Raw genomic sequence first — 57210 nt, 5'->3', positions numbered from 1 at the left:
ATGGATCAACAGACAATTTTGGAATTACGAAGCGAACTATAACTGCCGGACAAACAACATTCACCTGTAAAGATGTTGGTCAATCATTTAATGTAACACTTACCGTAGAGGATGACTATGCTAATAAAGCATCATGTACTGCTGTTGTTACAGTTGCAGCACCAACAACAACTTATTCGGGAAGCACTTGGAACAATGGGGCTCCGGGCCCAGGTTCCAATGCTGTAATTAGCAGTAATTATGACACTGCTGTAAAAGGCAGCATAGATGCCTGTAGTTGTGAAGTGGATGCAAACAAAACCCTTACTGTTGCAGCCGAAGATTATCTTAACGTAACCAAAGACATCACCGTAAATGGCAACCTAATTGTACAGCACCAAGGTAGTGTTGTCCAATTTGAGGATAATGCCACCGTTGCCAATAATGGTGTTATCAATGTGGAATACACAACTCCATTTATGCTTCCAAGAACCTTTTTGGTTATGGGCAGCCCTATGACTTCAGAAACACGGAATGGTGTTTTCACCAATGCCCACAAAGTATTGAATCATTTAACGGAAAACTTTGTACCCAATCCAGATGTTGCCACACAATTCCCTGATGCAGAAAACTTTGCGGATGACAATTATGACAACTGGCTTACCTATAATGGCGCCATAAATTATGCAGAAGGTTATATTGTTCGCCCACAGCCAGATTTGATTCAAGGCAATACCACCTATGATATGACATTTGAACAAGGAACACTCAACAGCGGAAATGTAGATTTTACAGTAAAATACAATACCAATAAAAATAACAGCCCCAATGTTCTTTCCAACCCATATGCTTCGGCCATACGTGCTGTAGATTTCATAAATGCAAACAGCATGGTAAACGAAGTTTATTTCTGGAACCCAAATACGCCTCCAAATGCCTCCTTACCCGGAGCAGGCTCTATGAATTTCAGTATGGAAGATATTTCAATGTACAATCTTATGGGAGGAACCCCTGCCCCATCAGATCCTACCCAAACCGATCCAAGCGGATATATTTCAACCGGACAGGGTTTTGGCATTAAAGCTACCGCTGCAGGCATTGCTACTTTTACAAACACCATGCGGGTTACAGGAAATAATAATGTTGCTCCACGACCATTTGCTGATGGAAATGAACGCGTTTGGATTCGTGTTAAAAACGAGCAATACCAAATGCAAAACACTACCTTGATTGGCTTCTCTTCATTAACAACCGCAGGTATAGACCAAAGCTATGACAGCCGCAGATTGGCAAATGTGCTTTCATTATATACGCATTTGGAAAATGGAAGTGAAGAATTCGGAATTCAAAGCCGAGAAGTTTTTGAAGACGGTGCAAAAGTTTTGATGGGCTTTTCTACCTTGCTGGATGACAATCTTGAATACACTATCTCAATAAAAGATATGTTCGGGCCAACTTTTGACAACACTACTGTTTTCCTTATAGATAATGAGCTTAACATCCTCACCAACTTATCGCAGGAAAATTATACTTTCAAAGCCGAAAAAGGAACATACAACAGTCGTTTCACATTACAATTTAGAAGCAATGAAGTTCTGGGAGATAATGCAACCGCTCTTGAAAAGGTTGCTGTTTACCCTAACCCAACCACTGCTATATTGAACATAGTTTCTCCAGAGGCAAAAGTTACTACCTTAGAAATTTATGATGTTAGCGGAAGAAGGCTTCAAAATCTGGATCTTTCAACTTCAACCCATTACGAAGTTGACATGACCAACCTTCAAAGCGCTATCTATTTTGTGAAAATAAGCACCGATATGGGCTCTGTAACAAAACAAATAATCAAACAATAAATCCCCACAATCCATTATTCACTTAACCTAAAAAAAGACCGCCCAAAAGCGGTCTTTTTTTCTTTTTGACAACTCCACTCAAAGTGAACCCTTTATTGAATCGAAAAAAAATTGCACAATCAACTTGGAAAAATATAGAACTACGCTCCATTTAATTGGAAATATAATTATCAAATAATAGACTTGGGTAATAAAAAAATACTGATAACCAAAACCAATAAAGTCTTTCCAAAAAAGAATTAATTGATTTCATTTTAGAAAAATTTCAGGTTTTTGAAAATATTAAAAGATAAAATTTAAAAAGTAAATCCAAAAACGCCAGTAACCCCGAATTTTCGGGCGTCGGGATTGTCAAAATAATTCCCGCGGAAGTTAAAATCCAATCTAAAAACCCGGAAGATATTGCCTACCCCTACACTCCATTCCCAATAAATATCTTCGGGAGCTTGATAAACAATATTGGAAGCATTTAAATCTTTGTTCTCTTGTGATATCGTACCATAAATAGCTCTAAAACCAACTACTTCCCGAAGATCCAATTTACGAAGCAAAGGAATGCGCGAAAAAATACGGCCACCAAAATTGTGCTGAAGATGCAACGAGGTATAAGTATCACTTACAAATTCATAATAATCCAACTGCGTAAAACTATTATAAAGACTAAAATAGGTTTGATTTCCAGGAATAGGGTTCAACAAACTAAGCGGAACAGCACCAATGGTAGTTCCCGCTTCAACGGTCGATAACAATCGGCCAATTCCCCCTATATTCCAAGGTTGTGTATATAGTGCTTGTATTTTTTTGTATTCAAAATCTCCTTGTAAAACTCCTTTTAAACCATAGCTATAACCCAGATAGAAAGAAGGAAAGTCTCCATCATTTATCACCGAGCGTTCCACGCCATAACCAGAGGTTTTTCTTCCGGGAGCGTACAAAAACCCTAATTGTATTTCAGCCTGCTTCAGTTCGCTTTTCACTTCTCCCGTAAAAATACCGTCTTCCATTACTTTATAATCAATACTGAATGTTTCGGTAGCAGATTCCAATGTTCTGTAGGAACCAGTAAGACGTAAAATAAAATTCTTCCAGGGTTCTATATCAAACCCTATCGTTGTTAAATTTATTCGAGAAAGCCTATCATTGGCCCCAACGGACAAAAGTGAGGAAGAAGCCAAACTTCGGCCCAAAACGTCATTACTATTGGTAAGACTCGCACCTGTTTGTTCCACATCACGACGGTTTCCACCAAATACAGTTAGTCTGGACTTTCTGTCTAAAAGCCACTTCGCGGAAATACCATATTTAAAACGGTCATCCCCAAAACCGTAAGCCCCAAAACCTTCCAATCGCCAAGGGTCGTTTTGGCTGAAATAAGTTCTTCCCCCCAAACGTATTCGCAAACCTTCAGCTTCATTGAATCCGAAAATAGAAAATACGGGGCCAATGTCAAAATTGTTAACCTCGTAATACCCACTAGCCAAAGTCGCGCCCACATTATACAAAGCCTTAAATCGCGGAACAGTTTTAAGCGTATCTAGCATTTTATAAACTCCCGTTTCATCCTTGCTCAGCTTTTCCATCCGGTTCTTTTCCCAAAAATCATCCGGTCGGTTATATACTTCGTAATTGTAGGGATCTACCTGTTGGGAATAAAACTTTTTATCCTTTGGAATGTCAAAAACATAATTATCATAAAGTGTTGTTCGCTTGCCATAAACGCCCTTTGCTTCCTCCTTTTTCCTAAAACTGAAATCACTCATAAAATAATCCCGAGTAATAAGAAAGATAGAATCATTAAGCACATCAAATTCCTGCTCAATATATACATCGCGCACCCAGTTCAGGTTTGCACTTTTGGAAGCTTGCAGATTTATTTCCTTTATGGCCCAAGTAGTATCGTTTACCCAAAAGTCGCCCTTAAAGGTCAATTCATTCTTTCGACGCGGGTAATACACAATATTGTAGCACCATTTATTATCGCGATAGGCGCTATCCTGAAGCACATAATTATAGACATCTATCCCTGTTCGGGACAGCGGACTGGTAAAGGCTTTATCGAAAAACTTTAGGTAATTGTCATACACATCATATTCGCTGTAAAGATCTTTTACAAAGGCGATGAGCGTTTGGTTGTTGTCAAAACCAGAATTTTTATTTCCCTGTAAAACTTCTTTTTCCTCATTAAGTTCATTGTCACCGTAAACTTTGGAAGCGGCTTCGTTAATGAAAATAGGCAGATAAGTATTACCGGTAATATTTGATGTATCGGTCTGGTCAAAAATAAATTCCATCCCTTTAAAAACCTTACTTTTTATTAGCGAGCTATCAATGGTATTTAAGTCAAATTCAAGCTTTTCGTATTTGTCGTAATTGTATTGTTTGAATTTTTTCACCCCGTTTTCCCTTCGGTTTTCCCAAATTTTTCTGAGAATATCAATAGCGGGATTATTCTTTTTTGAAGTCTTTCCGGAATAAACCACCACTTCGTCCAAAGCATCGGCGCTTTCTTCAATAACTACATCCATATTGTAGGTGGTTCGCGAAGTGAGTTCCACTTCTTTTGTTGTAAAACCAATAAATGAGAAGACAACTGTTTTATAGGTTTTATCACTTTCCAAATAAAATCGCCCGTTTTCATCAGAAATAGTTCCTTCCTGCGAATCCTTAAAAATAACATTGGCAAAGGCAACCGGGTAACCTGTAGCATCTTTAATAACACCACTAACCTTGGTCTGTGAAAAAACCGAAGCACCTATTAGAATTAGAAAAGACAAAAGAAGGTACTTCATAAATTTTGGGACCCTAATATTTTTTTTGAATGTGTAAACTTAGTCTCTATAAAGAACTTTCTTTACAGCCTTAACAACATCTTCACTATTTGGCAACCATTCTTCCAATAAAGCTGGTGAATAGGGCGCGGGAGTATCAGCGGTATTTATTTTTACAATAGGAGCATCCAAATAGTCAAACGCTTCGTTCTGTACCATATATGTTATTTCAGTGGAAACATTGCCAAAAGGCCATGCTTCTTCCAAAATTACCAAACGGTTTGTTTTTTTAACAGACTCCAAAATGGCTTCTTTATCCATCGGACGTACGGTGCGAAGATCAATAATTTCACACTCAATGCCTTCCTCAGCAAGGGTTTCCGCAGCTTTATAGGCTTCCTTTATAATTTTTCCGAAGGAAACAATCGTTACATCTTTTCCTTTTCGTTTAATATCAGCAACTCCAAGTGGAATTAAATATTCCCCTTCAGGCACTTCACCTTTATCACCATACATCTGCTCACTTTCCATAAAAATAACGGGGTCATTATCACGAATGGCACTTTTCAACAAACCTTTTGCATCAGCTGGATTGCTTGGCACCACAACTTTCAATCCTGGACAGTTTGCATACCAACTTTCAAAGGCCTGACTATGCGTTGCCGCAAGTTGCCCCGCAGAAGCTGTTGGGCCACGAAAAACAATAGGGATGTTAAACTGACCACCGCTCATTTGACGCATTTTGGCAGCATTGTTTATAATCTGGTCAATTGCAACAAGAGAGAAGTTGAAGGTCATAAACTCAATAATCGGTCTGTTACCGTTCATTGCAGAACCCACGCCAATTCCGGAAAAACCCATTTCGGAAATTGGGGTATCTATAACGCGTTTAGCTCCAAACTCGTCAAGCATTCCTTTACTGGCTTTGTAAGCTCCGTTGTATTCGGCAACCTCCTCGCCCATTAAATATATAGTATCGTCGCGACGCATTTCTTCGCTCATCGCTTCACAAACCGCTTCTCTGAATTGTAATGTTTTCATTTGTCTAGAATATTTGATTTTCAAAGGTCAAATGGAACACCCTTACAAAGCATCTTACTGCTAATTTTAAAATATAAATGAGGATGTTTCATCTGCTTAAATTGAAATGTAAATAACTGAAATTTTTCAGGGACAGCAAAAATACTATAAATCCCATCTGTTTCAGTATTATTTATCCACTTTTAACCAAAATTTATTATGCGTGCATAACAAAATAAGGAAATATATTCTTAACTTCGCATCCACACAATCCGAAGCTTTTAGCGAGGGGTTGCAGAATAAAATACACAATCCAAAAAAACACTTCAAAAAATGAAAATATTAGTCTGTATAAGTCACGTACCGGACACAACTTCAAAAATTAATTTTACCGATAGTGATACAAAATTCGACACCAATGGAGTTCAATTTGTAATCAACCCAAATGACGAATTTGGCCTTACCCGTGCTATGTGGTTTAAGGAAAAGCAAGGCGCAACCGTTCACGTTGTAAACGTTGGGGGTCCAGAAACTGAGCCAACTTTGCGGAAGGCATTGGCCATTGGCGCTGATGAAGCTATCCGCGTAAACACTGCCGCAACTGATGGTTTTTCTGTTGCAAAACAACTTGCAAGCATTGCAAAAGAAGGCGGTTATGATTTAGTGATAGGCGGAAGGGAATCTATCGATTATAATGGCGGAATGGTTCCGGGAATGCTTGCAAAGCTTATTGGAGCAAATTTCGTAAACACCTGCATCGGCCTTGAAGTGGAAGGCGATAAAGCTACTGTTATTCGCGAAATTGACGGTGGAAAGGAAACTTTAAAAACGTCACTTCCGTTAGTAATTGGCGGCCAAAAAGGTTTGGTAGAGGAAAGTGACCTTCGCATTCCAAACATGCGCGGTATTATGCAAGCCCGCACAAAACCATTAAACGTAAAGGAACCAGTGGCTTCAAATGCTGAAACAAATACAGTTTCATTTGAAAAACCAGCCCCAAAAGGCGCTGTGAAATTGGTTGACACCGTAGATGAATTGGTAAATCTTTTGCACAACGAGGCAAAGGTTATTTAAATTTCAAATTTCAAGTACCAAATTCCAACTTTGGAATTTGGAATTTTAGATTTGGAATTTTCGAATTAACTGATAATTCCAAATCTTGAATATTAATTTCAAAATAATATTAAAATGATATTAGTTTATACAGAATCAGAAGAAGGAAAAATTAAGAAAATAGCCTTGGAAGCAGTTTCATACGCAAAAGGAATTGCAGACCAAATGGGAACTTCGGTTACCGCCGTTAGCATCAACGCCAACGACATTTCAGAATTGGGAAAATACGGTGCTTCAAAAGTTTTGCAGGTTTCCAACGATAAATTGAACAAATTTAATGGCGAAGCCTATGCAGATGTAATTGCACAAGCAGCGAAAACTGAAGATGCAAAGGTTATCGTGGTTACTTCCAGCGCAAACAGTAAATTTCTGGCTCCTGCACTTGCAGTAAATTTGGAAGCTGGTTACGTGCCCAATGTTACCGCGCTTCCTGAAAGCACTTCCCCTTTCAAAGTGAAATCGAATGTGTTTACAAACAAAGCTTTCGCAACCACCGAAATCAAAACCGACAGAAAAATTATCGGATTGGGTAAAAACTCATACGGATTGAAAGAAAATGAAACTTCAGCTACAGCCGAAGCATTCTCTCCAAATCTGGACGCCCATGATTTTGATATGGAAATTATTTCCGTAGATAAAGCGACCGATAAAGTAACCATCGCAGATGCCGAAATAGTTGTTTCCGGCGGCCGTGGCCTTAAAGGCCCTGAAAATTGGGGAATGATCGAGGATCTTGCTAAAACATTGGGCGCTGCAACAGCTTGCTCAAAACCAGTGAGCGATATGGGCTGGAGACCCCACAGCGAACACGTTGGTCAAACTGGAAAACCCGTTGCCTCAAATCTTTATATTGCAATCGGTATTTCAGGAGCAATACAGCATTTGGCGGGTATAAACGCTTCAAAAGTGAAAGTGGTTATAAACAATGACCCCGAGGCACCTTTCTTTAAGGCCGCAGACTACGGTATAGTTGGCGATGCTTTTGAAATTGTGCCAAAACTCACAGAAAAATTAAAGGAATTTAAAGCGCAGAACGCATAATTTTTTATTAATTTGTGCCTCGAAAAAGGCTGTTTAGATATGGAAACATCCAAATTTAAACAGCTTTTTTTATTGTTTTTTATTCGCTATTTTTATAATCCATTGTTTAACTGAACACTGCGTACCGAGCACTGACAACTGAAAAATGAGTTTAGTAAAACTTACCATAAAAGGAATATCATACAGCCAAACACAAAATGGTGCCTATGCCCTTATTTTAAACGAAGTGGATGGCGAACGGAAATTGCCAATAGTTATCGGTGCTTTTGAAGCCCAGTCCATTGCGATTGCTTTGGAAAAAGACATCACTCCGCCCCGACCCCTTACCCACGATCTTTTTAAAAATTTTGCCGATAGATTTGATATTGTAGTAAAACAAGTGATAATACACAAATTGGTTGATGGCGTTTTCTATTCCAGTATCATCTGCGAACGCGACAAAATTGAAGAAATAATAGATGCCAGAACCAGCGATGCCATTGCTTTGGCACTTCGGTTTAAAGCGCCGATTTTTACCTATAAAAATATTTTGGACAAAGCGGGGATATTTTTAAAAACCTCAACCAGCAAAAAATCCATCTCAAAGGAAGAAGAAACTGTTATTGAAAATTTGCTTTTGGGCGAAGACAAAGAATCCGTGAAACCTGCAGGGGAAGATTACAGCAAACTTAGCTTAACCGAACTGAAAAAAATGCTGGACGAAGCCGTAAAAAATGAAAATTACGAAAAGGCTGCAAGAGTGAGAGATGAAATTTCAAAAAGGCAATAACCGGAACTTATAAAAAATTTATGCAGAAATTTTTAGTTGTAACGCTCGCTCTTTTATGCTTCGGAACCGTTTTTGGGCAGAGTATTGAAAGAACGTGGCAATTTTCAGAAGTAAAGGATAACAGCGGACTATCAATCATCAATATAAATCCTGAAAAAGATTACCTAAAACTTGAAAACGGTTCTTTTGAATATCAAATGGCGGGCAGTGATAGCCTAAAATCCAACGGCGATTATATTTTTCAGAATAGTCTATTGGTACTTTTCTTCAACAAACCCAGTGACAGCATTCGCAGATTTCGGGTTACGCAGGTTACCGATAGCACACTTTCACTTTCAGAAAATAATTACGAATATCAACTAAAAACGCCAAGTATAGCATCCGCTTCAGCTTTGGAATCGGTTGCGAAATCTTCAGAAATAATTCCCAGCGCAGGATTTTCAATGCAAAGCCTTTGGCGTGGTATTTTAGGAATGATTTCCTTAATAATTATAGCTTTCCTTTTCAGTTCAAACAAAAAAGCCATCAATTGGAAAACCGTCGGTATTGGCTTGGCCTTTCAGTTAATTATTGCAATAAGTGTTTTAAAAGTAAATTTCGTAAAAATTATTTTTGAATGGATTGGCCAACGTTTTATTGATGTTTTGAATTATACCCGCGCCGGAAGTGAATTTCTCTTTGGCGGCATGATAGATATCAACTCTTTCGGGTTTATTTTCGCCTTTCAGGTTTTGCCAACTATCATATTTTTCTCAGCACTGACTTCGGTTTTGTTTTATTTCGGAATAATCCAAGTAGTTGTAAAAGGAATGGGATGGCTACTGACGAAGCTTTTGAATATTTCAGGTGCTGAAAGTTTAAGCGTTGCCGGAAATATCTTTTTAGGGCAAACTGAAGCTCCATTACTTATAAAAGCCTATTTGGAGAAAATGAACAAAAGTGAAATGCTTTTGGTTATGATTGGCGGAATGGCTACCGTTGCCGGCGCCGTGCTTGCTGCATATATAGGTTTTTTAGGCGGTGACGACCCTGAGCTTCGACTCACCTTCGCAAAACACCTTTTGGCAGCTTCCGTTATGGCGGCTCCGGGCGCAATTGTTATTTCAAAAATATTGTATCCGCAAACCGAATCCATAAATACAGATGTGAAAGTTTCTTCAGACAAAATTGGCTCCAACTTTTTGGATGCCATTGCCAACGGAACTACAGAAGGTCTTAAACTGGCCGTAAACGTTGGGGCAATGCTTTTGGTTTTTGTTGCTTTTATCGCAATGTTCAATGGAATATTGGGTGCGCTGGCAAGTTTCGATGGTTTCACTATTCAAACCTTGAATATTAATTGGCATTTTATGTCGCTAAACGAAGTGATTGCTAAGAATACAGCCTATGATGGTCTTTCGTTGGAATTTATATTAGGAAGTGTTTTCGCCCCGCTAATGTGGCTTATTGGCGTTGCTAAAGAAGATATGTTTATGATGGGCCAATTATTGGGAATAAAACTGGCGGCTAGTGAATTCATTGGCTACATACAATTGGCAGAACTTAAAAATGTTTCAAATGAACTGCATCTGAATTACGAAAAAAGCATTATTATGGCAACCTATATGCTTTGTGGTTTTGCAAATTTCGCCTCTATCGGAATCCAAATTGGCGGCATTGGCTCTTTGGCGCCGGGACAGCGAAAAACACTTTCAAAATTTGGGATGAAGGCATTGATTGGCGGAACCATTGCATCGCTAATTTCGGCAACAATTGCGGGAATGATTATAGGTTAGGATTTCCTCACAACAGTATTTGCCCAATCTTCAGCCTCAGCAATTGTCTTAAAATAACTAAACGCTCCATTAAAAAGCCCCTGTTCATTATAGGCTTCTTTTTTAACGGCATCACTTTCTGAAACAATCGCCAATCCAACCATATATTTTGGATTAATAGCTTTATAAGCTGATGGAGAAATAGGCGAAGCAAATTTCCTACTGGCTATGAAAACATATTTTCTATTCACATAATGCTTCATCGCAAAGGAAAGAATCTCTTTTGAAGCCTCGCCAGTAACCCCATCAGAGGCTAAATGAAAAACCAAATAGTTTTCATAACATTCCATTAGACCATATGGTGTATTGTAAGATTTTTTCATTGTTTAAAGAATGTTATACAAATATAAACAACACTCTTAAATAAATGTTAAATCGTTGATAACTTATTTAAAAGCAACTCTAAAATAATTTGAGCATCACCTTCGCTATTAGTATTTTTAAGCCAACAATTTAGATTATCCTGAAATGAAACAATATCACGACCTTCTGAAACATGTAATGGAAAATGGCACCGAAAAACAGGACCGTACTGGCACTGGAACAAAAAGCGTTTTTGGCTACCAAATGCGTTTTGATCTAAGTGAAGGATTCCCAATGATAACCACCAAAAAACTGCATTTAAAATCGATTATTTACGAACTTTTATGGTTTTTGAACGGCGATACAAACATTAAATATCTTCAAGAAAACGGCGTGCGCATTTGGAATGAATGGGCAGATGAAAATGGCGATCTGGGTCCCGTTTATGGTCACCAGTGGCGAAATTGGAACAGTGAGGAAATAGATCAAATTTCAGAAATAATCCAAACCCTAAAAACGAATCCAGACAGCAGAAGAATGTTAGTTAGTGCTTGGAATCCAAGCGTAATGCCAAATACATCAAAGCCATTTTCAGAAAATGTGGCCAATGGAAAAGCTGCCCTTCCGCCCTGCCATGCGTTCTTTCAGTTTTACGTTGCTGAAGGAAAATTATCATGCCAACTCTATCAAAGAAGCGCAGATATTTTCTTGGGCGTTCCTTTTAATATAGCTTCTTATGCACTGTTAACTATGATGGTTGCGCAGGTTTGTGGCTATCAAGCTGGCGATTTCGTCCACACTTTTGGTGACGCCCATATTTACAGCAATCATTTTGAACAAGTAGAGCTTCAACTTTCACGCGAACCGCGCGCTTTGCCAAAAATGTTGCTAAATCCAAATGTAAAAGATATATTTGGCTTCACTTTTGATGACTTTACACTTATAGACTACAATCCTTACCCACACATCAAAGGCGCTGTTGCTATTTAAATTAAAAAACAATTTCCAAAATGAAAAACCTACTTATTGCCCTCTGCATTCTTTTTTCAACCACCCTTTTTGCCCAAGAAGAATGGGGCAATGTTAATAAAAATACCGTAACCCTAAAAGAAATAGGCCCCATCTGGCCAGGTTGTGAAGGCGGCGATGCTGCTAAAAGAGATGCTTGTTTCAACCAAAAATTAGCTTCTCATATTTCCAAAAACTTTAAGTTTCCCGCAGGATACCAGAAAAAAGAAAAAATAAGGGTCCTTGTGGATTTTATTATCAATGAAAAAGGTATTGTAGAAGTAACGAGCGTTTCCGGTGGAACAAAAGAATTACAGGATGAAGCCAAAAGAAATATTTTATCAATTCCGAAAATGGCAAAACCCGGAATGATGGGCGGAAAACCCCGTGCTATTAAAATGACTGTTCCCTTTACTTTTTAATACCAAATAATAAAATGTTGAAAAAACTCCTAATAATCACTGCAATTATTGCCACATCATCTGCTTTTGCACAGGAAGGAACAATAACCGAAGTTACTGAATCTGAAATGACAAAAGGTGATGTACCTTATGCAGTAATTGAAAACGTTCCAGTATATCCAGGTTGTGAAGGGAATAGCAATGTAGAATTGAAAGAATGCATGTCTTCTAAAATTTCTGCATTTGTCAGCAGTAATTTTAATATGAAAAAAATTGAATCTCTGAATTTAGCCCCAAAGGTTTATAGGGTGGCAGTTCAATTTAAAATTGATAAAGAAGGGAAAGTTGTGGATGTAAGAGCCCGTGCAGCTCATTACGAAATTGAAAAAGAAGCCGTTCGGGTTGTTGGCAATCTTCCACAAATGGAGCCCGGTAAACAGCGGGGAGAGGCAGTTGGCGTATTATATTCGTTGCCCATTGTTTTCCAAGTTGAGGCTCCCCAAAAAATTGATTCTAAAAAAGATAAACGAAAATCAAAAAACTGAAATCTTCGAGTTTAACAACTGTTTAACGTCTGTGAAATAGGGTTGAACAATTTTAATAATTATATTTAAAGTGTCGTCAAAATCCCGATAACTATCGGGAACAACACTTTTTTTATGATTGCTACAAATATACTGGTTTCGTTCTTTCTGGAAACCCGCCAACATACCGAAAATATTTGCAAACCGCTGGAGATTGAAGATTACGTTGTTCAGCCCATTGTAGATGTTTCTCCCCCAAAATGGCACCTTGGCCATACCACTTGGTTTTTTGAGGAATTTATATTGAAGCCCCACAAACCCGGTTATCGACTGTTCCACGAAGATTTTGCTTTCGTTTTCAACAGTTATTATGAAAATGTAGGGAAACGTGTAATTAGAAATGATCGCGGCAATCTTTCCCGACCTGGTGTAGCGAAGGTTTATGATTATCGGCATTACGTTACCAACGAAATGAAGGATTTTCTTTCGGAAGAAATTTCAAAGGAAATTGAAGAAATACTTATAATAGGAATCCATCACGAAAAACAGCACCAAGAACTTCTTACAACCGATATCAAATACATACTCGGCAATAATCCGTTGCTGCCAAAATACAACGATTCTTTTTTAGAAAACCCTGTCCAAAATTTTCAGCAGGAATGGATTGAAATGGAGGAAGGCATTTATGAAATTGGCCACAACAATCCAGAAGAATTCTGCTATGACAATGAATTGGGCCGACACAAAGTATATCTTCACGAGTATAAAATTTCGAATAAACTAATCACAAACGCTGAATATCTTGAATTTATAAATGCTGGTGGCTATAAAGATTTTAACCTTTGGCATGCCGAAGGGTGGGATTGGGTGCTACAAAACAACATTTCTGCACCTATGTACTGGCACAATATAGAGGGCACTTGGCATCAATACACATTAAAAGGGCTTCAAAAAATAAACTTGGAAGCCCCTGTTTCACACATTTCCTATTTTGAAGCATTTGCTTTTGCACAATGGAAAGATTGCCGCCTTCCCACCGAATTTGAATGGGAAGCCGCACAGCAAAAATTTCAATGGGGTAACCGTTGGGAATGGACGGAAAGTGCTTATCTGCCCTATCCTGGCTACACCAAAGCACCCGGCGCCATTGGTGAATACAACGGCAAATTTATGGTAAACCAAAAGGTGCTTCGCGGCGGTTCTGTAGCAACACCTCCCAAACATACTCGCGCCACTTATCGCAATTTTTTTCAAACCAATCTACGGTGGCAATTTACAGGTTTAAGGTTGGCAAAATAAATACGACTACAGCTCCATGACTACAAAGATAAAACCTCAACAAAACAAGACATTTAAGAAAGACGTGACCGAAGGCCTTAGCAGTTTTCCAAAACGCCTTTCCTCAAAATATTTTTACGATAAAAAGGGCGACAAACTTTTTCAGGATATAATGGCTATGCCCAGCTATTATCTTACCGGGTGCGAATTTGAAATAATTTCAAAAAACACTTTTGCAATTGGCGAATTATTTCGGGATAGAGAAAACGGCTTGGACCTAATAGAACTGGGCGCTGGCGATGGAAAAAAAACGAAATTGCTTTTGAAGTATATGGCTGAAAATAATTTCAACTTTATCTATAAACCTATTGATATAAGCGAAAATGCCGTGGAATTGCTCTCTAAAAATCTTGCTTATGAAATGCCAACTTTAAATGTTGATGCAGAAGTGGGCGAATATTTTGAGGTTTTGGAACGGCTGAAAGGCTTCAATAAACGCAAAAAAGTGATAATGGTTTTGGGAAGTAACATCGGGAATCTTCCGCATCCAAAAGCCATTGAATTTCTTACAAAATTGAAAGAAGCTATGTTGCCCGATGATTTGCTTTTTATGGGTTTTGACCAAAAGAAAAATCCGCAGACAATCCTTGATGCTTATAATGATGAAACTGGAATTACAGAAGCTTTCAACAAAAATGTTTTAACACGCATAAATAGAGAACTCGGCGGAAATTTTGAAGTTGACAATTTTAAGCATTGGGAAGTTTACGACCCCGAAACCGGCACGGCAAAAAGCTTTTTGGTAGCTACCAAAGCAATGGAAGTAACCATTGAAGAACTTCAACTTACCGTAAATTTTGATCAATGGGAAACAATTCACACAGAGATTTCACAGAAATATGATGATAATATTGTGATTTGGCTAGCGAAAGAAGCAGGTCTTAAAATTGAAACTTCCTTCACTGATGAAAAAGGCTATTATAAAAATTATGCCTTTAGAAAAATATAATTGAAATTACCCACGCTTCAAAACTTGTAACAATTTATCTAGTTCTTCTTCCGTATTATAATAATGAAAACTAACGCGAATACCGCCACCGCGTGGGGAGCAGATAATATTGGCGCTCTTTAGTTTTTGGAACAAGACCGAATCTCCCTTCAAATTAAAAATGGAACTGTGTTTCTCTCGTAGCAAAGTGTCGTTCTTCAAAAATTCTCTTTCAGCAAATTGTTCTCTTGCTTTTGCTGAAAAGATTTTTATTCTTTCATATAAATTTTCAGTCCCGAGCTTTTTCTGGAATAAAATGGCCTGCTCTAAACTTCCATAATTCAAAGTGTCTTGGTGGCCAGGTTCAAAATGCTTCATAAACATTGTTTCCTCGGGTTTACTTTCAAACCGTTCCGCACTATTGAAGCCTAACGTTTTTGGAAAAATACGTTCCCGGGCAGCTTCTTTCACCATTATGAATCCGTTGCCATAGCCTGCAGTCAGCCATTTGTAGGCACTTGCCCCTACCACATCAATTGCATTATCCTTAAAATTGAATACTTCAGCTCCCAAATATTGGGTGCCATCTGCAATTAGCAATAAATTGGGGTGGTAGCTTTTCAATTGTTTTAAAAATTCCAAATCAATTTTAACACCATTCAACCATTGTACAATGCTGAACAAAAACACATCGGGCTTGTGTTTTTCTACCGCAGCAGCAATATTCTGTTCCAGATGCTCGTCAATTTCAGCATAAAATATCTCAAAATCCCTTGTTTCTGCCGGCCAAAGTATGGACGGATAATCATTTTTTAGAAGAAGTATTTTCTGCCCTTTCGGAAGTCCTTCCAAAACGGTATTCATCCCAAAAGAGAAATTGGGCACCAAAGCTGTCTCTTCTTCCGAAGCGTTAAAAAAATCGGCAACCGTTTTTCGAATTTGTTCAATGTGTTTTTTATGCTGGTCGCGAAACACACTGGCGTGGTTCATCAAATCCATATCGTGTTGTCTTCGCCATTCCACAACTGGCTTCGGTATCACTCCATTGGAAGCGGTATTTAAATATGTACAAGCTGCCAATGCGGGAAAGTGTTTGCGTATTTCTTCCATAAATGAATAGTCTAAAAGGCGAAAAAAAGGTATTTTTACAATACGGAAACCTTGAGTTTCCATTCCACGAAAATACCCAACTATGTTTTCAAAAGCTAAAAAAACTGAAAGAATTGATTCCGAACAGCGCGAACAATACGAGTATGCTCGGCAACGCATAAAACAGAAAAAAAACCTGATGCGCCATTTTATTGTGTTTTTAGTGGGATCAGTCTTATTGATAATCATCAACCCTGTCTTGGGTTATGGCGAAAATTTCTTTATAAAAGATTGGTTTATTTGGGCAATTTTAATTTGGACATTTATCTTTCTTGTACACCTTTTCAATGTGTTTGTGATGAATAAGTTTATGGATAAAGAATGGGAAGACCGCCAACTTGAAAAATTGAAAGCCCGTCAAGCAGAACGCATGGCGGAACTTCAGAAAAAAGTAGATACTGAACTGCAACTGCCAAAAATGTCTTCCGAAGAAATAAAAAAAAACGAACTGAACAACCCTTTACCGCCAGACGTAGAATGATTACAATGATTGCCGCCGCTGGCGAAAACAACGAACTGGGAAAGGACAACGATTTGCTTTGGCATTTGCCGGACGATTTTAAGCGTTTTAAACAACTCACAACTGGCCATCATATTATTATGGGCCGAAAGACTTTTGAAACATTCCCAAAACCTTTGCCCAATAGAACCCATATAGTAATTACGCGAAACAAAAATTATAAAAAGGAAGGCGCGGTTGTGGTTCACGATATGGATGAAGCTTTGAAACTTGCCGAAAAAGATGAACAACCCTTTATAATTGGCGGTGGCGAAATCTACAAAATGGGGCTGCCGTTTGCAGATAAAATTGAACTTACCCGCGTAAATGCAACTTTTGAAGATGCCGATACTTTTTTCCCAAATTTTTCGGAAACAGAATGGCAACTAATAACAACAACAGAACATGAAAAAGATGATAGGCACAAGTATTCTTTTGTCTATGAAACTTGGGTTCGCAAATAAATTTTATATTTAATTCTCATTAAAAAACCAACCTATGAAAGCATATATATTTCCTGGTCAAGGCGCACAATTTACCGGAATGGGTAAAGACCTTTACGAAAATTCCCCAAAAGCAAAAAAACTTTTCCAGCAAGCGAATGAAGTTTTGGGTTTTGATATTACCAAAATAATGTTTGAAGGAACCGCTGATGAACTGAAGGAAACAAAAGTTACGCAACCCGCTATTTTTCTGCATTCCACCATTTTGGCGGAAGTAATGGGTAGCAATTTTCAACCAGATATGGTTGCTGGGCATTCCTTGGGAGAAATCTCGGCCTTGGTTGCAAATAGAACACTTGCCTTTAGCGATGGATTACAATTGGTTTACAAACGAGCTTTGGCAATGCAACATGCTTGCGAATTAACGCCCTCCACAATGGCGGCGGTTTTAGGGCTGGAAGATCATTTAGTGGAGGAAATTTGCGCAAACACACCGGGAATTGTGGTTGCCGCCAACTACAACTGCCCCGGACAATTAGTAATTTCCGGTGATGTGGATGCCGTGGGAAAAGCTTGTGAAAGTTTAAAGGAAGCCGGCGCACGAAGAGCATTGATTTTGCCTGTTGGTGGCGCATTCCACAGTCCTTTGATGGAACCTGCACGGGAAGAGTTGGCCGCTGCCATTGAAGCCACCCAATTTACGGAACCAGCTTGCCCAATCTATCAAAACGTTTCAACTTTTGCAGTAACAAATCCTTCAGATATAAAAGAAAATCTCATCTTTCAATTGACCGCTCCCGTTAAATGGACACAAAGTGTTCAAAATATGATAAAAGACGGTGCAACTAAATTTATTGAAGTTGGCCCCGGAAATGTTTTGCAGGGGCTTGTAAAGAAAATTGATGCTTCGGCTGAGACTGAAAAAGCAGAAGTTTAATTTTTATATTTTGAAAATAAAAAAACGCCGAAGATAATTTTCGGCGTTTTTATTCTGAATTCACAATTCCGAATTCAAAATTATTTAAGCGCTTATTCTACAATCCGAGCAGTCTTTCACTTCCCCATAATAGGTTTCGCGATATTTGTGTAAAGTTTTAAAGGGAACTTTCAAAAAAGTTTTTTTGATGTAAATCACGCTTGTTGTGAACATTCCCATCTTTTCCGTAAATCGTTTTTCTGTTTTTGTTTGTCGTTTCACTGAAACTAACTTCATAACTTTTGTTTATCTGTTTGCGGCAAAGAAACAAAGGCTTAACGCCAATTCCAAGCTATTAACGTTAAACCTTCATTAAAATACTGTTTATGAGATATTTCTGATTTTTTTCTCCCATTTCCAAGCAGACTCCAAAGCATCTTCCATTGTTTTTTCAGCTTTCCATCCTAACACCTTATTTGCTTTTTTTGTATCTGCATAAACCGAAATCACATCGCCTGGACGACGCTCCACAATTTTATAATTCAACTTTTCTCCAGTTGTTTTTTCAAAGGAATTTACAACTTCCAGCACAGAACTACCTCTGCCCGTCCCTAAATTGAAAACCTCAAATTGGGTTTCATTTTTTTCGGAAAGTAAACGTTGCAACGCAATAACATGGGCCTTTGCCAAATCTACAACGTGAATATAATCGCGAATGCAACTGCCATCTTCCGTTGGGTAATCATCCCCAAAAACCGATAATTCCTTTCGCAATCCGGCAGCAGTCTGGGTTATAAACGGCACCAAATTTTGCGGTACACCTGCAGGAAGCTCTCCAATTTCAGCTGTTTCGTGTGCTCCAATTGGGTTGAAATACCGTAGCGCAATAGCTTTTAAAGCCGAAACCGAGCAAGTATCTTTCAGTATTTCTTCACTTATCTGCTTTGTATTTCCGTATGGGGAAGTGGCGGCTTTAACAGGTGCATCCTCTGTTATGGGAAGCGAATCGGGTTCGCCGTAAACGGTGCAGGAAGAACTAAAAATAAAATTCTCAATTCCGTAAGCATTGCATTCCTGAAGGAGATAAATAAGGGTGTTCAGGTTGTTTTCGTAATAAAGCAAAGGGTTTTCAACGCTTTCCCCTACCGCTTTACTGGCTGCAAAGTGAATAATTCCTTCGATGTCTTGATTTCTTTTAAAAAAGTCGGCAACATCAGCTTTTATGCGAAGATCCAACCTTTCAAAAGCCGGAGGGGTTTTGGAAATATTGGTTATTCCTTCCAAAACATCCAAAGAGGAATTCGATAAATTATCAATGATAATAACCTGATAACCTGAATTTTGCAGTTCAACAACAGTGTGGGAACCAATATAACCCAAACCGCCTGTAACGAGTATTTTTTTCATTATTTAGCAACGAAATTTATAATTGTTTCGGTGATGTATTTTATTTGCTCATCATCCAATTCTGTATGCATCGGAAGTGAAATCACTTCTTTTATCAACTGATTTGTAACTGTAAAGTCTTCTTCTTTATAACGCTCATCTTTATAAGCTTTCTGAAGATGTAGCGGGATTGGATAATAAACCCCACATGGAATACCTTTTTCATTTAAATGGTTTACCAAAGCATCGCGGTCTGCATTTTTAATCTTCAATGTGTATTGGTGAAAAACGTGACTCTTTTCCGAAAGATTTTTTTCAGAATCGAATCCTCCAGGAGTTATAATATTTTCAATGCCTTTGAACGCTTCGGAATATTTATTTGCCGCTTCAATTCTGGCTTTATTGTAATTGTCTAAATGTGGAAGTTTTGCGCGAAGCACCGCAGCCTGAATAGAATCCAATCTACTATTTACGCCCACTACATCGTGATGGTAGCGCACGTACATCCCGTGATTTACAATCCCCCGAATTATGTGGGCTAAATCATCATCATTTGTGAAGATTGCTCCCCCATCACCATAACATCCCAAATTTTTCGAAGGAAAAAATGATGTTGAAGCAACGTGACCAATGGTTCCAGTTTTCTTTTTTGAACCATCCTTAGAAGTATAATCGGCCCCAATACCCTGGGCGTTGTCCTCAATTACGTACAGATTGTGTTCTTCCGCAATTGCCATAATCTCGTCCATATTTGCTGCAAGCCCAAAAAGATGCACTGGAACTATGGCTTTGGTTTTTGGCGTAATCGCTTTTTTAATAGCTTCAATGTCAATATTGAAATTAATTGGATCCACATCCACCAAAACGGGCGTTAACTGTAAAAGTGCAATTACTTCAACCGTGGCAGCGAACGTAAAATCAGCCGTAATTACTTCATCGCCCGGTTTTAGACCGAGTCCCATCATTGCTATTTGAAGTGCGTCCGTACCATTGGCGCATGGAATTACGTGTTTTACACCTAAATATTGCTCAAGTTCTTTTTGAAATTCGTGAACTTCGGTCCCATTCACAAAAGCGGTGGTTTCAATCACGTTCATTATGGAACTGTCCACGCGTTCTTTTATATTTTCATACTGACCTTTAAGGTCAACCATCTGTATTTTTTTCATTCCTTTTCCGTATTTCGACTCCGCTCAATATAAACTTCGGCGGGTATCTTTAAAATTGACAACTACTATTTTGAATTCGGTAAAATTACGAAAATGATATTTGTTTGTGTTGAAGTTATTGAGTTATTGGGTTATTAAGTTATTGAGCCTAGTATTTGAAATTTGGTACTTGAAATTTGGTATTTTTGCTTTGTATGCATACAATCTATAATTTGTTGATTCTTTTAGCTTCCTTTCATTTAAGGATTGTAGCGCTTTTCAGTAAAAAAATGAAACTCTTTGTCAATGGCAGAAAGGATGTTTTTAAAATTCTTCAGCAAAAAATATCAGCGACAGATAAAACCATTTGGTTCCATTGCGCTTCGTTGGGAGAATTTGAGCAGGGTGTCCCTATTATGGAAGCAATGAAAAAACTAAAACCAGACCATAAAATAGTGGTCAGTTTTTTTTCGCCTTCAGGTTTTGAAATAAAGAAGAACACCCCTTTGGCAGATGCCGTGGTCTATTTACCGATGGATACACAAGCGAACGCGAAGAAATTTATTGCTGCAATCCATCCTTCGCTTGTCTTATTTGTGAAATATGAATTTTGGCCCAATTATCTTCTAGAACTTAAGAAAAAAAACATTCCAACGCTTTTAGTTTCGGGTGTTTTCAGAAAGAATCAAATCTTTTTCAAAAGCTACGGAAGCTTTATGCGAAAAGCCCTTGGTAATTTTGATCACTTTTTTTTGCAGGATGAAAATTCTGAAGTGCTTTTAAAAAATATTGGTTTTAAAAATTTAACGATTAGCGGCGACACTCGTTTTGATAGGGTTTCGCACCAAATTGAAATGGACAATACGCTAAGATTTGCAGAAGAATTTAAAGGAGATTCAATCTGTATTGTTTGCGGAAGCACGTGGCCCGAAGATGAAGTTTTACTGCTGGAATATATAAATTCCGCTCCCGAAAACGTAAAATTCATTATTGCGCCACACAAAATTGAGCTGGATAAAATTGAAAATTTTAAAGAAAAAATTATTAAGAAAACAATCCTACATTCTCAAATAGACGAGGTAAACATTGCTGAATATTCTGTGCTAATAATTGACTGTATTGGCCTATTAAGCAAAATTTATAGCTATGCCGATATTGCCTATGTTGGGGGTGCTGCTGGAAAAACAGGTCTTCACAATATTTTAGAACCGGCTACCTTTGGGGTGCCGATTGTTATCGGGAAAAACTACAGTGAATTTCCCGAGGCTATTCGTTTACAGGATTTAGCTGGATTATTTTCTGTAAAAAATCCTTCTGAATGTGACGAAATTTTAAGTAAATTAGTGAACAATATCAATTTCAGAAATAAAACAGGAATGATTGCCGGACACTTTGTAAATAAAAATACAGGAGCCACTCAAAAAATAGTTAATTATATCACGGCAAATTAAATCTAATATTTTTCGATAAAAATTGAAGATTATGATAAAATAATTTGAAATTAATATTTTATTCACACTTTTTAGGATATAATTATTAATTCTCCATCATTTAAAAGTTAGATTTGCTTAAACCATTAAAACAATCTATATATGAAAAGGCTATTTATTTTAATTTCTATTGCTACAATAGCGTTGGGATCTTGTCGGGAAAATAAGACTGAAACCAAAGAAGTAATTCGCGAAGTAAAAGTTGAAACCCCACAAACTGAAGAAAGAGAAGGCATTTTAGAGCGCACAGCAAAAGAAGTTGACAAAGAAGTAAATGAGGAAATTGATAAAAAAATTGACGAAATCGGAAACGATAAATAATTTATAAATTCTAACTTAAAACTTAAAAACAATGAAAAAGCTAACGATGATTGCTCTATTTGCAGGATTTTTAACAATCTCTCTCTCATCTTGTAGAGATCAGAAAACTGAAAAAGAAGAGATAATTGAAGAAATGCAAGACAAAGGCGCCGATGTTAAGATTAAAGATGACGGCGACAAAATAAAAATGGAAACCGAAGACGAAAAGGTTAAAATTAAAACCGACGATGACGGTGATGTAAAAATAAAAACAGAAGATAAAAACTAATTTTTTTATCTTTCAAAAACAAAAAGGGATGTTCTTTGTGAGCATCCCTTTTTTATTTTAAACTACTTATTTGTCCTTTCAGTTCATCCATAGATTGCTGAAGCTGCCGCAACAAATTGCTTTCAGAAGGTTCATCCACTCCAAAACTGAGCTTGCTATTTACCATCCAAAGCTCCTGAATATCCTTCACTTTTACATCAATGGGCAAATATTGATCATTTAAGGAAATAAGCCGGATGCTTTGTGGATTATTTGGAATTTTTTGAAGTTTCTTCACCAATACCGAATCTATTAAAACCACAATATAAATTTTACTGTCACTGGCTTCAACTATATTGGGCACTGCCCGGCCAAGTACCCACTCGTTCGGACGTATATTGGGCAACATACTATCACCTTCCACCTGAAATCCACGGTATGTAGCATTCCTAAATTCAGGTAAAGGAATACTAAAGGCGGGCAATGTTTGATACCAACCCATGTCATGAATGTTATTTGGGTATCCAGCCGCTGCCTTCTGGTTTACAAGCAGAATCCCGTCATTGCCCGAGGAATCTACTGTTATAACTTTCGGACTGACATCGCCACGAATAGCATCTATATATTTTTCCAGACTTTTACCATAAAGCCATAAAGGGTTGATATTAAATTGTGACATCAATTCCATTACGGTTTTTCCTGTAATTTTTGTTTTGCCTCTTTCTATATCCGCAGTTGTTGCGCCAATATCAAGAAGTTGTGCAAATGATTGTTGCGTATGCCTTAATTCTTCGCGAAGTGATTTAAACCTTACAGCCTCTGTTGATATATTTTTTTCCATACTTCCAAAAATAACATATATTGGAAATATTCCAAAATATATTCGGAAAATTTCCTGAAAAAAATATCAATAAAATTTAAAAAAATAAGTCCATAAAAGATACACTGTCAAAATTTTAATTACTTTTGCACACTATTAATCACTAATCTATTTCAACAATGAAAAAAATCTTTTTATCACTTGCCGCTCTTGCATTAGTTGCTTCTGTATACTCTTGTAGAGAGACTACAAAAGAAAACGCTGAAGAAACTGCTGAATCTATGCAAACTGACGCTGAAAACGCAATGGACAATGCTGAAGAAGCTGTTGACAATGCTGCTGAAGCTACTGAAGATGCTATGAAAGATGCTGGCGATGCTGTTGAGCAAGCTGCTGACGACACTAAAGAAGCTGTAAAAGACGCTACTGACGGTCAATAAGCAAATTCTTTGCTAAAGAAACAGAAACCCTTTCAATTTTGAGAGGGTTTTTTTATGCGTTATAACAATAAAAAACCTCTTTGCTTTAAAAACAAAGAGGTTTTTGTACTCGAGGCGGGACTTGAACCCGCACGACCAGATGGTCACAGGATTTTAAGTCCGGCGTGTCTACCAATTCCACCACTCGAGCATTTCGACTGCGCTCAATGCAGGCTATACTTCAGTCTCTTAAAGAAACTTTGGTAAGATTGTCTATTACAATCTGGACTTAACAAAAAATGCCGAATTGCATCGGCATTTAAGGTTGAGCGAAAAACGGGATTCGAACCCGCGACCTCCACCTTGGCAAGGTGGCGCTCTACCAACTGAGCTATTTTCGCAAAAAATTTAATGAACGTGGCTTCCTATTGAAAGCGGGAGCAAATTTAAAAATTTTACTTCAAAAGCAAAGTCTTTTTAGATAAATTATTCACATATTTTACTTTTTAAACTTCACTGATGCATTCCGTTGTAACATTCGCCGAATCTCGTTCAGTTTCATCAATGCCTCTACGGGTGTAAGTGTGTCAATGTCAATCTCTAATATCTCCTCCCGAAGTTCTTCCAGCAATGGATCGTCCAGTTTAAAAAAGCTCAATTGCATTTCTTCTTTGGAAACCGCTTTCATTTCTTCAGTCAATTCTTCGGAAGCGTGACTTTTTTCGAGTCTTTTCAATATTTTATTCGCTCTTTGTAATACAGCTTGCGGCATTCCTGCCATTTTTGCAACATGAATTCCGAAACTGTGGTGGCTTCCGCCCGGGACCAATTTTCTGAGGAAAAGCACATTATCTTTTAATTCCTTTACAGAAACATTATAGTTTTTTATCCGCGGAAAAGTTTCCGTCATTTCATTCAATTCGTGATAATGGGTGGCAAAAAGCGTTTTCCCTTTTGAAGGATGTTCGTGTAAATATTCACTGATTGCCCAAGCGATTGAAATACCGTCATAAGTACTAGTACCACGGCCAATTTCATCTAAAAGAATCAAACTACGATCCGAAAGATTGTTTAGTATACTCGCGGTTTCGTTCATTTCAACCATAAAAGTTGATTCGCCCATCGAAATATTATCACTTGCACCAACGCGTGTGAAAATTTTATCCACACAACCCATTCGCACTTCCGAAGCAGGAACAAAGCTGCCCATCTGCGCTAACAAAACAATCAAGGCAGTCTGCCGAAGAATGGCCGATTTACCGCTCATGTTTGGCCCGGTAATCATAATAATTTGCTGGTTTTCACGATCGAGAAAAACATCGTTCGCAATATAAGGTGCGTCGGGCGGAAGTTGTTTTTCGATTACTGGATGGCGGCCTTCTTTTATATCCAAATCAAAAGTTTCGTCTAAAAGCGGACGAGTGTAATTTGCTTCTTTCGCTTGCGTTGCGAAAGAACAAAGACAATCCATTTGCGCAATCAAAGCCGCATTTTGTTGAACTGAAGCAATAAACTGAAGCATCCAATCCACTAATTTTGAAAAAATCTCTTGCTCCAAAGCGAGAATTTTTTCTTCGGCGCCAAGTATTTTGGTTTCGTATTCTTTCAGTTCTTCTGTTATATATCTTTCAGCGCTTACAAGTGTTTGCTTGCGAATCCATTCCTGCGGAACCTTGTCCTTGTGGGTATTTCTGACTTCAATATAATATCCAAAAACATTGTTAGAAGCTATTTTAAGTGAAGAAATTCCAGTGCGCTTTGTTTCGCGTTCAAGCATTTCATCCAAATATTCCTTTCCGTTTGCTGAAATATTTCGCAATTCATCCAGCGTTTTAGAAAAACCTTCGGCGATGGAATTTCCCTTCAAAATATTTACGGGCGCTTCCTCAAAAAGCGTTTCCTTTATTTTATTCCGAAGTAATTCGCAATCGTGCAATTGTTCGCCGATAATTTTCAGCGATTCATTTTTGGAATTCAGCGCCAACGCTTTTATGGGAACAACCGCTTCCAAAGAATTTTTAAGTTGGATAACCTCTCGCGGGTTCACTTTTCCGGTTGCGACTTTTGAAATGAGTCGCTCCAAATCGCCGATGCGTTTCGTGTATTGTTGGGTTTTTTCTAAAGTAATCGGGTTGTCCAACAGAAAACTCACCACTTCGTGTCTGCGGTTTATCTTTTCAGCATTTTTAAGCGGAAGTGCCATCCACCGTTTTAAAAGCCGCCCGCCCATGGGCGAAATTGTTTTATCAATCACATCCAAAAGCGTCACCGCATTTTGCTGATTGGAATGGTACAGTTCCAAATTGCGAATGGTAAAGCGGTCCATCCAAACATATTCATCTTCGGCAATTCGCGATAAGCGTGAAATATGCTGCAATTTTGTGTGGCGCGTTTCGGTTAAATAATGAAGCGCGGCGCCGGCGGCGATAATGCCGTCTTCCAAATGGTCTACGCCAAAACCTTTCAAATTTTTTACATCAAAATGCTTCGTGAGCGTTTCAAAAGAATAATCGCTTTGGAAAATCCAATCTTCCAGATGAAAAACGTGATAATTAGAATCGAAAGTTTCAGAAAAAAGCTTTCGTTTTTGTTTTGAAAAAAGCACTTCCGAAGGATTGAAATTCTGAAGCAATTTGTCAACATATTCTGCAGAACCTTCGGAAACCAAAAATTCGCCCGTGGAAACATCCAAAAAAGAGACGCCCAAATTCTTCGTGCCAAAATGAACAGCAGCCAAAAAGTTATTCGATTTGGATTTTAAGATATCATCATTAAAGGCAACGCCTGGGGTAACCAATTCGGTAACGCCACGTTTTACGATGGTTTTGGTCATTTTTGGATCTTCCAGTTGGTCGCAAATAGCAACCCTACAACCTGCCATTACCAGTTTTGGCAAATACGTATTCAAGGAATGATGCGGAAAACCAGCAAGTTCAACGTTATCACCGCCGTTATTTCGAGCGGTTAATGTAATATTCAAAATTCCTGCGGCTCGCACGGCATCTTCCCCAAAAGTTTCGTAAAAATCGCCCACGCGAAACAGTAACAATGCATCGGGATACTTTGCTTTAATGGTATTGTACTGCTTCATCAACGGGGTTTCCTTCGTCGCCATTTTTTATTTTCTATTCTTATTATTTATCAATTGATAAATGTAGCGAAAATGCTTTTTTATTCGAAATGAAGCTTTTGTGAATTATGCTGTTTTATCAACAATTTAAAAATAATTATTACGCAGAGTTGCATAGAGAAACACAGAGTTTCACAGAGAAATAACTCAATAACCCAATAACTTTTAACCTTTAACGATTAACTTTGCCCCCCTATGAAAAACCGAAAACTAAAAAACAGCGAACTTGATCGCATCAATGCTGAAGAATATAAAGCTTCGGAAAAAACACCGCTTATTATTATTCTCGATAATATTAGAAGTTTAAATAATATAGGCTCCGTTTTTCGCACTGCGGATGCTTTTTTGGTGAAAAAAATCTACCTCTGCGGCATTACTGCAAAACCGCCGCACAAGGATATTCAAAAAACAGCCCTCGGCGCACAGGACAGCGTGGAGTGGGAATATGCTGAAAATGTAATGGAAGTGGTTTCGAAATTGCAAAATGAAGGTGTATTTGTAGCTTCCATAGAACAAGCTGAACTTGCCGTAAACCTCAACGATTTTTCGGTACAAAAGGAATTGACTTATGCAATTGTTTTTGGTAACGAAGTTAAAGGTGTGCAGCAAAAAGTGGTTACCGCGAGTGATGCGGTGATTGAAATTCCACAGTTTGGCACGAAACATTCGTTGAACATTTCGGTAAGTGTGGGCGTTGTGGTTTGGGATTTGTTTGTTAAGTTGAGAAGTGAGAAGTGAGAAAATTAATGAAAATTTATCTGTCTTTTATCTTTTGTCTTTTCAAAAAAATCGGTGAAGCAATAAATTCACGTGAATTAGCACAATGCTGAAAACGCCAATGACGATGGCAAACTTCAAAATATTGTGCAAAACCATATAATGGATTTTGTTTTTTGAATACCAAAGAACTGCAAGAAACACAGCCAATCCCAGAATACTTGCGTAAAAATAATAGTCCATATAACCTATTTCTTCCTTAAATTTTGTGATAAGCAAAATAATTGGCGCAAGCGTTAAAACACTCAAAATTGTAAGCATTCTTTTTGAGGTTTTTTCACCATAAACCACCGGAATGGTATTGTATCCGTGTGTTAAATCGCCTTTAATATTTTCGAGATCCTTTACCAATTCGCGCATAGAAATCAGCAAGAAAAGAAATGTAGCGTGTACAAAAATCACGATATCGAAATTTGCATAATGCACAAAAATTGCAAAAAATGGAACAACCGCGAGAACGGCCGCCGTTATATTCCCAATAAAAGGATACTTTTTCAACTTGTGGGAATAAAACCATAGGAAAAATATATAAATGGAGAAAAATAACACCGCTCTAAACGAAACATAACTTGCGAAAATGACAGACAAAAAATTGAGCACAAAATAGGCCGAAAGCTTTGTGCGCTGGCTTACCAGTTTGTCCAGCATGGTTTTGCGGGGCCGGTTTATCAAATCCTTTTCACTGTCGTAAAAACTGTTAATGATATAGCCGCTGGCTATGGCGGAAGATGAAGCGAGCACCAACATCAATAAATTCACATCAAACAGAACCTGACGTACGGGTAAACCTGGAGCCAAAATGTAAATACTGGTAAGGTATTGGGCAATTACAATAATGAGTATATTATAGCCGCGAACTACTGAAAACAGGCTGAAAAACTTTAGGAGGAAGAGTTTTTGTTTTCGGTTCAGCATAAAATTTTAAAATTGAAGAAATCTGAAAGAAACTTCAGAGAAAATCATTCCTAAAAAGTATAAACCACTTCCAGTTTATAATCTTTTAAGGCTTTACGGGCTTTGTCAATATCTTCGGTAAATCCCAACATATAGCCACCACCACCTGAACCGCAAAGCTTTAGATAATACGCATTGCTGTCAATTCCCTTTTTCCAAAGTTTATGGAACTGGGCAGGAATCATTGGTTTAAAATTATCCAAAACAACTTTTGAAAGTTGTTTAATATTTCCGAAAAGTGATTTTATATCGCCCTGTAGAAAATCCTCCACACAGGCATCGGTATGTTTCACGAATTGGTCTTTCAGCATATTCCGAAAACCTTCCTGCTTCATATTTTCCATAAAAATCTGAACCATCGGCGCAGTTTCGCCAGTACTTCCACTGTCCAATAAAAACACGGCGCCTTTTCCGTTTTCAATTTGGGAAGGAATGCCGGCTGGTTCAATATTGTCTTTGGAATTGATCAAAATGGGAAGGCTCAAATAACTGTTCAACGGGTCCAATCCCGAAGATTTTCCGTGGAAAAAAGACTCCATTTCCGCAAAGATAGCTTTTAGGCTAAGCAATTTTTCACGGGTAAGGTTTTCAAGAACGGTAATTTTATTATTGGCATATTTATCGTAAATAGCCGCAACCAAAGCGCCGCTACTGCCAACGCCATAACCTTGCGGAATGCTGCTGTCAAAATACAATCCGTTTTCCACATCTTTTTTTAACGCATTCATATCAAAGGAAACCAATTTTGGATTTTCCTTTTGAAGCGTTTCCAAATATTCAGCAAAGCGTTTTAAACTCGCGTTTGATTTGTGGGTAGAAACGGTGTGGTGCTTATCTATTTTCAGCGCCCCATTGTAAAAATTATAGGGGATGGAAAGTCCTTTTGAATCCTTAATAATTCCGTATTCACCGAAAAGTAAAATTTTTGAGTAAAAAAGGGGGCCTCGCATAGGTTGTGTGATTGTAACTATAAAAATACAGTTTTTTATTTTTAAAACTGAAATCTGCCGCAAAGATAACCATTTTAACAATTATATCTTTAGAAAGATTTATAAATAAAACCATCCGAAAAGTTTTTAACAAGCTGTATTTAAGCTTTGTATTCTTTTTCTTGATGACATTTTAAGCGACTTTTCGATGTAGGGGTATTAAATCAAAAAATACCAAACCATGAAATCTTTAGCCTCCCTTTTCACTTTAGTTTTATTTTCCACACTTTTCACATCTTGCTTCAACGGCAATAGGGAACAACCAAATTTTGGTGAAGGTGAAAATTTAAATGATAATTACTATGAAGGAAATGAAACAGTAAATTCCCAAAACGAACATAACGAGATGGCAATGAATACAACGATAAAATATTTCAACACCATAGATTCCCGCAATGGAATAGTGATGTCCCGCATTCCATTTCCTGCGTCTTGGCAGAAACAAAACGGCGGTCAGTATCTTTACACAGGCCCTAATGATATAAAAATCCACGGAGAGCGCGGTGGCAGTTTTATGTTTTCCAACGATCCACAGATGAACCAAATGTATCAACAAAGCGGCATGCAAGTTCAATTTCCAAAATCGATCGAACAAGTAATCAATGAAGGTTTTATGGAATATGCCAACAAAATAAACCGAAAATTAGTGCGCAAATACCCAATGCCTCAATTTGCCGTTTGGGACAAACAATTTGATGACCAACTCTACAAAAGCATGCCTTCACAAAAAACTTTCAATGTTATGGGTTTGGAATGGCGCGATCCCGATGGCACTTCGTTTTTAACCATTCTTCACCATTTTGTTTCTTATGATCAGTATGGAGGTTATTGGGGCATAACATATTCCGTTTTGGAAGCTTCCGAAAGTGCCTTTGAGCAAGCCAAAACACAATACATCAACGGGCTTTTAAACCAACAGATAAACCCTCAATGGCTTCAGGCCGTTAACCAAAAAGATATGCAAATTGCCCAGCAGAGCAATGCAGGACACCAACAACGAATGGCCAACATAAAATCTTTTGGCGATCAAAATACAGCACGTTTCAATGAAAGAATGACTGCAATGGATCAAAATATGAATAGTTGGCGTGCAAACCAAGCTGCTGGCGACAGAAATCAAGAGCAATTTATAGATTATGTAAATGGAAATACCAACGTGAGCGACCCAAATACAGGGCAAACCTATAAAGTGGAAGCTGGCTCAAAACAATACTGGATGAACGACCAAGGCGAATATATAAAAAGTGATAATTCACTTTACGATCCAAATTTAGATCAAAACATAAATAACCAAACCTGGACGGAATATGGAGAGGAGCAATAATTTTCAGTAAACTGAAACTTTCCGGAGTGCGAATATTTTGAACAAAATAATTTGTATCTTTCTTAGCACTATCCCCGGAAACTAATTTAATTACTGAGTTTTAAAATTATGGTATTTAAAAACCGGAGACTTTCCTTTCTATTTCAATTCTTTTTTGTGCTCACAATTTCCGTTGGATATGCCCAACAGAAAATTACTTCCGTAAAGGAAATCCAAACCTTGATTGAACAGGATTCTTTGGCAAAGGCCCGTGCCGAAGTTTCAAAAAACCTCGCTTATTATCGCTCCGAGAAAATATTCGACAGCCTTTATAATTACATACAATTTGAAGGCAGTTTTAAATTAAACAAGGGCGATAAAAAACTGGCGCTTAAAAAAGCCGAAACCCTTACGGAAGAAATAACAAAAAAAGCCTCGTCTCATTTTATTGTTGAGGCAATTACCGAACTTGGCTGGATTTATGACGATGCCGGGGAGCACCAAAAAGCCTATAATTTACTGGAAACTGCTTTTCCATTTGCCCTTCAAAATAAAGAACAGAACAATACCGATATTGCCAGTTTAGAATATCGACTCGGGTATTACGCATCCAAAATGGGCGATTATAAAATGGCAAACAAACACTACCAAAAAGCCTTGCGCCTTTTGAAAAAAACCGGTAAAAACGATTATGTTTTTTATAACCAAGTGTATAATGCCCTTGGCGGAATGATGTGGCAGGAAGCCAAACTGGACAGTACAAAATACTATTTTCAGGAAGCTGTTAAAGTATTGGAGAAGACAGACACGACAGATATCATGAACCGCTACTACCGCCCTTCACTTGTAAAAATGAACCTTGCCATTTTATGGAACTCCTTGGGCAAAAATCAAGAAGCCATTGCAATTTCGGAAGAAGCGCTTGCAGGGTTCCAGCAATATATAAACCGTTCTACGGATGAGGCCCGGACCAACAAAGCTAAAAACCATCAATGTGTTGTAATAGATAATATGGCCACATTCTATAACACTTTGGGCGAGTATTCCCGGTCGCAGGAATTAATTGAATATTCCTTTGAACAGAAAAAAAAGCTTTTTGAAAAGAACGACATCAACATTATTATTTCAAATATCATTCTTGCAGAGGCCAAAACGGCGAGCCGCGATTTTGAAGGTGCGGCCAAAAATGCAGACGAAGCATTGGAGCTTTTAAAAACCAGTCCGGGTTCCGATTTATATTGGGAAGCCGCAGCCCTTTCAACCCGCGCAACCATTTATGAATTTATGGGCGATGTTGAAAATGCCGCCAAGTTTTATGAAAATGCTGAAAACGTATATCGAAAATCCATGGGAACCAGCTATACAAAGGATTTTCTGGACAACATTTTGGAATATTCCCTTTTTGCCGCCAAAAACCAAAAAAAGGAAAAGGCCATTTCCTTAGCGAAGGAAACTTATAATTTTACGCATAACGGTGATTTCAAAAATACCCTTCAAGAATTTTATCACACTATCAATTTGGCGCAGGTAAATTATCTTCTGAAAAATTATGAAGAAGCAGAAAAATACAGCAACGAAGCACTGAAATTCAACGTTTTGAAAGACGAAAAAATTAGCGCCACCGATTCCATTTTAAGCCAATACCGAAAACCACAGGCCTTGCTCATCAATGCCAAATCAAAATATTATTTATCCGAAAACAAAAATCCATTTTTCCTGAAAGAGCTTTTGCAACAAGTGGAAGAAGGAATTTCCATTTTAGACCAACGAAAAAAAGTAGTAACCAATCACGAAGACGTTACCCTGCTCATTACCGAAAACGAGGGGCTTTTAAATTTTGCCGAAAAAATAAGGCTGGAGCTTTATAGAATTACCAAAGACGAAGTGTTTCTTGACAAACTCATTGCCCTGCATGAATCCAGTATTTACAGCCGTATCCGCTCTCGGCTAAATCTTCGTGACAATGTTGCTTTTCAACATATACCGAAGGAAGTTGTTTCAAGGGAAAACCAATTGAAGGCAAAGATGGTTTCTTCACTCAACGATTCTGAAAACAATAGCATAAAAACCTATTTTGATGCTACCGATAACTGGGAGAAATTTTTGGATTCCCTGAAGCAAAATTTTCCAAAATATTACAAAATGCGCTACGCCACTTTGGAAGAACCGCTTAACGACCTTCAGCAAAAAATTCCAGAAAACACAACGGTTGTTCGCTATATTTTTATTGATGAAAACCTGTATGTATTTGTAGCTTCCGCTTCCCTAAAAAAAATGATAAAACTGAATTATGACAACGTAAAAAACCATATTCCGAAACTTAAAAACGATGAGTTTTCCGTGGAAAAAATGCGACCGTTGCTTTATGAGCTTTATCGCGCTTTATGGTTTCCGCTTGAAAAATATGTACACACCCAAAAAGTGGTAATCATTCCCGATCGCGAACTTTTCAACCTCAGTTTTGAAACCCTTACCCCAAAACCAATGCGCTCCTTTCAGGAATTGGCAACCAACAGTTTGTTGGCCAATTATGATATTTCCTATAATTTCAGCCTTTTGCTGTATAAAGACAAAGGGAAAGTGGCAGATTATTCTTCTGAATTTATTGCCTTTGCACCCGGTTTCAATACAAAGATGAAAGAGAAATACAAACTCGCCGTTAAAGATTCCGTAAAACTGGACAAAACCTATTTAATGCTGTTGCCGCAGCCTTTTAGTGAGGATTTGGTGAAACAGTACGCCAAAATTTTTGATGGCAATTACTTTATTAACGAAAACGCCAGCAAGGATTTATTTATAAATCAAGCAAAGGAGCACAAAATAATCCACATTGGCACCCACGCAGAAAGCAACAATATTAGTCCTGAATTGAGTCGTTTAATTTTTGCGAAAAAAACCGACGGCAAAGAGAATTATGATGAAAACTCGCTGTATTCCTATGATATCTACAACATAGATTTATCTTCCAATCTCGCCATTCTCACCGCTTGTGAGACCGGAAAACCAACCTACCAAGCGGGCGAGGGAATGATTTCTCTGGCACACGCTTTTAATTATGCAGGAAGTGAAAGCATTTTGACCAGTCTTTGGGAAATAGATGAGGAATCCAGCGCAAAAATAGTACAGCTTTTTTATGATAATCTTTCCAAAGGAATGCCAAAGGACAAAGCCTTGCGAAAGGCAAAACTAGACTATATAGCCACTGCCGAAGGAAGAACAGCTGCCCCACAATACTGGGCAGGATTGGTTCTAATGGGCGATACCTCTCCCATAGAATTAAATACTGGTGTGGCTTGGTGGTGGTATGTTTTGGCGGGAATTGTTGGAATTGCAATTGTTATTTTGATAATTCAAAACAAAAAACGCACAGCTGCTTAATTCAGAATTTTAGAAGCGCCCAAACCCGTCTCATCTTCAATAAACTCCCCGTTTTTACAAAATTGCGAAAGTTTATTTTTTATGAATTGCAAAACTGTTCCCTTTTCTGTTTCTGGATAAAGCACGTGAACATTTGCCCCCGCATCCAAAGTGAAACATATTTTGCTTCCCGTTTCTTCCCTAAATTTCCAAATGTGGTTGATTATTTCCAAGGTGTTTGGTTTCATCAAAATGAAATAGGGCATTGAGGTCATCATCATCGCATGCAGCGATAATGCTTCGCTTTCCACTATTTTTATGAATTCGGAAATAGCTCCATTTTTAAAAACTGGAATTAACTTTGAAAGGTTTTCCTTCGCCTGCCTGAAGCGTTGTTCGGCAAAAGGGTGGTCTTGCATCAAGTTGTGGCCAACGGTACTGCTTACTTGCTTTTCGCCTTTGTCAACCAAAAGAATGGTGTCTTGATAATTTTTGAAATTTTCGTGAACTTCAAAAGGATATTTTGTTCCAAAGAGGTTGCTGCTGCCTTCAATTTCGGCATGCTCGCCCCAAACGATTAGCGGCCCTTCCAAGCTTCTACAGGCGCTACCGGAACCCAAACGTGCAAGAAAAGATGCTTTTTCATTAAAATAACCGTCAGTAATATCGGGCTGCATTTGCCGTTCCATATCCATTAAACAAAGTGCCAAAGCACTCATCCCACTGGCCGAGGAAGCAATGCCGCTACTGTGTGGAAAACTGTTTGAGGTTTCAATTTTGAATTTGAAATCTTTCAGAAATGGCAAATAAACCCCTACTCTTTCAAAAAACTTTTGGATTTTCGGCTCAAATGAAACTTCTCTCTTTCCGTCGAGAAAAACCTGAAAGTCGAATCCATCGGAATTTTTCTTTTCAAAAGACAAAGAAGTTCTCGTGTTGCAATTGCTCAAAGTAAAACTTATAGAAGGATTCATCGGCAACTGCTCGCCATACTTACCCCAATATTTAGCCAAAGCAATATTGCTGGGCGATTGCCAAGAAACGGTTCCTGAAGTTAAAGGTTGGGTATAACTACAAACGATGAATTTGTGCTGCGGCATATTTGGTTGGGATAGATTACAAAAGTAAAATTCTTTTTTGTTATCCTGATGACAATTCATAAAGGTTTCGATAGAAAATATAGTAGCTAAAGAAAAATCAAGCACTTTAAGGATTATATAACAATAGATTTTTCAATAGCATGTGAGGTTGCAAGACAACCCGAATGCCTCCTAAAATATGGAGGCATTTTTTTAAAACAGGATAAATCCCTCATCCCATTTCGCTTTTCGCTAAAAACCCGATGACATTTCCAACCCAATCCCGATGTATTTATATAATCCTTAAAACCAAATTATGAAACCATCAATTACACTCTTTGCATTATTCTTATGCCTATTCACAGCACATTCCCAAGATCCTGCCATAATCTGGCAAAACACAATTGGCGGTAGCGACACCGACTTCTCAACAGTATTTGAGGCCACCGCAGATGGCGGTTACATTCTCGGCGGCTATTCCACCAGTAACATTTCTGGTGACAAAACCGAAAACAGCAACGGCCAGATCGACATTTGGATCGTAAAAATTGACGGCTCCGGCAATATTATGTGGCAAAATACAATTGGAGGTGCTGGCGATGATTTTTTAATATCCATGCAACAAACCACAGACGGAGGCTATATTGTAGGCGCAGGGTCAGACTCAAATATTTCGGGAGATAAAACCGAAAACTCCCGTGGCGGTTTGGACTATTGGATTTTGAAACTCGATGCCTCCGGAAATATCACTTGGCAAAAAACCTACGGCGGCAATCAACCTGAATTTGATACTTACATTGTTGAAACTACAGACGGAGGCTATTTCGTTGGCGGATATTCAGACAGTGATGTAAGCGGGGAGAAAACAGATCCTACCAACGGTCAGCGCGATTATTGGGCGCTGAAACTTGACAGTAGCGGAAACATTGTTTGGCAAAACAGCATTGGCGGTAGTTTGGTAGATCGCCCTCAAGCGGCTTTCCAAACCTCAGACGGCGGGTATATAATTGGCGGTTTTTCCACCTCTGGTATTTCTGGTGATAAAACCGAAGCGAATCAGGGCGGAAACGATTATTGGATAGTAAAATTGAATTCTGACGGCACCATTCAATGGCAAAACACTATCGGCGGAAATGATAGCGACACTTTTAGGGATATGATTCAGACCGCAGATGGCGGCTATCTTGTGGGTGGCTATTCAAAATCTAACATTTCTGGCGATAAAACAGAAAGCTCCCAAGGCGATTTTGATTTTTGGATATTAAAATTGGATGTTAACGGCAACATAGTTTGGCAAAACACCATTGGCGGCAGTGGCATAGACTATCCGCGTGATGTCAAGCAACTTGCAGATGGCGCTTATATGATTGGTGGCTGGAGCAACAGCAATATTTCTGGCGACAAAACTGAAAATAGCAATGGCGGATATGATTATTGGTTAGTAAAACTGAGTAGTTTGGGCAATATCATTTCCCAAAACTCCATTGGGGGCGCGGCAGATGAAAGTGGGTCATACATTATAGAGAATGCAGATGGCACTTTCGCGATGTTCTGCTCATCAGACAGCAACATCTCTGGCGATAAAAGCGATAACAGCGAAGGCCTTGACGATTATTGGGTATTTAAAACCACCGCAGCCATTTTGGGCGTTTCACAAAACACTTTCGGCCCAAAACTAAACGCATACCCCAACCCAAACAATGGTAAATTCACAATAAACTTAGGTGAAAGCTTTTCAGAAACCACGGTTACCATTTACAATATGCTAGGGCTGCTTATAAGCACCACAAATTATAAAAACGCACAAAATCTTGATGTGGAAATTAACGGCACAACAGGAATTTATTTGGCAACCGTAAAAACCGCGGAAGGAAAACAAGCAACCTTAAAAATAACAAAACAGTAATTTTTTTCATTTTCAATTAGTCAACCAAAGAAGCCCCGTATTATCGGGGTTTTTTTAATAAATCAAAATCATTATTCAAAAATTGTTATCTTTCACAAAAGTTTAAAACATAAAATCAATTCTTTAAAAAATATACTATGAAAAATCTAATCGTTCTCTTCGCCTTCGTTCTTTTTGCCGCAACAGCGCAAAGCCAATCCCTTACCCAAAAAGACGTTACCGGCACTTGGCTGGTTGTAAATGTTGAAAACAGCAACAGCAACCCGAAAATGGCAGCGGCAATGGGCAATGCAGTGATTAACCTTTACGCCGATAATAGTTTTGAAGTAAAGGAAAGACAGGGAAACGGCCCAGCTTATACATACAACACTACTACTAATAAAAATGCAACCTGGAGCTTCAACCAAAGCAGCCAAACCATCAGCACTACACGTTCAAAAATGACGCTTCAAATTTCCAAAAGCGGCGATAAAACGTTTTTTACCGACAAAGACAGCGGGTTAAAATTTGAGGTTATGAAGCCTATTTAACAATAAAGGAAAAACCCCAATTCAAGTTAATGAATGAGATCATCACAGAAATTTATAGTAATTGCGACCTAAAAATTTCTGAGTATATACCCGAATCCGAAAGTAAGGAATACAACGCCTGTCAATTTCTAATTGACGGGCGTCTTGTTATAAGCAGAACCGCAAAAATAACCCCTAAAAAAACGGGGCAATTCGTTACTTTTTGGATGAGAAATACAAAAGGAATCACCCAACCCTATTCTGAAAAAGACGACTTCCAGTTTTACGTTATCAACGTAACAAAGGAAAAACGTAATGGGCAATTCGTTTTCCCAAAATCTGTTTTAATAGCCAAGGGAATTGTTTCCACAGAAAAGAAAGACGGCAAAAGAGGCTTTCGGGTTTATTCCGTTTGGGATGCTGTTACAAACAAACAAGCTGAAAAAACACAGCAGTGGCAGCTTGATTATTTTTTCGAAATAGATAGTGCAACCGATCTTAAAAAAGTTGCTGGACTATACACATAACCATTAAATACAATTGAAAAAAACATTACTTACAATATTAACTTTAGTCGGATTTGTAACATATGGACAAGAAAATAAACTTGTCCGAATTGATGAGGAAGTAACTTTAATAGAATCTAACTCAACTCTAACGAAAACGGAATTTGATTTGGTAAAATTAACCGGAATCTCAACAGATGGTGGCGGAGTTTTAAAAATTTGGAAAAATAAAAACCAAATCTTTAAGATTGTCGAAGAAGCCGGACTTTCTTATGGCCGAATAAGAACTACAATTTATTTACAAAATGGTTTTCCAATAAAAATAATAGAAACAGAAGAAAATTTCGGATACAAAAACGGCAAACTAAATTATAACGAGATAAAAGAAGTTTTTAAGGCAACAATTTATATTTTCGATTGGGAAACCGATGATAACGAAATTAAGCGGATTGGAAAAAGGGTCATGAGCGAAGGTAATTGTTCAAATTTTGATTATGAGCCTATTCTTGAACGTGCAGAAAAAGCTTTATCCAAATAAAAATTGAGAAAACTCACATTCATATTAATCCTCCTTATTATATCGTGCAAAGGTGAAAAAACCGTCAAACAAGATGATCGCCTTGTTTCTTGGAAGAGTGATTTCATTATGGAAGACGGAGAACAAGTTGATGGTTTTTTTAAGGACCATGAAAACTTTATAAAACCTTACTTCTCTACTAAATATAAAAATGATACGCTAACCGTGACAACATTGATGAGAATTAATTGCTGTGGCAATACAATTGCAGACATCAGAACCTCAAATGACACGCTCTACCTGCTAACCAGACAAATATCAAACGAAGCCTGTGCTTGTGTGGATTATTACAAGTTCACATATATAATACACAACCCAGGCAATAGAGAATTTATAATTCAAAGTGAAAATTAAATGAGCTTCTTAAAAGCCGAATGGAGAAATTTAGCAATTGCAAATTATGTGATTGATCCCGCAACGCTCGCCAACTATCTCCCAGCAGGAACCGAACTCGATTTATGGGAAGGAAAATGTTACGCAAGCCTAGTTGGGTTTATGTTCAAAAACACCAAGTTATTAGGAATAAAAATTCCGTTGCACGTAAATTTTGAGGAAGTCAATCTTAGGTTTTATGTAAAAAGATTTGAAAACGGCATGTGGAAACGCGGGGTGGTTTTTATCAAGGAAATAGTTCCAAAACCAGCCTTGACCTTAGTTGCAAATACAATTTACAACGAGAATTATGAAACCTTGCCAATGCATCACAATTGGGAAGAGATTGATACTGAAAGAGTTGTAACCTATCAATGGAAAAAAAACAAGCAATGGCAATCCTTTAAAATAATTGCAGCTTTAGAGACTTCAGAAATTAAGGAAAATAGCGCAACCGAATTCATTACAGAACATTATTGGGGCTATGCAAAAGTGAATGAAAACACAACGAATGAATATGAAGTAACGCACCCAAAATGGCGTCAATACAAAGTAAAAAGCTCAGAAATAAAAGTCGATTTTGGAGTTGTTTATGGAACTGATTTTGAATTTCTAAACAAGCTTGAGCCCGATTCAATAATGCTTGCAGAAGGTTCAGAGATAACTGTTGAAGGTAAAAAGACAATAAGAACAACCATCCAATGAAATTCACCCCATCTGTAAAAATTGAATTAACAACCCTCCTGTCTCAAGAGGAAGTGAGAAAGGCACTAACTGAAAACCTACAGCCTAAAGAAATACAAACATTTATTATTAAAAAACCAAAAACAGACAAAATCTTTGAAGGCTATTTTCATGAAGATTGCTTTCAGATACAGCGAATCATAACAGGCAAAAACTCCTTCCTCCCGCAAATCAATGGTCGGATTGCGCCACACCTTAATGGAACAAAATTGATTGCCGAATTAAAACTCCCAGCATTTGTTGTTGCCTTTATGATTTTGTGGGTAGGTGTACTTTCCTTAGGCTTCATTCTCTCCGTTGTTGGATCTTTTAACCATGACGAAGGTTCCTCTTTTATTGTAATACCCTTACTAATGGTGGTCTTTGGAATCGGGATGGCTTACTTTGGTTTCACCACTGAAAAAAACAAAGCGATAACCGAACTAAAAAAAATCCTTAAAGCACAAACCAAGCAAGAAACCCACACTATATGAAAAACATACTATACATATTCCTCTTGGCCTCTTTCTGCATAAACGCTCAAGAAAAAGACTGTGCCTTTTTCAAAACGGGCAATTTTAAATATGTGCTTGAGGAGCAGCCCGAAATTGTAATCCGTACAGATTCTACACAAGTGGAAATAAACCCAATAGATAAAATAGAAATCCATTCCACAGTGGAATGGGTTTCAGATTGCGAATATGTTTTAACCTACAAAAGAATAGAAAACTACCCAGAAGACGTGAGCCACATAATAGGCAAAAAAAATTACTGCGAAATCCTTGAAACAAAAGGCAACTGGATGAAAGTTCACGCCAAGGGCGTTTATGTAGATGCGCCTGTTGAGTTTATTAAACTAGATGATTAATCCCGTCCAAATTTACCGTCAAAGACCTAGACCCTACCCTGCCCTTGCAGGAACGTATTGCCACACTGGAAGAGGAAAATAAACTGCTGAATGCCAAGGTGGAGAGGTTGATGGCTGTGGTGGGGAATAGTTAATTTGCTATCTTAGCAAAGACATGGAAAATAAACTGCATGTTGTTATTTACTAGTTGGCACACATTTAACCGAACAAGATGTTTAAGAAATTATTTTCAAAAAAAGAACCGAAAAAATACGGACCGACCGAACCGATTTATCCTGGCGAATTGTTTGAGGTTAGTGAAATCACAGATGATAATGGATTCTTCGGATTTTCGAATATTAATAAGTCGTATGACAATTATCCGAATAAAAAATACTTTCCTTGGTGGATTCAAGTAACTTTAGAACTTAAAGATATTGACGACCGAAAAATGCCGACAGAAAGTGAAGCACAAATACTGAATGAATTAGAAGATAAAATCGAGAAATTTGTTGCGGAAAAACACAAAACTCATTTTATCGGACGAGTAACGCAGAACGGATTTAGGGATATTATTTTTTACGTTGACCAACCAAGATTTGACCAAGACAAAACAAATATCTTTTTTGACCAAATTCAGGAAATACGAAGAATTAATTTCACTATGGAAAAGGACATTAATTGGAACAATGTTTCTGGACTGATAAAATAAAAACGTGTGCCAACAATGTATAAAAATAATTGCTCAATTTTGGGCTTAACCATAGGTCGTTGCAAGTTTACTACGTCTGATTTTCCTGCGGAAAATCCTCGCACGTAAACCCGTAACTATTCTTATACGAGACCGTTAGGTGTCATTAAAGAATGAAAGAATACGATATAGTTAAACTTAAAGTTAACTTAAACAAGAATATCCTAAAAGGAATGGAGGGAACCATATTGATTAGCTATGGAAACAATGAATTTGAAGTAGAATTTCTTGATAATGATAAATTTAATATTGAATATGAAGAATCTTCAACATTCACTATTAGTGGTGACCAACTTGAAGTTATTTGGGAAGCCCCCAGCTAACGCCAGCATTCCGCTCGTGACCAACTAAACCAAAAAAATAAATGTTCACAACCACCCAAATAAAAGAAGCCCACAACAAAGTAAAATCGGGCGCAGACTTTCCAAAATACATACAGGAAATTAAAGCCCTTGGCGTTACCGCCTTTGAAACTTGGGTAACAGACAGCCACACCGTTTATTTTGGCGCAAACGATTTTCAAACAGCCTCCACCCCAATGTATGAAGTCCTGGAAATTGCAAACACAAGCAACAAAGAACAATTTAAAAACTACCTAAAACTACACCAACAAGGCGAAACCGATTACCAAACCTTCTGCAACCACTGCGCAGAAACCGGTATTGAAAAATGGTACGTAAGCCTAGATGATATGACGTGCACGTATTATGATAAAGCGGGGAATAACATTTTAGTTGAGAAAATACCGCAATAGGATTAGAGCAAAAAGAGAAGAGGAAATAGACACTTCAACAAGCTTGGAGTTTGGGATTTGTGATTTGTGATTTGTGATTTGTGATTTGTGATTTGTGATTTGTGATTTAAAAATTGTTCATTGCTAATTGAACATTGTAACAATCTGAAAGAAATAGCGTTATATAGGTTCATCAATCTAAACTACCTATGTTACAACGCTTTTTCATCTTCTGCTCTGGCGCAGATACCGCCATCCTTGACGAATGTTCCCCCGGAGAACGCACCAAATATGCCGGCATTGGCGCCACCGTTTTTTTTACAGCCGTTATGGCAACCATCGCTGCTGCCTATGCGCTTTACACGGTTTTCGACAATTATTACTCCGCCATTTTCTTCGGCACCATTTGGGGATTGTTGATTTTCAATTTGGATAGATTTATCGTTTCCACCATCAAAAAACGCAACAGCTTTTTTGACGAACTGCTGCAGGCATCGCCGCGAATCGCTTTGGCAATTATAATTGCCATAGTTATCTCAAAACCTTTGGAAATGAAAATTTTCGAAAAGGAAATCAATCAGGTGTTGCTTACCGAGAAAAACGAAATGACCCTCGCCAACAAAGACCAATTGGCGTTGCAATACACGCCATCCGTAACCGCTTTAGAAACTGAAATTGCTGGATTGAAAAAAGAAGTAACCGATAAGGAAGCCGAAGTAAACGCGCTTTACGACACCTACATTTCCGAAGCGGAAGGAACTGCCGGTACCCAAAAATTAGGCAAAGGCCCCGTTTATAAAGAAAAACGAGAAAAACACGACGCAGAACTTGCCGCTTTGGCAGCGTTGAAAAAGACCAACGCAGAAAAAATAACCGCTGCAGAAGCCCAAATAGCAACTTTAGCGACCGAATACAAAACCAAAGTAGCAGACACCCAACCAATCATCGATGGCTTTGATGGTTTGATGGCGCGTATAAATGCGTTAAACAAACTGCCGTGGTTGCCTTCGCTGTTTATCTTTTTATTGTTTTTGGCAATTGAAACTTCGCCAATTCTCGCAAAATTGTTGTCGCCAAAAGGCGCGTACGATTTAAAATTGGAAGAGCAAGAGGGTTCATTAAAATCTTGGGTAAACCAACAAAAAACCCAACGCGATATATTGGTAACCACAGACCGCGACGTAAACAACCGCGTGTATGCAGACATTGCCGAAGAACAAGAACTTTATGACTACAAACGCAAAAAAGCCCGCGAATTGATGCAAATGCAGGCGGATGCTTTTTATAAGAAACAGAAAAGTGTGCTTTAAGTCGATTAGCGAATTAGCGCATTTGTTTATTAGTTGATTAATTGAATGGAAGAATTTAAAAATATAGCGAGAAACAACGCCGTTTCATTGCACAAAATGTTTCCAAAAACTTCCTTTTCCGAAGTTTTGAAAATTGATATGAGTACAGAACTTTCACCCGATTCCAACTACGACACCGTAGCGGAATTGGGTGATTTTATTGCTGAAATCCAAAAGAAAAATCCCGATGCACTTTTGGCAAACGGCTATTTGGAAAGACGGATGTTTTACACCACAGAAGCCTACAAAAGAACCACCCCAAACGGTTCGGAATACAGAAACATACATTTGGGAACTGATTTCTGGGTTCCTGCGCAAACGCCTGTTCATGCTGTTTTTGATGGGAAAGTAGTTATTTCGCAAGACAACAATTTTCCAAAAGACTATGGCCCCACCTTGGTTTTGGAACATAATTTTGATGGCCAACTATTTTACACATTATACGGACATCTTTCGCAAGAAAGTTTAGCGCTTCACAAAAAAGAAAAACAATTTCAGGCAGGCGAACTGATAGGTTTTATAGGAAAACCCGAAGAAAATGGCAATTGGGAGCCGCACCTCCATTTTCAAATACTTTTGGATTTACTCGGAAACACTGAAAACTTTCCCGGAGTGGCGTTTCCCTCTGAAATTGAAAAGTGGAAAACTATTTGCCCAAACCCAAGCCTATTATTTATTGAAGAGTTTTAGAAAAAACAGTTTATCTTTAGTTGGTTATAAAATCCATCAAATATGAAAAAGCTGGCCCTACTATTTCTACTCCTTTCCCTAACAAGCTTTGCCCAAACCGAAGCTGAAGACAGGAAAGCAATAACCGCAGTTCTAAAAATGCAACAAGACGCGTGGAATAAAGGCGACCTCGAAGGTTTTATGCAGGGTTATATTAAGAGTGATTCCCTAAAATTTTACGGCAGTAGAGGCATCACAAACGGCTGGCAAAACACGTTGGACAACTACAAAAAAGGCTATCCCACCAAAGCCGAAACGGGAAATCTTTCCTTTACAATTGATGCAATTACCAAAATTGAGGAAGGTGCTTATTATATGATGGGGCAATTCCATTTGGTTCGTGATGTGGGAAATGCAAACGGGGTTTTCCTAATTATCTTCCGGAAAATTGAAGGTGAATGGAAAGTTATTGCAGATTTAAGCTGCTAATTTCCTTTTATCCGTTCCCAAAGAGCTGAAAGCAGTTTTCCGGCTTCACGAGTATTTTTCTCTTCTTCCGTGACCGTTACTTCGTTTCCAGTTTTTTCAATAAGAAAACTAAAAGCGAATTTTTCTGAATTTGAATCAACGCTCATCATCCCAAAACGCAAGTCGTTTAAATAAATGCCATCTTCCCTTTCAGAAATGGTATACCAACCTTTTGTAATTTTTATAAGCCGCTGTACTTTGTCTTCTTCTCTTAAATCTCCCAAAGCTTGATGATTTTTGGGGTGTGAAAAAAACTGGATTGGCTTACTATCAAAAAAAGAATAGTCGCCAATCAAAAATGCGTCTTCAGTTTCCACATTTGCTGTCCACATTATAGTGTTCATTGGGCTGGGTTTGGTTTCAATAGCTAAATAATCAATCTTTTGCTCTGCAAGCGCATTCACAAATTTTTGATACGTAATTCCTTTAAAAATCAAAGTCAGCAGCATATACCCACTGCTAACAATCAACCCCAGATTATTGAATCTTCGCCTTTTGACACTTCCTCTTTTTTGAAACATCGCCAAAATCAAAAACCCTAAAAACGGCAACGTATAAAGCGGGTCGATCACAAAAATATTCTTGTAAGCTAGGCGAAGATCAAATGGCCAAAAAAGCTGCGTGCCCCAAGTTGTATGGGCGTCAAGCAAAGGATGCGTTACGAAACACAGAAACCAAAACCACGACCATTGTTTTAAACTAGCTCGTTTATCCCAAAGTGAGAGCAGCCAGCCAAAAAACAACCCGAAAATAACAGCAAAAACAATAGAATGCGTAAACCCACGATGGATTTCCAGAGCGGAAACTGTATCGGTAAAATAATTAGCAATTACATCCAGATCTGGAATCGTGCCAGCAATGGCGCCCAAAACCATGGCTTTATTGCCAATCTTTTTTCCCAAGACCGCTTCGCCAACGGCGGCACCCAAAACAATTTGTGTTATTGAATCCATTAAAAGCTACTATTTACTACAGCCAAGCTGCGAAAATACGCGCTTCTACAATATAAAAAAAGGATGCTTTTTTAAAACATCCTTTTCTAAAAAGTTATAATTTCTGAAATGCTATTTTGAAAGTTCTGCCACTAAGGTATATGCAGCATCCCCGTGAACACCCGTGAAATATTTGCCCCATTTTTTTCCTCGTTGTTTTCCAGAATCTCCAGGCCAAGCTTCGCCAATCAACTCGCCGTTTTTATCGAACATTTTTTCCATATCGCACAAAGAATCCACAAAGAAGGCTTCCACGAATTCAGTTTTATCACTTCCCCACGCATGAACATTTGGGTAATAACCTTTTATGTACGGATTTTTTGAAATTACTTTTGCAACATTTTCTGTGTGCATCTCCTTAAATTCCTTTTCAGAGCCATCTTCAGGAAATGTGAAGTAGGTTTTTCTAACATACATCACTAAATCTTTATTATTGTCCTGCGGCAATAGCATAGCTCCATCTATGGGAGCATAAATTTCATCAGAATGCTTAACCGAAAAATTATCGTCAAGTTTCTTAAAAAATGCATTTCTAGCATTTTCATCCGGCCAGGCTAGTTTTTCCAATTCACTATTTCTCTCAGCCGCTTTGTCCATTGCTTCCCAAGATGGATAGGTCTGTACATAAATCACTTCGGAGTTGTCTGGAGTAAAAAGGTGCGTGTAATAGGAAGCAGAGATAATGTATTGATTTTTGCTGGTCACTTTTTGTAAATACTCCTTTTCTAAAGCCTTCCAAGCATCCATGCTGAAATCTTCTTTATCCATATTCCAATGCATGGTTGTGACTGAAATATACTTTGGACGGTTCGCTTCATTTTGGGCGAACGCACTAAAATTCAACAGCAACATAATTGATGCTATTGCAATAAACTTAAGGTTGGTGGTTGTTTTCATAATCCCATAAAATTAAATTAGTATAAAAATTAAAATTGATTACTATTTTAAATTTTGGGGCAAGCCGAGGAGGGTAAAAAAGCTAAAATGAAGAGTTTATGAGGAATAAAACTGTTTTAAAAGTAATAAAAAAATAATTATAAAAAGCTGTTTCCGTGATAATTATAGAAATCAATCCACGATTTGCATTTTTTTCAGCAGAAATGATGCATTCATATTTTGGCAGATTCCGGGCTTAAACGTGTAATCGAAAAAGAGTTCGTCATTTTCAATCCGTGCATCGAAGAAATAGTTTTTCACTTCAGGCAATTCTTCCGCAGCTGCGCAAAGGCTTAAATCGTGTGTAGCAATAATTCCCGTAGAATTGCTGGCAACAAGTTTTTCCACAAATTTTCGGGAGCCGATTGCTTTGTCGGTACTGTTTGTGCCTTTCAGAATTTCATCAAGAATGATAAAATAACGATCCGTTTTTATTTCGTCAACTATAAATTTCAAACGTTTCAATTCGCTGAAAAAGTAAGATTCATCATCAGTCAAACTATCTGTAGTCCGCATACTCGTGATGAGTTTTATCGGGTTATATTCAGCTTTTTCGGCACAAACAGGCAAGCCGATATTGCCCATTACAATTTGAAGTGAAACCGTCCTCAGAAATGTACTTTTCCCTGCCATATTTGCTCCAGTAACAATAAAAAATTCTTCTGAATTAATCTGAAAATCATTGCGGACCATTGTAGATTCCTTCAATAATGGATGCCCGGCGCCTTTCACTTTTAAAACAGGAACATCATCACTTATTTTCGGAAAAACATAGCCGGGATGGTTAAAGACAAAATTTCCCAAACTATTGTAAGCATCAAAAAAAGTAATCACGTCAAACCATACGGGCACACTCTCTTTGTGCGCTTGAATCCACTTTTCAATATTATAACTTTGGCGAAGATCACGGAGCATAAACCCGTTGGCAACAGCGCCAATAAGCATATTAGTTCGCTGATCCAAGGCATCGAGGTGCTTTGCAAATTTCTTCAAAATTGAAGAAGCTTTTTTGTCTGAATTAATTATTAGATTTCTTTTTTCAGAAAGTAATTCTGTAGTGAAATCCTGGGTTTCAATCTCCAAAATGAGCTTGTGGAATTGTTCAAAAGTGCTCTGTATTTTTGAAGTATGGGAAGAAAGATCATTTACTTTTTTTAAATATTTTCCAGAAATTGCAAGCCCCAAAAAGAACCACCCGCCAATGGCATAACCCGAAACCAAATCAAAGTAGTTCAAAACAATTAATCCAACGGAAATTACTGAAAATAAAAGTGAAACTGGTTTAATCCATTTGGGAACAAAAGCGCTGTAATCTTTTAGCCAATCGGTAACTTCTGCAGCAGCAACTTCGGTTTTTACCAAAGAGGCAATTGCCGAAAACCGCTGTCGCCATTTAGGCATTTGTGAAAGCTCATTAATTGCCTGTTGCTTTGTTTGGATGGAATCAATTTTGTTTTCCGTGAAAAGTTTAGCCAAAAAATCTGAGCCACTTTCCAACGATGTTCTATTCAAATATTGAAAGAAAGAACCACGGCCAAAAAGATCTATATCCTGACTGTAAAAATGGAGCGGATTTTTATATTTTTCGCCGGAAGCCAAATGGTGAAATGCGCGGTTCAATACTTCGAGCTCGGTTTCATTTTGTGCAATCAAAGCCTTTTTTAAATCGCGTTCATACTGCAAACCGCTGTGTTTTGATACCAAATAAACAAAGGCAGCAATTGCCAATACGATAACAGCAATTACAATTTTTGCATTTCCGAAGAAAAAATATACGCCAAAACACGCAAGCAAAAACACTATGAGACGTATTGTGCTTGAAACAGCGAGCTTTCGCTTTATTTTTTGTAATTCCTCGGAATGGATCTCAATCTGTAATTTGTAAAAATCGGAAGCGTTGTTCATTTAGTTTTTTTATATTTTAAAGCGAAGCAAGTTCCGCTTGAAGCTTTTTTGTGAGGCTTTTTACCACCAAATCATACGAATGGTCAATCAATTCCAGCAACAATTCATGGGGAATATTTCTTTCCAATTCCACGGTATTCCAATGCACTTTACTCATATGGTAACCCGGATTTATCAATCCGTCATATTCTTCCCGAAGCTCAATAGCTCTTTCGGGGTCACATTTTAGGTTGGCTTGGGCTGGATTATATTCTAAGCCCGTAAGAGCAAACATTTTGCCCATCACTTTAAAAACGAGTGTTTTTTCATCAAAAGGAAAAGACTCCGTGACGCCTTTTTTTGAAATACAATAATCTCTAAACTGTTCTATATCCATAGCTTAACCATTACCAATTTTTCCCAAATGTGTATTTTTAAAACTGTCGGGATATTTTAAACCGAAGCCAAAAATTCTATCAAAAGAAGCGTGGGAAAACAAAATTACGCCTATCAATGCTATTAAAAAATCTACATTATACATCCCAAATAATGCAATGGCAATGGCAACTGCTTTATGGTGAAACAAATTATAGGAAATTGCGCCCACTTTTGGATTCACTAAATATCCCAACATACTTATGTCGGGTAAAAATAGCAATAAAGGGAAGAGCCACCAATCATAAATTAGGGTTGAAAACACAATTATACCTAAAATAAATTGCGCTAATTCTTCAATTTTTAAAGTGATTTGCATTTTATAAAATTTTATAGAGAACAGGTTTACTTGGCGAGGCGTCGTTATGAAATGAAGCGATTTGTAAATTCAGTAAATAGCCGCCGTCTTTTATGGAGTCGTTCACATAAATCAATTCCGAAATTGTACAATCCTTTCGTGGGTTTTCGGGGCAATTCCAAAAAGCTTTGTGCGCCAAAAGCTTGCCTTCATCGCGTTCTTTATCAACGGAAGGAAGATCGATCAACAAATGTTTCACGCCAATTTTCCGTAAAAATAATGCTGCTTTTTCATGAAGAAAAGGCCAATTGGTGTCTGACCAATGCTTTGATTTTTTTTCTGAATTATTCGGAAGGGTTCTAATTACAATAGCTTCGGGTGTTTTTCCGTTTAAAGATTTTGAGATGCTCTCTTCTGAAATTATTTCATCTTCGCCAACTTTTTCTGGTTTTACGGAAATTACCTCAGCTAAAAAAAAGAAGATTTTTAATGCTTCATTTACAGAATGAAATTCTTCTGAAATATGCCCAAAACACTCGGTATGCGTTCCATGTGCATGCGGATTGAAAAACACATTGTTGAAATTCACCGAAGCGCCCTCTGATACTTTCCCTGTCCAATCGCCCATTTTCACGGGTTCGATTACCGGTTTGTTTTGATACCACGCCAACGGATTTTCTTCCGAAGCCTGTAATGGAATTGAAATATCCAGCGGTTTGGAAAGATCGATCTTAATTGATTTTCCTTTATGTTCAATTGTAGTTTTCATTCACAAATTTTGAAAAAATAAAGATACAACAATCTCAGACCTAACAGGTCTTTAAGACCTGTTAGGTCTTAAATCCAAAATAAATCTGCAGCAATTCCATCGCTTAAAAATTTTCCTTTTTTTGAAATTTTCAAAGTTTGATTTTCTTGAATTAAAAGTCCGGTTTTTAAAGAATTTTCAGCTTGCTTCAAAAGATATTCTGAATATTTTTCCCCAAATTCACTTTCAACTTTTTCTAAGGAAACACCTTTTTTAGTGCGCAATCCCGTCATTATATATTCGTTGTATTTGTCTTCCTTTGAAAGGATTTCCGATTCCGAAGGAAGAATTCCAGCTTCAATACTTTTAATATATTTTGTGTTGTTTGCCACATTCCAACTGCGGGATTTTCCATTGTAACTGTGCGCCGATGGCCCAATGCCCAAATAAGGTTTTCCTTCCCAATATGCGGTATTGTTGCGGGAATGGAAACCCGGTTTTCCAAAATTTGAAAATTCATAGTTTTCCAAACCGGCTTTTTCGGTTTCAGAAAGTAAAATTTCGTAATGCTTTTTTGCAACATCTTCGTCCACCGGAGGCACAATCCCTTTTTCAATGAATTTTTTTAAAGCTGTTTTTGGTTCTACCGTCAAAGCATAACACGACAGATGCGGAACATCAAGTTTTAAAGCTATTTCAAGGTTTTTTTTCCAACGTTCGTCGCTCATTCCGGGAATTCCATAAATCAAATCGATGCTGATATTTTCGAAATATTTCTTCGCTTCTTTTATACATTCCAACGCTTCGGAAGCATTATGAGCGCGGTTCATCAGTTTCAAATCTTCTTCGAAAAAGGATTGGATTCCTATGCTTAATCTGTTAATTCCTATATTTTTAAACGCCAATAATTTGGTTTCCGCGAGGTCTTCGACTGCGCTCAGACTGACATCCAAAAGATCATCGGGGTTTGCTTCAAGGGTGATTTCAGGGTTTTCTGAAACTTCATAATTATTATAAACTTCAGAAATCAACAATCGTAAATCTTCAATCGACAACAAAGATGGAGTTCCGCCGCCTAAATAAATGGTTTCAACTTCATCTTTCAATTCTTCTTTTCGCAACACCAATTCTTGGCAAAGCGCATTGACCAATTCAGTTTTTTTCTTCAAAGAAGTAGAAAAGTGAAAATCACAATAATGGCATGCTTGCTTGCAAAATGGTATATGAATATAAATTCCGCTCATTTTAATTCTGAATTCTGAATTCTGAATTCAGAATTATTTGATGATTTTTGATTCATTCTGTTTCACAAATGCCGCCCAGCCCGTATAACTTTTCCCGGTTTCAACTTTCCCGGAATTGTAAAAATGGCAAACGGCAGCAGCCAAACCATCTGTACTGTCCAGATTTTTTGGGAGTTCTTTTAAACTTAAAAGACTTTGCAGCATTTTCGCAACCTGTTCCTTACTGGCATTTCCGTTGCCCGTAATGGCCATTTTTATTTTTTTTGGGGAATATTCCGTAATTGGTATTTGTCGCGAAAGTCCCGCCGCCATTGCAACTCCCTGCGCCCTTCCCAATTTTAGCATCGATTGTACATTTTTTCCAAAGAACGGTGCCTCAATGGCAATTTCGTCCGGATTGTGCGTATCTATCAGCTCGATAGTACGTTCAAAAATGAGTTTCAGTTTTAGGTAATGGTCATCATATTTTTTTAGTTGCAGCTCGTTCAATTGCATAAATTGCATTTGTTTGCCTACAACTTTTATCAAGCCGAAGCCCATAATCGTGGTTCCGGGATCAATACCTAAAATTATTTTTTCTGTTTTGTGCTGCATATTTGAAGCGTTTCTGCTTTGTTGGGAATTCGTATTTTAGCAACATGATTGCCATCTCCCACAAAGCTAAACAATATCTGCTCGTCACCGCCAAGGTTTTGATTATTGGATTGACTTTTGGATATATTTTTTATAAAATCAGTTTTAATTCCTCTCTAAGCTTTTCGGAGTTTAAAAACACAATTACAGCCCAAGCCAGCATTTCGGGATATTTGATACTGCTCTTTTTATTTTTGGCTGCGGCAAATTGGTATTTTGAAATTCTGAAATGGCAAAATTTAGTTTCCGTAATCAAAAAAATAAATTTCCAAACGGCAATGAAACAAAGCTTGGCATCGCTCACGGTGTCTTTGGCAACGCCCAACCGGATTGGTGAATACGGCGCCAAAGCAATGTTTTTTGAAAGTTCAAAACGAAAAAAAGTTTTGTTGCTAAATTTCTTTTCCAGCGGGTCACAAATGTTGGTGACAACTCTTTTTGGAATAATTGGGTTACTGTATTTCCTTCGAAATTTCAACGTTGACTATTCCGTGAAAACAGTTTGTTATTTTGGAATAGGCGTTATTTTACTCTTCGCTGTCGGTTATTATTTTAAAGAAAAAGAACTGCTGATGAAGGGTTTTTCCTTTTCAAAGTTATTTGAATTTTTCAAACAGATTCCTTTTCAAATAAAACGAAACGTACTGCTGTATTCCATCTTTCGCTACATTATTTTCAGCGGAATGTTTTATGGATTGTTACTGTTTTTTGGTGCCAAAATTCCTTTTTTTGACGCCCTGCTCCTGATTTTCACCATGTATTTTTTCGTTTCCATAATTCCAACGTTTTTCATTTTTGATGTTGTGATTCGGGGAGGAGTTGCCGTTTGGCTGTTTTCATTCGTAAACGTTTCTGAGTTTGCCGTTTTGGCAACAGTGCTGACAATTTGGATTTTCAATTTTGTGCTTCCGGCACTTTTCGGAAGTTTTTTCGTGCTCACCTATCAACCCACCACCAAATGATTTTTGGGTTTTTTATTCTTTTCGCCCTATACTTTTACAGTATGGTTTTTATAGTTTTGGGTTATAGAAATGTTCGCTTTTTTTCTTCGGAAGAGACAAAACCTTTAACCCATTTCAGTGTTGTAATTCCTTTTAGGAATGAAGCGGCAAATCTTCCGAATCTTTTGAAAACCCTAAATGGATTGAAGTATCCTTCGGAAATGTTCGAGCTTATTTTTGTGAACGATGCTTCCGAAGATATTTCCGAAGCGATTATTTCCGAGACGATAGAAAAAAGCAGGTTTTCAATAAAACTAATCCAAAACAAACGTGTTTCCAATTCCCCAAAAAAGGATGCTATTTCCGAAGCCATTAAAAATTCAAACTTTGAGTGGATCGTAACTACGGATGCAGATTGTGAGCTTCCAAAAAACTGGCTGAAAGTGTTTGACGCCTTTATTCAAAAAAATAATCCGTTAATGGTCTGCGGGCCCGTTATTTATAAATCCAACGGAAGTTTTATTGAGAATTTCCAACAATTGGACGGTTTGAGTCTGCAGTCGGTGACCATTGGCAGTTTTGGACTGCGTAATCCGTTGCTTTGTAACGGCGCAAATTTGGCTTATAAAAAGGAAGCTTTTCTTAAAGTGAATGGTTTTTCGGGAAACAACCACATTGCCAGTGGCGACGATATATTTTTGTTGGAAAAGATGAAAAAAGCGTTTCCGAAGCGGGTTCAGTTTTTAAAATCAGAAGAATCCATCGTTTCCACGAACCCACAAAAAACTTGGAAAAATGTTATAAATCAGCGAATTCGTTGGGCTTCTAAAACTTCAAAGCAGAAAGGCCTAACTTCCAAAGTTTTGGGGATTCTTGTTTTTTTAATGAATCTTTCCGTTTTGGTGTTTCCTTTTTTTATGATTTTCGATACCGAAAATCTTGGCTTTTATTTGCTACTAACAGCTATAAAAATTATTGTGGATTACGTTGTTGTACAACAAAATTTTTCGCTTTTTGGCAAAAAATCCTCGTTTTGGAAATTTCTGCCGCAAACTTATATGTATGCCATAATTGTTTTGGTTGTTAGCTTGGGAAGCTTGCGCGGAAACTATTCTTGGAAAGGCCGCAGCTTTAAAAACCCGTGATAAATTGATTAAATTTTTTAACTTAGCCATACTTTAAATCACGCCCTTATGAAATCGCTCCTTTCAATTTTCGTTTTGTTTCTTTTACTTTCTGTAGAAACGTTACAAGCACAACAACAATACACCATTGATGGCCAAACTTATACTTTGAATACTGAAGTGGAAGGCACTTTAACATTGCTGTGGAATTCGATCAATGGCGAATACCGTTATTTTTCAAAAAAAGGAAACGACATTCAAGAATTGAAAAACACAAAACAAAACGGCGATTATCAAGAGGAATACAAAGAAACTTTAAAGCAACAAACCAGCGATGACGCAGTTTCAACCGAAAAAGTAAAGCTGACATTGCCAAGCTTAAGCGCCTTTTTTGTGGAATACAACAAAAAGAAAGACCCCAATTTTGTTGATGAAAAAAAATCCGTCCAGCTTGGGTTTAGGCTTGGAGCCTTTGCAGGCGTGAGCAACAGTGTTTATACCGAAAACCCAACCAATGCACTGCAACCAGTCGCGGGAATTGATCTAGAATTGGTAGATTACATAAAACTGAAAAGGCATGCAATGGTATTGCGCTTTAAGCAGACTTTTGAGAGCAGTGACTACAAATATACTGCTTCGCAGATTTCTTTAAATTACCGTTTTAAATTTGTGAAAACGCCTAGATTTGATGCATTTATAAACTGCAAATTCGTTTCATTTACTTATTCAAAAAGAGAAATTACCTATGTAATCGAAACATTACCTCCGATGATTGTTACTGAAAATAATTCGGGAAGTGACTTTAACGCCCCAGTGACTTTCGGAATTGGTGCGGATTATAAAATTGGCAATGGCTACATTACCTTCAACTACAATGACATTGTGGGGTTGAATGTGGAAAGCAATGATGAATTTCCCGTAGATTTTACGCTTGGTTATAAATTCAACCTTTAATCAATTTGTTTTGATTATTACGGGAAGCGTGAATTGTGTTCTCACAGGAATTCCACGTTTATAGGCCGGTGCAACAGGTTTTAGTGAATCGATGCTCTGCAAAAGCCAGGTTTCCAAATTTGGAAATTCTTTCTGTAAAATCGTATCCATTTTTATTTCCAAAATAGAGAGTTCTCCTTTCCCGCTCACTTCAAAATTCACTTTTACGGTATCGTAAACCTCGCGCACAGCAATCATATCTTGATGGCTGATTGATTTATACAAATGTGAGCTGATGGTATTTATAAAACAATCTTTCTGTTCGGGCTTTTCCAGAGAGTTTTCACAACTCGGAAACGACGGATATCGATCCACGTCTTTCCAATCAATTGTTTGCATCTCTTCTTTATAAATTTCTTCCGAGGAAACTTTTTCGGTCTCAAAAAACTGGCAGGAAGTTGCCAGTAATAAAAGAATAATAAAATGGAAACGCTTTATCATTTCAGAATAAATCTACTTTGAAAAGTACAAATTTATTGAAACTTACTGGGTTGGTGGCTGCTGTTATTTCAAAAAATAAAAAGCCGAAGAAATTCTTCGGCTTTTAAAAAGAAGATGAAAGAGCTTATTTCACTTCAAAAACAATGGGTAAGGAATAGAGCACGGCTACTTTTTCACCCTCTTGTTCTCCAGCTTCCATTTGCGGAAGTTTTTCAATTACACGAATGGCTTCGGCCTCAAGTTCTGGTTTTGGCGCACGAGCCTGTACATCAACTATTTTTCCTGTTTTGTCAATTTTAAACCTTACAATTATTCGCTGTATGCCCGATAAATTTAAATCATTTGCGAGCTTTGTATTAAAATTCTTGCCAACAAAACCACTTATATTCTCAGAGAAACACTTTTTCAAAGTTTCGTTGTCAGCACCAGTACAGCCAGGAAAAACAGGCACTTTTTCAATCGTCCCAAAAGGGACGTCTGTTTCGGTAGATCCGTCAGCTTTCGGAATCACTTCAGAATCGGATTGCTGAACGGTTTGGGTTTCCTCTGCTTTTGGGTTGTCGCTACAAGCAGTGTAAAACAACATTCCGAAAATTGCTGGCAATAGTACTAAATACTTCAATTGAGCGGTTTTTTTCGATTTTGATTTTTGTAACATAATGATTCGTTTTTTGATTAATGATTGATTGAAAAATGTATTGATGAATGATATTTTTTCCGTTTGGAATACTTCTGAAAGCAGGTTTTGATAGTATTGTTTTTTATCTTTTTCGGCAGCAACTTTTGCATCTGCTATAAACTCATGAAGCGTGGCCATTCGGTTTTGGAAGAGATAAACCATAGGGTTAAACCAAAAAATGATACGTAACATTTCAAAGAAAAGTAGATCCAAAGAATGCTTTTGTTTTATATGAATTTTTTCGTGGGCAATTATGTTTGCTTTGTTTTCTTTGGAAATGTTTTCGCCCAAAAAAATGGTGTTGAAAAAGGAAAAGGCCGTATCGGTTTTAGGGAGAATTACCAATTTAAAATTTTGGGAATTTATGATTGTTCCTGAAAAATTCAGCTTTATTATTTTGTAAAATTTCCAAATGAAAAATAAGCCGCTAAATAGCATTCCCATAAGCCATAAAATTGAAAACCAAATTGTTCCATTAAAAACTGTTTCGGGGTTATTGCTACCAATAATAACGGTTGGCAATTGAAATATAAACTCTTGCGGAATGTTTTGTTGAAGAAAATTTATACTTATAAATGGCAAAATGCAACCCAAAATTGGGGTCAGTAAAAGATAAATTCTGTTCAAATTAAAAAAAGTTTCTTTTTTCAGAAAGAGATCATACACTGCCAAAAACAGCGCTTGAAACACGAGTATTTGAAGTAGTGTATGCATCATTTTTCGGGTTTTTCAGAATTAATTTCTTTCATAATACTTTCCATTTCCTGGATGCTGATGTCGTTTTTCTTCATAAAAAAGGAAACCATACTTTTGAAAGAGCCTTGAAAATAGCCATCCATTAATTTGTTTAAGGATTGGTTGCTGTATTCGGTTTTTTTCACTTTTGGGAAATAAACGTGACCACGTCCTTCCTTTCTATAATCCACAAAATCTTTACTCTCCAAAATCCGAACAATTGTAGAAACGGTATTATAAGCAGGTTTTGGCTCTGGCAGTTTCTCTATAATTGAAGCAACATTTGCCTCTTCCAAATCCCAAAGGATCTGCATAATATCTTCTTCAGCTTTTGTTAGTTGTTTCATTTTTTAGTTTCAGGTTTCAGGTTT

General features: G+C 37.7%; 60 protein-coding genes and 2 tRNA genes (1 of these 62 only partly in view). 37 read left to right on the top strand and 25 right to left on the bottom strand.

From position 1 onward, the window contains the following. Positions 1-1832: the 3' portion of a choice-of-anchor B family protein gene (locus A7A78_RS10665; protein WP_068762447.1), read on the top strand. Its footprint begins 1357 nt before the window's first position; 1832 of the gene's 3189 nt are visible here — the last part of the coding sequence; the start codon falls outside the window, past its left edge; its stop codon occupies positions 1830-1832. Positions 1833-2128: 296 nt separating this feature from the next. On the opposite strand, the gene A7A78_RS10660 is transcribed toward A7A78_RS10665, so the two are convergent. Together A7A78_RS10660 and A7A78_RS10655 are read right to left on the bottom strand one after the other, a co-directional pair. Further along, the gene (locus A7A78_RS10660; protein ID WP_068762446.1) at positions 2129-4621 is read right to left on the bottom strand and encodes a DUF5686 and carboxypeptidase-like regulatory domain-containing protein; all 2493 of its coding nucleotides are present in this window, start codon (positions 4619-4621) and stop codon (positions 2129-2131) included. Between the two features lie 39 nt (positions 4622-4660). Continuing rightward, entirely contained in the window at positions 4661-5659 is a 999-nt protein-coding gene (locus tag A7A78_RS10655) for a pyruvate dehydrogenase complex E1 component subunit beta (RefSeq protein ID WP_278184090.1), read from the bottom strand. A 294-nt stretch (positions 5660-5953) separates the two neighbouring features. On the opposite strand from A7A78_RS10655, the gene A7A78_RS10650 reads away from it, so the two are divergent. The 4 genes from A7A78_RS10650 to A7A78_RS10635 all read left to right on the top strand — a co-directional run bounded on the left by A7A78_RS10650 (position 5954) and on the right by A7A78_RS10635 (position 10318). After that, complete coding sequence (locus A7A78_RS10650) at positions 5954-6694, top strand: electron transfer flavoprotein subunit beta/FixA family protein (RefSeq protein WP_068762444.1); 741 nt, start codon at positions 5954-5956, stop codon at positions 6692-6694. 114 nt (positions 6695-6808) lie between these two features. Continuing rightward, a complete protein-coding gene (locus tag A7A78_RS10645) occupies positions 6809-7774 on the top strand; it encodes an electron transfer flavoprotein subunit alpha/FixB family protein (RefSeq protein ID WP_068762443.1) in 966 nt (321 codons plus the stop codon). A gap of 145 nt (positions 7775-7919) precedes the next feature. Further along, a complete protein-coding gene (locus tag A7A78_RS10640; protein ID WP_068762442.1) occupies positions 7920-8543 on the top strand; it encodes a bifunctional nuclease family protein in 624 nt (207 codons plus the stop codon). Between the two features lie 20 nt (positions 8544-8563). Next, complete coding sequence (locus tag A7A78_RS10635) at positions 8564-10318, top strand: NupC/NupG family nucleoside CNT transporter (protein ID WP_068762441.1); 1755 nt, start codon at positions 8564-8566, stop codon at positions 10316-10318. Here the strand turns inward: A7A78_RS10635 and A7A78_RS10630 are convergent. Continuing rightward, positions 10315-10680 carry a hypothetical protein gene (locus A7A78_RS10630; protein ID WP_068762440.1) on the bottom strand — a complete coding sequence of 122 codons (366 nt, stop codon included), beginning with the start codon at positions 10678-10680 and terminating at the stop codon, positions 10315-10317. The two genes, A7A78_RS10635 and A7A78_RS10630, sit on opposite strands and share 4 nt — an antisense overlap. A gap of 145 nt (positions 10681-10825) precedes the next feature. On the opposite strand from A7A78_RS10630, the gene A7A78_RS10625 reads away from it, so the two are divergent. The 5 genes from A7A78_RS10625 (at position 10826) to A7A78_RS10605 (ending at position 14880) form a co-directional block, all read left to right on the top strand. Beyond that, entirely contained in the window at positions 10826-11650 is an 825-nt protein-coding gene (locus A7A78_RS10625; protein ID WP_068762439.1) for a thymidylate synthase, read from the top strand. A 20-nt stretch (positions 11651-11670) separates the two neighbouring features. Continuing rightward, the gene (locus A7A78_RS10620) at positions 11671-12090 is read left to right on the top strand and encodes an energy transducer TonB (RefSeq protein ID WP_068762438.1); all 420 of its coding nucleotides are present in this window, start codon (positions 11671-11673) and stop codon (positions 12088-12090) included. A 14-nt stretch (positions 12091-12104) separates the two neighbouring features. Next, positions 12105-12614 carry an energy transducer TonB gene (locus A7A78_RS10615; protein WP_068762437.1) on the top strand — a complete coding sequence of 170 codons (510 nt, stop codon included), beginning with the start codon at positions 12105-12107 and terminating at the stop codon, positions 12612-12614. A gap of 114 nt (positions 12615-12728) precedes the next feature. After that, positions 12729-13892 carry an ergothioneine biosynthesis protein EgtB gene (gene egtB / locus A7A78_RS10610; protein WP_068762436.1) on the top strand — a complete coding sequence of 388 codons (1164 nt, stop codon included), beginning with the start codon at positions 12729-12731 and terminating at the stop codon, positions 13890-13892. Positions 13893-13908: 16 nt separating this feature from the next. Then, the gene (locus tag A7A78_RS10605) at positions 13909-14880 is read left to right on the top strand and encodes an L-histidine N(alpha)-methyltransferase (protein ID WP_068762435.1); all 972 of its coding nucleotides are present in this window, start codon (positions 13909-13911) and stop codon (positions 14878-14880) included. Positions 14881-14886: 6 nt separating this feature from the next. On the opposite strand, the gene A7A78_RS10600 is transcribed toward A7A78_RS10605, so the two are convergent. Then, positions 14887-15969: an aminotransferase class V-fold PLP-dependent enzyme gene (locus A7A78_RS10600; protein WP_068762472.1), complete on the bottom strand. Its 1083-nt coding sequence runs from the start codon at positions 15967-15969 to the stop codon at positions 14887-14889. 82 nt (positions 15970-16051) lie between these two features. On the opposite strand from A7A78_RS10600, the gene A7A78_RS10595 reads away from it, so the two are divergent. The 3 genes from A7A78_RS10595 to fabD are packed head-to-tail and all read left to right on the top strand — an operon-like array spanning position 16052 to position 17887. Next, positions 16052-16489: a 2TM domain-containing protein gene (locus tag A7A78_RS10595; protein ID WP_068762434.1), complete on the top strand. Its 438-nt coding sequence runs from the start codon at positions 16052-16054 to the stop codon at positions 16487-16489. Beyond that, complete coding sequence (locus A7A78_RS10590) at positions 16486-16971, top strand: dihydrofolate reductase (protein ID WP_068762433.1); 486 nt, start codon at positions 16486-16488, stop codon at positions 16969-16971. Before A7A78_RS10595 ends, A7A78_RS10590 begins: the two co-directional genes overlap by 4 nt. Positions 16972-17005: 34 nt before the next feature. Further along, the gene (gene fabD, locus A7A78_RS10585; protein ID WP_068762432.1) at positions 17006-17887 is read left to right on the top strand and encodes an ACP S-malonyltransferase; all 882 of its coding nucleotides are present in this window, start codon (positions 17006-17008) and stop codon (positions 17885-17887) included. An 84-nt stretch (positions 17888-17971) separates the two neighbouring features. Here fabD and A7A78_RS10580 read toward each other — a convergent pair whose 3' ends face one another. The 3 genes from A7A78_RS10580 to A7A78_RS10570 form a co-directional block, all read right to left on the bottom strand. Then, positions 17972-18163 carry a hypothetical protein gene (locus tag A7A78_RS10580; RefSeq protein WP_068762431.1) on the bottom strand — a complete coding sequence of 64 codons (192 nt, stop codon included), beginning with the start codon at positions 18161-18163 and terminating at the stop codon, positions 17972-17974. An 87-nt stretch (positions 18164-18250) separates the two neighbouring features. After that, positions 18251-19273, bottom strand: a complete 1023-nt coding sequence (gene galE, locus A7A78_RS10575; RefSeq protein ID WP_068762430.1) for a UDP-glucose 4-epimerase GalE — start codon at positions 19271-19273, stop codon at positions 18251-18253. After that, positions 19273-20421, bottom strand: a complete 1149-nt coding sequence (locus tag A7A78_RS10570) for a DegT/DnrJ/EryC1/StrS family aminotransferase (protein WP_068762429.1) — start codon at positions 20419-20421, stop codon at positions 19273-19275. Before A7A78_RS10570 ends, galE begins: the two co-directional genes overlap by 1 nt. A 194-nt stretch (positions 20422-20615) precedes the next feature. Between A7A78_RS10570 and A7A78_RS10565 the strand changes: the two genes are divergently transcribed. The 3 genes from A7A78_RS10565 (at position 20616) to A7A78_RS10555 (ending at position 22479) form a co-directional block, all read left to right on the top strand. Beyond that, the gene (locus A7A78_RS10565) at positions 20616-21851 is read left to right on the top strand and encodes a 3-deoxy-D-manno-octulosonic acid transferase (RefSeq protein ID WP_068762428.1); all 1236 of its coding nucleotides are present in this window, start codon (positions 20616-20618) and stop codon (positions 21849-21851) included. 141 nt (positions 21852-21992) lie between these two features. Continuing rightward, positions 21993-22211, top strand: coding sequence for a hypothetical protein (locus A7A78_RS10560; RefSeq protein ID WP_068762427.1), 219 nt, complete (start codon positions 21993-21995; stop codon positions 22209-22211). 31 nt (positions 22212-22242) lie between these two features. Further along, positions 22243-22479 carry a hypothetical protein gene (locus tag A7A78_RS10555; RefSeq protein WP_068762426.1) on the top strand — a complete coding sequence of 79 codons (237 nt, stop codon included), beginning with the start codon at positions 22243-22245 and terminating at the stop codon, positions 22477-22479. Between the two features lie 52 nt (positions 22480-22531). Here A7A78_RS10555 and A7A78_RS10550 read toward each other — a convergent pair whose 3' ends face one another. Further along, positions 22532-23299, bottom strand: coding sequence for a LexA family transcriptional regulator (locus tag A7A78_RS10550; protein ID WP_068762425.1), 768 nt, complete (start codon positions 23297-23299; stop codon positions 22532-22534). 260 nt (positions 23300-23559) lie between these two features. On the opposite strand from A7A78_RS10550, the gene A7A78_RS15305 reads away from it, so the two are divergent. After that, positions 23560-23718 carry a hypothetical protein gene (locus tag A7A78_RS15305; RefSeq protein WP_242649268.1) on the top strand — a complete coding sequence of 53 codons (159 nt, stop codon included), beginning with the start codon at positions 23560-23562 and terminating at the stop codon, positions 23716-23718. Positions 23719-23824: 106 nt separating this feature from the next. On the opposite strand, the gene A7A78_RS10540 is transcribed toward A7A78_RS15305, so the two are convergent. The 3 genes from A7A78_RS10540 to mutS all read right to left on the bottom strand — a co-directional run bounded on the left by A7A78_RS10540 (position 23825) and on the right by mutS (position 26812). Next, positions 23825-23908 (bottom strand) — tRNA-Leu (locus tag A7A78_RS10540). A 117-nt stretch (positions 23909-24025) separates the two neighbouring features. After that, positions 24026-24098 (bottom strand) — tRNA-Gly (locus A7A78_RS10535). A gap of 98 nt (positions 24099-24196) precedes the next feature. Further along, positions 24197-26812 (bottom strand): DNA mismatch repair protein MutS, encoded by a 2616-nt coding sequence (gene mutS / locus A7A78_RS10530; RefSeq protein ID WP_068762423.1) that lies wholly within the window; start codon positions 26810-26812, stop codon positions 24197-24199. Positions 26813-27022: 210 nt separating this feature from the next. On the opposite strand from mutS, the gene A7A78_RS10525 reads away from it, so the two are divergent. Then, a complete protein-coding gene (locus A7A78_RS10525) occupies positions 27023-27565 on the top strand; it encodes a TrmH family RNA methyltransferase (protein ID WP_068762422.1) in 543 nt (180 codons plus the stop codon). A 42-nt stretch (positions 27566-27607) separates the two neighbouring features. Here the strand turns inward: A7A78_RS10525 and A7A78_RS10520 are convergent, their stop codons facing one another. Together A7A78_RS10520 and A7A78_RS10515 are read right to left on the bottom strand one after the other, a co-directional pair. Next, entirely contained in the window at positions 27608-28519 is a 912-nt protein-coding gene (locus A7A78_RS10520; protein WP_068762421.1) for a geranylgeranylglycerol-phosphate geranylgeranyltransferase, read from the bottom strand. Between the two features lie 50 nt (positions 28520-28569). Then, the gene (locus tag A7A78_RS10515; protein WP_068762420.1) at positions 28570-29508 is read right to left on the bottom strand and encodes a mevalonate kinase family protein; all 939 of its coding nucleotides are present in this window, start codon (positions 29506-29508) and stop codon (positions 28570-28572) included. Between the two features lie 220 nt (positions 29509-29728). Between A7A78_RS10515 and A7A78_RS10510 the strand changes: the two genes are divergently transcribed. Both A7A78_RS10510 and A7A78_RS10505 read left to right on the top strand, forming a co-directional pair. Next, on the top strand, positions 29729-30871 hold the full coding sequence (locus A7A78_RS10510; RefSeq protein ID WP_068762419.1) for a hypothetical protein: 1143 nt from the start codon (positions 29729-29731) through the stop codon (positions 30869-30871). A 108-nt stretch (positions 30872-30979) separates the two neighbouring features. Then, positions 30980-34228, top strand: coding sequence for a CHAT domain-containing protein (locus tag A7A78_RS10505; RefSeq protein ID WP_068762418.1), 3249 nt, complete (start codon positions 30980-30982; stop codon positions 34226-34228). Here the strand turns inward: A7A78_RS10505 and A7A78_RS10500 are convergent. Beyond that, positions 34225-35307, bottom strand: a complete 1083-nt coding sequence (locus A7A78_RS10500; RefSeq protein WP_068762417.1) for a diphosphomevalonate decarboxylase — start codon at positions 35305-35307, stop codon at positions 34225-34227. The two genes, A7A78_RS10505 and A7A78_RS10500, sit on opposite strands and share 4 nt — an antisense overlap. Positions 35308-35602: 295 nt before the next feature. Between A7A78_RS10500 and A7A78_RS10495 the strand changes: the two genes are divergently transcribed. The 14 genes from A7A78_RS10495 to A7A78_RS10430 all read left to right on the top strand — a co-directional run bounded on the left by A7A78_RS10495 (position 35603) and on the right by A7A78_RS10430 (position 44717). Beyond that, entirely contained in the window at positions 35603-37192 is a 1590-nt protein-coding gene (locus A7A78_RS10495) for a T9SS type A sorting domain-containing protein (protein ID WP_068762416.1), read from the top strand. A gap of 137 nt (positions 37193-37329) precedes the next feature. Continuing rightward, positions 37330-37722, top strand: coding sequence for a hypothetical protein (locus tag A7A78_RS10490; RefSeq protein ID WP_068762415.1), 393 nt, complete (start codon positions 37330-37332; stop codon positions 37720-37722). 29 nt (positions 37723-37751) lie between these two features. Then, complete coding sequence (locus A7A78_RS10485; RefSeq protein WP_068762414.1) at positions 37752-38228, top strand: MepB family protein; 477 nt, start codon at positions 37752-37754, stop codon at positions 38226-38228. Between the two features lie 13 nt (positions 38229-38241). Then, the gene (locus A7A78_RS10480) at positions 38242-38745 is read left to right on the top strand and encodes a hypothetical protein (RefSeq protein WP_068762413.1); all 504 of its coding nucleotides are present in this window, start codon (positions 38242-38244) and stop codon (positions 38743-38745) included. A gap of 108 nt (positions 38746-38853) precedes the next feature. Next, positions 38854-39138, top strand: coding sequence for a hypothetical protein (locus A7A78_RS10475; protein WP_131811127.1), 285 nt, complete (start codon positions 38854-38856; stop codon positions 39136-39138). Beyond that, positions 39139-39861, top strand: a complete 723-nt coding sequence (locus tag A7A78_RS10470; protein ID WP_068762411.1) for a YqjF family protein — start codon at positions 39139-39141, stop codon at positions 39859-39861. After that, positions 39858-40373 (top strand): hypothetical protein, encoded by a 516-nt coding sequence (locus A7A78_RS10465; protein ID WP_068762410.1) that lies wholly within the window; start codon positions 39858-39860, stop codon positions 40371-40373. The genes A7A78_RS10470 and A7A78_RS10465 overlap by 4 nt, the downstream gene beginning before the upstream one ends. Continuing rightward, positions 40370-40747: a hypothetical protein gene (locus tag A7A78_RS10460; RefSeq protein WP_068762409.1), complete on the top strand. Its 378-nt coding sequence runs from the start codon at positions 40370-40372 to the stop codon at positions 40745-40747. The genes A7A78_RS10465 and A7A78_RS10460 overlap by 4 nt, the downstream gene beginning before the upstream one ends. A gap of 211 nt (positions 40748-40958) precedes the next feature. Next, entirely contained in the window at positions 40959-41438 is a 480-nt protein-coding gene (locus A7A78_RS10455; protein WP_068762408.1) for a DUF695 domain-containing protein, read from the top strand. 152 nt (positions 41439-41590) lie between these two features. Further along, positions 41591-41800, top strand: a complete 210-nt coding sequence (locus A7A78_RS10450; RefSeq protein ID WP_068762407.1) for a DUF4926 domain-containing protein — start codon at positions 41591-41593, stop codon at positions 41798-41800. A 41-nt stretch (positions 41801-41841) separates the two neighbouring features. Continuing rightward, on the top strand, positions 41842-42231 hold the full coding sequence (locus A7A78_RS10445; protein ID WP_068762406.1) for a DUF1398 domain-containing protein: 390 nt from the start codon (positions 41842-41844) through the stop codon (positions 42229-42231). A 188-nt stretch (positions 42232-42419) separates the two neighbouring features. Continuing rightward, positions 42420-43520 carry a DUF4407 domain-containing protein gene (locus A7A78_RS10440; protein WP_068762405.1) on the top strand — a complete coding sequence of 367 codons (1101 nt, stop codon included), beginning with the start codon at positions 42420-42422 and terminating at the stop codon, positions 43518-43520. A gap of 45 nt (positions 43521-43565) precedes the next feature. Beyond that, entirely contained in the window at positions 43566-44249 is a 684-nt protein-coding gene (locus tag A7A78_RS10435; RefSeq protein ID WP_068762404.1) for a peptidoglycan DD-metalloendopeptidase family protein, read from the top strand. Positions 44250-44291: 42 nt separating this feature from the next. Further along, positions 44292-44717, top strand: coding sequence for a YybH family protein (locus A7A78_RS10430; RefSeq protein WP_068762403.1), 426 nt, complete (start codon positions 44292-44294; stop codon positions 44715-44717). Here the strand turns inward: A7A78_RS10430 and A7A78_RS10425 are convergent. The 8 genes from A7A78_RS10425 to ruvC all read right to left on the bottom strand — a co-directional run bounded on the left by A7A78_RS10425 (position 44714) and on the right by ruvC (position 51887). Next, positions 44714-45709, bottom strand: coding sequence for a metal-dependent hydrolase (locus tag A7A78_RS10425; RefSeq protein WP_068762402.1), 996 nt, complete (start codon positions 45707-45709; stop codon positions 44714-44716). The genes A7A78_RS10430 and A7A78_RS10425 overlap by 4 nt on opposite strands. A gap of 111 nt (positions 45710-45820) precedes the next feature. After that, entirely contained in the window at positions 45821-46645 is an 825-nt protein-coding gene (locus A7A78_RS10420) for a hypothetical protein (RefSeq protein WP_068762401.1), read from the bottom strand. A 171-nt stretch (positions 46646-46816) separates the two neighbouring features. Beyond that, positions 46817-48589 (bottom strand): MutS-related protein, encoded by a 1773-nt coding sequence (locus tag A7A78_RS10415; protein ID WP_068762400.1) that lies wholly within the window; start codon positions 48587-48589, stop codon positions 46817-46819. Positions 48590-48605: 16 nt separating this feature from the next. Beyond that, the gene (locus tag A7A78_RS10410; RefSeq protein WP_068762399.1) at positions 48606-48965 is read right to left on the bottom strand and encodes an MmcQ/YjbR family DNA-binding protein; all 360 of its coding nucleotides are present in this window, start codon (positions 48963-48965) and stop codon (positions 48606-48608) included. A gap of 3 nt (positions 48966-48968) precedes the next feature. Next, the gene (locus A7A78_RS10405; RefSeq protein WP_068762398.1) at positions 48969-49322 is read right to left on the bottom strand and encodes a DUF4260 domain-containing protein; all 354 of its coding nucleotides are present in this window, start codon (positions 49320-49322) and stop codon (positions 48969-48971) included. Between the two features lies 1 nt (position 49323). After that, positions 49324-50070, bottom strand: coding sequence for a cyclase family protein (locus tag A7A78_RS10400; protein WP_068762397.1), 747 nt, complete (start codon positions 50068-50070; stop codon positions 49324-49326). Between the two features lie 68 nt (positions 50071-50138). Further along, positions 50139-51293 carry a radical SAM family heme chaperone HemW gene (gene hemW, locus A7A78_RS10395; protein ID WP_068762396.1) on the bottom strand — a complete coding sequence of 385 codons (1155 nt, stop codon included), beginning with the start codon at positions 51291-51293 and terminating at the stop codon, positions 50139-50141. Positions 51294-51326: 33 nt separating this feature from the next. Next, complete coding sequence (gene ruvC, locus A7A78_RS10390) at positions 51327-51887, bottom strand: crossover junction endodeoxyribonuclease RuvC (RefSeq protein WP_068762395.1); 561 nt, start codon at positions 51885-51887, stop codon at positions 51327-51329. Positions 51888-51931: 44 nt separating this feature from the next. Between ruvC and A7A78_RS10385 the strand changes: the two genes are divergently transcribed. From A7A78_RS10385 to A7A78_RS10375, 3 genes are read left to right on the top strand one after another with little or no spacing between them, the layout of a single operon-like run. After that, a complete protein-coding gene (locus A7A78_RS10385; RefSeq protein ID WP_068762394.1) occupies positions 51932-52888 on the top strand; it encodes a lysylphosphatidylglycerol synthase domain-containing protein in 957 nt (318 codons plus the stop codon). Beyond that, positions 52885-54012 (top strand): glycosyltransferase family 2 protein, encoded by a 1128-nt coding sequence (locus tag A7A78_RS10380; RefSeq protein ID WP_068762393.1) that lies wholly within the window; start codon positions 52885-52887, stop codon positions 54010-54012. The genes A7A78_RS10385 and A7A78_RS10380 overlap by 4 nt, the downstream gene beginning before the upstream one ends. 48 nt (positions 54013-54060) lie before the next feature. Continuing rightward, on the top strand, positions 54061-54945 hold the full coding sequence (locus tag A7A78_RS10375; RefSeq protein WP_068762392.1) for a hypothetical protein: 885 nt from the start codon (positions 54061-54063) through the stop codon (positions 54943-54945). On the opposite strand, the gene A7A78_RS10370 is transcribed toward A7A78_RS10375, so the two are convergent. The 3 genes from A7A78_RS10370 to A7A78_RS10360 all read right to left on the bottom strand — a co-directional run bounded on the left by A7A78_RS10370 (position 54946) and on the right by A7A78_RS10360 (position 57186). Further along, a complete protein-coding gene (locus A7A78_RS10370) occupies positions 54946-55425 on the bottom strand; it encodes a hypothetical protein (protein WP_068762391.1) in 480 nt (159 codons plus the stop codon). A 124-nt stretch (positions 55426-55549) separates the two neighbouring features. After that, on the bottom strand, positions 55550-56821 hold the full coding sequence (locus A7A78_RS10365) for a M56 family metallopeptidase (RefSeq protein ID WP_068762390.1): 1272 nt from the start codon (positions 56819-56821) through the stop codon (positions 55550-55552). Continuing rightward, positions 56818-57186 carry a BlaI/MecI/CopY family transcriptional regulator gene (locus A7A78_RS10360; protein ID WP_068762389.1) on the bottom strand — a complete coding sequence of 123 codons (369 nt, stop codon included), beginning with the start codon at positions 57184-57186 and terminating at the stop codon, positions 56818-56820. The genes A7A78_RS10365 and A7A78_RS10360 overlap by 4 nt, the downstream gene beginning before the upstream one ends. Positions 57187-57210: the final 24 nt, after the last annotated feature.

Origin of the sequence: Aequorivita soesokkakensis (genome assembly GCF_001641085.1) — a bacterium.
GTDB classification, from domain to species: domain Bacteria; phylum Bacteroidota; class Bacteroidia; order Flavobacteriales; family Flavobacteriaceae; genus Aequorivita; species Aequorivita soesokkakensis.
The sequence above is the reverse complement of the archived record's forward strand: the minus strand, read 5'-3'. Positions and strand labels throughout refer to the sequence as shown.

Coding starts and splice junctions, on each gene's coding strand:
- A7A78_RS10660 (WP_068762446.1), bottom strand. CDS start 4,621: ATGAAGTACCTTCTTTTGTCTTTTCTAATTCTAATAGGTGCTTCGGTT.
- A7A78_RS10650 (WP_068762444.1), top strand. CDS start 5,954: ATGAAAATATTAGTCTGTATAAGTCACGTACCGGACACAACTTCAAAA.
- A7A78_RS10645 (WP_068762443.1), top strand. CDS start 6,809: ATGATATTAGTTTATACAGAATCAGAAGAAGGAAAAATTAAGAAAATA.
- A7A78_RS10640 (WP_068762442.1), top strand. CDS start 7,920: ATGAGTTTAGTAAAACTTACCATAAAAGGAATATCATACAGCCAAACA.
- A7A78_RS10635 (WP_068762441.1), top strand. CDS start 8,564: ATGCAGAAATTTTTAGTTGTAACGCTCGCTCTTTTATGCTTCGGAACC.
- A7A78_RS10630 (WP_068762440.1), bottom strand. CDS start 10,680: ATGAAAAAATCTTACAATACACCATATGGTCTAATGGAATGTTATGAA.
- A7A78_RS10625 (WP_068762439.1), top strand. CDS start 10,826: ATGAAACAATATCACGACCTTCTGAAACATGTAATGGAAAATGGCACC.
- A7A78_RS10620 (WP_068762438.1), top strand. CDS start 11,671: ATGAAAAACCTACTTATTGCCCTCTGCATTCTTTTTTCAACCACCCTT.
- A7A78_RS10615 (WP_068762437.1), top strand. CDS start 12,105: ATGTTGAAAAAACTCCTAATAATCACTGCAATTATTGCCACATCATCT.
- egtB (WP_068762436.1), top strand. CDS start 12,729: ATGATTGCTACAAATATACTGGTTTCGTTCTTTCTGGAAACCCGCCAA.
- A7A78_RS10605 (WP_068762435.1), top strand. CDS start 13,909: ATGACTACAAAGATAAAACCTCAACAAAACAAGACATTTAAGAAAGAC.
- A7A78_RS10600 (WP_068762472.1), bottom strand. CDS start 15,969: ATGGAAGAAATACGCAAACACTTTCCCGCATTGGCAGCTTGTACATAT.
- A7A78_RS10595 (WP_068762434.1), top strand. CDS start 16,052: ATGTTTTCAAAAGCTAAAAAAACTGAAAGAATTGATTCCGAACAGCGC.
- A7A78_RS10590 (WP_068762433.1), top strand. CDS start 16,486: ATGATTACAATGATTGCCGCCGCTGGCGAAAACAACGAACTGGGAAAG.
- fabD (WP_068762432.1), top strand. CDS start 17,006: ATGAAAGCATATATATTTCCTGGTCAAGGCGCACAATTTACCGGAATG.
- A7A78_RS10580 (WP_068762431.1), bottom strand. CDS start 18,163: ATGAAGTTAGTTTCAGTGAAACGACAAACAAAAACAGAAAAACGATTT.
- galE (WP_068762430.1), bottom strand. CDS start 19,273: ATGAAAAAAATACTCGTTACAGGCGGTTTGGGTTATATTGGTTCCCAC.
- A7A78_RS10570 (WP_068762429.1), bottom strand. CDS start 20,421: ATGAAAAAAATACAGATGGTTGACCTTAAAGGTCAGTATGAAAATATA.
- A7A78_RS10565 (WP_068762428.1), top strand. CDS start 20,616: ATGCATACAATCTATAATTTGTTGATTCTTTTAGCTTCCTTTCATTTA.
- A7A78_RS10560 (WP_068762427.1), top strand. CDS start 21,993: ATGAAAAGGCTATTTATTTTAATTTCTATTGCTACAATAGCGTTGGGA.
- A7A78_RS10555 (WP_068762426.1), top strand. CDS start 22,243: ATGAAAAAGCTAACGATGATTGCTCTATTTGCAGGATTTTTAACAATC.
- A7A78_RS10550 (WP_068762425.1), bottom strand. CDS start 23,299: ATGGAAAAAAATATATCAACAGAGGCTGTAAGGTTTAAATCACTTCGC.
- A7A78_RS15305 (WP_242649268.1), top strand. CDS start 23,560: ATGCAAACTGACGCTGAAAACGCAATGGACAATGCTGAAGAAGCTGTT.
- mutS (WP_068762423.1), bottom strand. CDS start 26,812: ATGGCGACGAAGGAAACCCCGTTGATGAAGCAGTACAATACCATTAAA.
- A7A78_RS10525 (WP_068762422.1), top strand. CDS start 27,023: ATGAAAAACCGAAAACTAAAAAACAGCGAACTTGATCGCATCAATGCT.
- A7A78_RS10520 (WP_068762421.1), bottom strand. CDS start 28,519: ATGCTGAACCGAAAACAAAAACTCTTCCTCCTAAAGTTTTTCAGCCTG.
- A7A78_RS10515 (WP_068762420.1), bottom strand. CDS start 29,508: ATGCGAGGCCCCCTTTTTTACTCAAAAATTTTACTTTTCGGTGAATAC.
- A7A78_RS10510 (WP_068762419.1), top strand. CDS start 29,729: ATGAAATCTTTAGCCTCCCTTTTCACTTTAGTTTTATTTTCCACACTT.
- A7A78_RS10505 (WP_068762418.1), top strand. CDS start 30,980: ATGGTATTTAAAAACCGGAGACTTTCCTTTCTATTTCAATTCTTTTTT.
- A7A78_RS10500 (WP_068762417.1), bottom strand. CDS start 35,307: ATGCCGCAGCACAAATTCATCGTTTGTAGTTATACCCAACCTTTAACT.
- A7A78_RS10495 (WP_068762416.1), top strand. CDS start 35,603: ATGAAACCATCAATTACACTCTTTGCATTATTCTTATGCCTATTCACA.
- A7A78_RS10490 (WP_068762415.1), top strand. CDS start 37,330: ATGAAAAATCTAATCGTTCTCTTCGCCTTCGTTCTTTTTGCCGCAACA.
- A7A78_RS10485 (WP_068762414.1), top strand. CDS start 37,752: ATGAATGAGATCATCACAGAAATTTATAGTAATTGCGACCTAAAAATT.
- A7A78_RS10475 (WP_131811127.1), top strand. CDS start 38,854: ATGGAAGACGGAGAACAAGTTGATGGTTTTTTTAAGGACCATGAAAAC.
- A7A78_RS10470 (WP_068762411.1), top strand. CDS start 39,139: ATGAGCTTCTTAAAAGCCGAATGGAGAAATTTAGCAATTGCAAATTAT.
- A7A78_RS10465 (WP_068762410.1), top strand. CDS start 39,858: ATGAAATTCACCCCATCTGTAAAAATTGAATTAACAACCCTCCTGTCT.
- A7A78_RS10460 (WP_068762409.1), top strand. CDS start 40,370: ATGAAAAACATACTATACATATTCCTCTTGGCCTCTTTCTGCATAAAC.
- A7A78_RS10455 (WP_068762408.1), top strand. CDS start 40,959: ATGTTTAAGAAATTATTTTCAAAAAAAGAACCGAAAAAATACGGACCG.
- A7A78_RS10450 (WP_068762407.1), top strand. CDS start 41,591: ATGAAAGAATACGATATAGTTAAACTTAAAGTTAACTTAAACAAGAAT.
- A7A78_RS10445 (WP_068762406.1), top strand. CDS start 41,842: ATGTTCACAACCACCCAAATAAAAGAAGCCCACAACAAAGTAAAATCG.
- A7A78_RS10440 (WP_068762405.1), top strand. CDS start 42,420: ATGTTACAACGCTTTTTCATCTTCTGCTCTGGCGCAGATACCGCCATC.
- A7A78_RS10435 (WP_068762404.1), top strand. CDS start 43,566: ATGGAAGAATTTAAAAATATAGCGAGAAACAACGCCGTTTCATTGCAC.
- A7A78_RS10430 (WP_068762403.1), top strand. CDS start 44,292: ATGAAAAAGCTGGCCCTACTATTTCTACTCCTTTCCCTAACAAGCTTT.
- A7A78_RS10425 (WP_068762402.1), bottom strand. CDS start 45,709: ATGGATTCAATAACACAAATTGTTTTGGGTGCCGCCGTTGGCGAAGCG.
- A7A78_RS10420 (WP_068762401.1), bottom strand. CDS start 46,645: ATGAAAACAACCACCAACCTTAAGTTTATTGCAATAGCATCAATTATG.
- A7A78_RS10415 (WP_068762400.1), bottom strand. CDS start 48,589: ATGAACAACGCTTCCGATTTTTACAAATTACAGATTGAGATCCATTCC.
- A7A78_RS10410 (WP_068762399.1), bottom strand. CDS start 48,965: ATGGATATAGAACAGTTTAGAGATTATTGTATTTCAAAAAAAGGCGTC.
- A7A78_RS10405 (WP_068762398.1), bottom strand. CDS start 49,322: ATGCAAATCACTTTAAAAATTGAAGAATTAGCGCAATTTATTTTAGGT.
- A7A78_RS10400 (WP_068762397.1), bottom strand. CDS start 50,070: ATGAAAACTACAATTGAACATAAAGGAAAATCAATTAAGATCGATCTT.
- hemW (WP_068762396.1), bottom strand. CDS start 51,293: ATGAGCGGAATTTATATTCATATACCATTTTGCAAGCAAGCATGCCAT.
- ruvC (WP_068762395.1), bottom strand. CDS start 51,887: ATGCAGCACAAAACAGAAAAAATAATTTTAGGTATTGATCCCGGAACC.
- A7A78_RS10385 (WP_068762394.1), top strand. CDS start 51,932: ATGATTGCCATCTCCCACAAAGCTAAACAATATCTGCTCGTCACCGCC.
- A7A78_RS10380 (WP_068762393.1), top strand. CDS start 52,885: ATGATTTTTGGGTTTTTTATTCTTTTCGCCCTATACTTTTACAGTATG.
- A7A78_RS10375 (WP_068762392.1), top strand. CDS start 54,061: ATGAAATCGCTCCTTTCAATTTTCGTTTTGTTTCTTTTACTTTCTGTA.
- A7A78_RS10370 (WP_068762391.1), bottom strand. CDS start 55,425: ATGATAAAGCGTTTCCATTTTATTATTCTTTTATTACTGGCAACTTCC.
- A7A78_RS10365 (WP_068762390.1), bottom strand. CDS start 56,821: ATGATGCATACACTACTTCAAATACTCGTGTTTCAAGCGCTGTTTTTG.
- A7A78_RS10360 (WP_068762389.1), bottom strand. CDS start 57,186: ATGAAACAACTAACAAAAGCTGAAGAAGATATTATGCAGATCCTTTGG.